This is a genomic window from Marinobacter sp. DY40_1A1, assembly GCF_016597815.1.
In the GTDB taxonomy this organism is placed as follows: domain Bacteria; phylum Pseudomonadota; class Gammaproteobacteria; order Pseudomonadales; family Oleiphilaceae; genus Marinobacter; species Marinobacter xiaoshiensis.
Window position 1 is genome coordinate 287308 of the sequence record NZ_VCHA01000002.1, and the last position, 57671, is coordinate 344978.

Annotated in this window: 53 protein-coding genes (1 of these 53 running past the window's edge); 27 read left to right on the forward strand and 26 right to left on the reverse strand. The window is 54.8% G+C overall.

Features of this window, described 5'->3' with window-relative positions; translation table 11 throughout:
• The first annotated feature begins 195 nt into the window (after positions 1–195).
• Together FFI61_RS07240 and speD are read left to right on the forward strand one after the other, a co-directional pair.
• Positions 196–624, forward strand: coding sequence for an OsmC family protein (locus FFI61_RS07240; RefSeq protein WP_200202239.1), 429 nt, complete (start codon positions 196–198; stop codon positions 622–624).
• A 164-nt stretch (positions 625–788) separates the two neighbouring features.
• Positions 789–1583, forward strand: coding sequence for an adenosylmethionine decarboxylase (speD, locus tag FFI61_RS07245; protein ID WP_200202240.1), 795 nt, complete (start codon positions 789–791; stop codon positions 1581–1583).
• Positions 1584–1625: 42 nt separating this feature from the next.
• Here the strand turns inward: speD and FFI61_RS07250 are convergent, their stop codons facing one another.
• Together FFI61_RS07250 and FFI61_RS07255 are read right to left on the reverse strand one after the other, a co-directional pair.
• On the reverse strand, positions 1626–2492 hold the full coding sequence (locus FFI61_RS07250) for a phosphoribulokinase (RefSeq protein WP_200369774.1): 867 nt from the start codon (positions 2490–2492) through the stop codon (positions 1626–1628).
• Positions 2493–2555: 63 nt separating this feature from the next.
• A complete protein-coding gene (locus FFI61_RS07255; protein WP_200369775.1) occupies positions 2556–6335 on the reverse strand; it encodes a DUF1631 family protein in 3780 nt (1259 codons plus the stop codon).
• A 189-nt stretch (positions 6336–6524) separates the two neighbouring features.
• Here FFI61_RS07255 and FFI61_RS07260 point away from each other — a divergent pair, with 189 nt between their 5' ends.
• Complete coding sequence (locus tag FFI61_RS07260) at positions 6525–7601, forward strand: aminopeptidase (RefSeq protein ID WP_200369776.1); 1077 nt, start codon at positions 6525–6527, stop codon at positions 7599–7601.
• Here FFI61_RS07260 and argA read toward each other — a convergent pair.
• The 7 genes from argA to coaBC form a co-directional block, all read right to left on the reverse strand.
• Positions 7575–8882 carry an amino-acid N-acetyltransferase gene (argA, locus tag FFI61_RS07265; RefSeq protein ID WP_200369777.1) on the reverse strand — a complete coding sequence of 436 codons (1308 nt, stop codon included), beginning with the start codon at positions 8880–8882 and terminating at the stop codon, positions 7575–7577. The genes FFI61_RS07260 and argA overlap by 27 nt on opposite strands.
• A gap of 61 nt (positions 8883–8943) precedes the next feature.
• Positions 8944–10140: an acetylornithine deacetylase gene (gene argE, locus FFI61_RS07270; RefSeq protein ID WP_200369778.1), complete on the reverse strand. Its 1197-nt coding sequence runs from the start codon at positions 10138–10140 to the stop codon at positions 8944–8946.
• Positions 10141–10166: 26 nt separating this feature from the next.
• Positions 10167–11420, reverse strand: a complete 1254-nt coding sequence (locus FFI61_RS07275; RefSeq protein ID WP_200369779.1) for an acetylornithine deacetylase — start codon at positions 11418–11420, stop codon at positions 10167–10169.
• 24 nt (positions 11421–11444) lie between these two features.
• On the reverse strand, positions 11445–12341 hold the full coding sequence (gene argB / locus FFI61_RS07280; protein WP_200202247.1) for an acetylglutamate kinase: 897 nt from the start codon (positions 12339–12341) through the stop codon (positions 11445–11447).
• Positions 12342–12392: 51 nt separating this feature from the next.
• Positions 12393–15044 (reverse strand): phosphomannomutase/phosphoglucomutase, encoded by a 2652-nt coding sequence (locus FFI61_RS18010; RefSeq protein WP_200369780.1) that lies wholly within the window; start codon positions 15042–15044, stop codon positions 12393–12395.
• A gap of 91 nt (positions 15045–15135) precedes the next feature.
• Positions 15136–15597 (reverse strand): dUTP diphosphatase, encoded by a 462-nt coding sequence (gene dut / locus FFI61_RS07290; RefSeq protein WP_200202249.1) that lies wholly within the window; start codon positions 15595–15597, stop codon positions 15136–15138.
• 1 nt (position 15598) lies between these two features.
• Entirely contained in the window at positions 15599–16798 is a 1200-nt protein-coding gene (gene coaBC, locus FFI61_RS07295; protein WP_200369781.1) for a bifunctional phosphopantothenoylcysteine decarboxylase/phosphopantothenate--cysteine ligase CoaBC, read from the reverse strand.
• A gap of 186 nt (positions 16799–16984) precedes the next feature.
• On the opposite strand from coaBC, the gene radC reads away from it, so the two are divergent.
• The 3 genes from radC to rpmG all read left to right on the forward strand — a co-directional run bounded on the left by radC (position 16985) and on the right by rpmG (position 18281).
• Complete coding sequence (gene radC / locus FFI61_RS07300) at positions 16985–17659, forward strand: RadC family protein (protein ID WP_200202251.1); 675 nt, start codon at positions 16985–16987, stop codon at positions 17657–17659.
• A gap of 218 nt (positions 17660–17877) precedes the next feature.
• The gene (rpmB, locus tag FFI61_RS07305) at positions 17878–18114 is read left to right on the forward strand and encodes a 50S ribosomal protein L28 (protein WP_200202252.1); all 237 of its coding nucleotides are present in this window, start codon (positions 17878–17880) and stop codon (positions 18112–18114) included.
• Positions 18115–18125: 11 nt separating this feature from the next.
• A complete protein-coding gene (gene rpmG / locus FFI61_RS07310) occupies positions 18126–18281 on the forward strand; it encodes a 50S ribosomal protein L33 (protein WP_071263342.1) in 156 nt (51 codons plus the stop codon).
• A 75-nt stretch (positions 18282–18356) separates the two neighbouring features.
• On the opposite strand, the gene FFI61_RS07315 is transcribed toward rpmG, so the two are convergent.
• The 3 genes from FFI61_RS07315 to FFI61_RS07325 all read right to left on the reverse strand — a co-directional run bounded on the left by FFI61_RS07315 (position 18357) and on the right by FFI61_RS07325 (position 20662).
• Positions 18357–19217 (reverse strand): endonuclease/exonuclease/phosphatase family protein, encoded by an 861-nt coding sequence (locus FFI61_RS07315; RefSeq protein ID WP_200202253.1) that lies wholly within the window; start codon positions 19215–19217, stop codon positions 18357–18359.
• Between the two features lie 55 nt (positions 19218–19272).
• Entirely contained in the window at positions 19273–19908 is a 636-nt protein-coding gene (locus tag FFI61_RS07320) for a thiol:disulfide interchange protein DsbA/DsbL (protein WP_200202254.1), read from the reverse strand.
• Positions 19909–20053: 145 nt separating this feature from the next.
• Positions 20054–20662, reverse strand: a complete 609-nt coding sequence (locus FFI61_RS07325) for a c-type cytochrome (RefSeq protein WP_200202255.1) — start codon at positions 20660–20662, stop codon at positions 20054–20056.
• Positions 20663–20835: 173 nt separating this feature from the next.
• Between FFI61_RS07325 and yihA the strand changes: the two genes are divergently transcribed.
• Positions 20836–21474: a ribosome biogenesis GTP-binding protein YihA/YsxC gene (yihA, locus tag FFI61_RS07330; RefSeq protein WP_200369782.1), complete on the forward strand. Its 639-nt coding sequence runs from the start codon at positions 20836–20838 to the stop codon at positions 21472–21474.
• A 164-nt stretch (positions 21475–21638) separates the two neighbouring features.
• On the opposite strand, the gene FFI61_RS07335 is transcribed toward yihA, so the two are convergent.
• Entirely contained in the window at positions 21639–22319 is a 681-nt protein-coding gene (locus FFI61_RS07335; RefSeq protein WP_200202257.1) for a TetR/AcrR family transcriptional regulator, read from the reverse strand.
• A 178-nt stretch (positions 22320–22497) separates the two neighbouring features.
• Between FFI61_RS07335 and FFI61_RS07340 the strand changes: the two genes are divergently transcribed.
• The 4 genes from FFI61_RS07340 to coaD all read left to right on the forward strand — a co-directional run bounded on the left by FFI61_RS07340 (position 22498) and on the right by coaD (position 26900).
• A complete protein-coding gene (locus tag FFI61_RS07340) occupies positions 22498–23943 on the forward strand; it encodes a coniferyl aldehyde dehydrogenase (protein WP_200369783.1) in 1446 nt (481 codons plus the stop codon).
• A gap of 70 nt (positions 23944–24013) precedes the next feature.
• Positions 24014–24649 carry a hypothetical protein gene (locus tag FFI61_RS07345; RefSeq protein WP_200369784.1) on the forward strand — a complete coding sequence of 212 codons (636 nt, stop codon included), beginning with the start codon at positions 24014–24016 and terminating at the stop codon, positions 24647–24649.
• 66 nt (positions 24650–24715) lie between these two features.
• Complete coding sequence (locus FFI61_RS07350; protein WP_200369785.1) at positions 24716–26308, forward strand: GMC family oxidoreductase; 1593 nt, start codon at positions 24716–24718, stop codon at positions 26306–26308.
• A gap of 109 nt (positions 26309–26417) precedes the next feature.
• Positions 26418–26900, forward strand: a complete 483-nt coding sequence (gene coaD, locus FFI61_RS07355; protein ID WP_200202261.1) for a pantetheine-phosphate adenylyltransferase — start codon at positions 26418–26420, stop codon at positions 26898–26900.
• 61 nt (positions 26901–26961) lie between these two features.
• Here the strand turns inward: coaD and FFI61_RS07360 are convergent, their stop codons facing one another.
• From FFI61_RS07360 to FFI61_RS07380, 5 genes are all read right to left on the reverse strand, one after another.
• Entirely contained in the window at positions 26962–28248 is a 1287-nt protein-coding gene (locus FFI61_RS07360; RefSeq protein WP_200202262.1) for a DUF945 family protein, read from the reverse strand.
• A gap of 22 nt (positions 28249–28270) precedes the next feature.
• On the reverse strand, positions 28271–30412 hold the full coding sequence (gene ppk1, locus FFI61_RS07365) for a polyphosphate kinase 1 (RefSeq protein WP_200202263.1): 2142 nt from the start codon (positions 30410–30412) through the stop codon (positions 28271–28273).
• 66 nt (positions 30413–30478) lie between these two features.
• Entirely contained in the window at positions 30479–31495 is a 1017-nt protein-coding gene (gene hemB / locus FFI61_RS07370; protein WP_200369786.1) for a porphobilinogen synthase, read from the reverse strand.
• A 185-nt stretch (positions 31496–31680) separates the two neighbouring features.
• Positions 31681–32712 carry a lipase secretion chaperone gene (locus tag FFI61_RS07375; protein WP_200369787.1) on the reverse strand — a complete coding sequence of 344 codons (1032 nt, stop codon included), beginning with the start codon at positions 32710–32712 and terminating at the stop codon, positions 31681–31683.
• A gap of 159 nt (positions 32713–32871) precedes the next feature.
• Entirely contained in the window at positions 32872–33102 is a 231-nt protein-coding gene (locus FFI61_RS07380) for a hypothetical protein (RefSeq protein ID WP_200202266.1), read from the reverse strand.
• A 268-nt stretch (positions 33103–33370) separates the two neighbouring features.
• On the opposite strand from FFI61_RS07380, the gene FFI61_RS07385 reads away from it, so the two are divergent.
• The 4 genes from FFI61_RS07385 to panP all read left to right on the forward strand — a co-directional run bounded on the left by FFI61_RS07385 (position 33371) and on the right by panP (position 38097).
• A complete protein-coding gene (locus FFI61_RS07385) occupies positions 33371–34003 on the forward strand; it encodes a TetR/AcrR family transcriptional regulator (RefSeq protein ID WP_200202267.1) in 633 nt (210 codons plus the stop codon).
• Positions 34004–34005: 2 nt separating this feature from the next.
• Positions 34006–35703, forward strand: a complete 1698-nt coding sequence (locus FFI61_RS07390) for an isovaleryl-CoA dehydrogenase (protein WP_200369788.1) — start codon at positions 34006–34008, stop codon at positions 35701–35703.
• 196 nt (positions 35704–35899) lie between these two features.
• A complete protein-coding gene (locus FFI61_RS07395; RefSeq protein ID WP_200202269.1) occupies positions 35900–36247 on the forward strand; it encodes a DUF503 domain-containing protein in 348 nt (115 codons plus the stop codon).
• Positions 36248–36420: 173 nt separating this feature from the next.
• Positions 36421–38097, forward strand: a complete 1677-nt coding sequence (gene panP / locus FFI61_RS07400; protein WP_200369789.1) for a pyridoxal-dependent aspartate 1-decarboxylase PanP — start codon at positions 36421–36423, stop codon at positions 38095–38097.
• Positions 38098–38358: 261 nt separating this feature from the next.
• Here the strand turns inward: panP and FFI61_RS07405 are convergent, their stop codons facing one another.
• Together FFI61_RS07405 and FFI61_RS07410 are read right to left on the reverse strand one after the other, a co-directional pair.
• Complete coding sequence (locus FFI61_RS07405) at positions 38359–38628, reverse strand: hypothetical protein (RefSeq protein ID WP_200202271.1); 270 nt, start codon at positions 38626–38628, stop codon at positions 38359–38361.
• Between the two features lie 97 nt (positions 38629–38725).
• A complete protein-coding gene (locus FFI61_RS07410; RefSeq protein WP_200202272.1) occupies positions 38726–40285 on the reverse strand; it encodes an inorganic phosphate transporter in 1560 nt (519 codons plus the stop codon).
• Positions 40286–40499: 214 nt separating this feature from the next.
• On the opposite strand from FFI61_RS07410, the gene FFI61_RS07415 reads away from it, so the two are divergent.
• The 3 genes from FFI61_RS07415 to FFI61_RS07425 all read left to right on the forward strand — a co-directional run bounded on the left by FFI61_RS07415 (position 40500) and on the right by FFI61_RS07425 (position 44764).
• Entirely contained in the window at positions 40500–41603 is a 1104-nt protein-coding gene (locus FFI61_RS07415) for a GGDEF domain-containing protein (protein ID WP_200369790.1), read from the forward strand.
• A 76-nt stretch (positions 41604–41679) separates the two neighbouring features.
• Positions 41680–42132 carry a flavodoxin domain-containing protein gene (locus FFI61_RS07420; RefSeq protein ID WP_200369791.1) on the forward strand — a complete coding sequence of 151 codons (453 nt, stop codon included), beginning with the start codon at positions 41680–41682 and terminating at the stop codon, positions 42130–42132.
• Between the two features lie 70 nt (positions 42133–42202).
• Entirely contained in the window at positions 42203–44764 is a 2562-nt protein-coding gene (locus FFI61_RS07425) for an EAL domain-containing protein (protein WP_200369792.1), read from the forward strand.
• 16 nt (positions 44765–44780) lie between these two features.
• Here FFI61_RS07425 and FFI61_RS07430 read toward each other — a convergent pair whose 3' ends face one another.
• The 3 genes from FFI61_RS07430 to rd all read right to left on the reverse strand — a co-directional run bounded on the left by FFI61_RS07430 (position 44781) and on the right by rd (position 47069).
• Positions 44781–45635 carry an acyl-CoA thioesterase gene (locus FFI61_RS07430; RefSeq protein ID WP_200202276.1) on the reverse strand — a complete coding sequence of 285 codons (855 nt, stop codon included), beginning with the start codon at positions 45633–45635 and terminating at the stop codon, positions 44781–44783.
• A 92-nt stretch (positions 45636–45727) separates the two neighbouring features.
• The gene (locus FFI61_RS07435; RefSeq protein WP_200369793.1) at positions 45728–46882 is read right to left on the reverse strand and encodes an NAD(P)/FAD-dependent oxidoreductase; all 1155 of its coding nucleotides are present in this window, start codon (positions 46880–46882) and stop codon (positions 45728–45730) included.
• 19 nt (positions 46883–46901) lie between these two features.
• Positions 46902–47069 (reverse strand): rubredoxin, encoded by a 168-nt coding sequence (gene rd, locus FFI61_RS07440; protein ID WP_072795848.1) that lies wholly within the window; start codon positions 47067–47069, stop codon positions 46902–46904.
• Positions 47070–47339: 270 nt separating this feature from the next.
• Here rd and FFI61_RS07445 point away from each other — a divergent pair, with 270 nt between their 5' ends.
• The 5 genes from FFI61_RS07445 to phoR all read left to right on the forward strand — a co-directional run bounded on the left by FFI61_RS07445 (position 47340) and on the right by phoR (position 51590).
• Positions 47340–47897 carry a hypoxanthine-guanine phosphoribosyltransferase gene (locus tag FFI61_RS07445; protein WP_200202278.1) on the forward strand — a complete coding sequence of 186 codons (558 nt, stop codon included), beginning with the start codon at positions 47340–47342 and terminating at the stop codon, positions 47895–47897.
• Complete coding sequence (locus FFI61_RS07450) at positions 47878–48459, forward strand: chorismate--pyruvate lyase family protein (protein ID WP_200369794.1); 582 nt, start codon at positions 47878–47880, stop codon at positions 48457–48459. The genes FFI61_RS07445 and FFI61_RS07450 overlap by 20 nt, the downstream gene beginning before the upstream one ends.
• A gap of 107 nt (positions 48460–48566) precedes the next feature.
• Positions 48567–49454, forward strand: coding sequence for a 4-hydroxybenzoate octaprenyltransferase (gene ubiA, locus FFI61_RS07455; RefSeq protein WP_200202280.1), 888 nt, complete (start codon positions 48567–48569; stop codon positions 49452–49454).
• Between the two features lie 92 nt (positions 49455–49546).
• The gene (gene phoB, locus FFI61_RS07460) at positions 49547–50239 is read left to right on the forward strand and encodes a phosphate regulon transcriptional regulator PhoB (protein ID WP_200202281.1); all 693 of its coding nucleotides are present in this window, start codon (positions 49547–49549) and stop codon (positions 50237–50239) included.
• A 43-nt stretch (positions 50240–50282) separates the two neighbouring features.
• A complete protein-coding gene (phoR, locus tag FFI61_RS07465; RefSeq protein ID WP_200369795.1) occupies positions 50283–51590 on the forward strand; it encodes a phosphate regulon sensor histidine kinase PhoR in 1308 nt (435 codons plus the stop codon).
• A gap of 1 nt (position 51591) precedes the next feature.
• Here phoR and FFI61_RS07470 read toward each other — a convergent pair whose 3' ends face one another.
• Entirely contained in the window at positions 51592–52473 is an 882-nt protein-coding gene (locus FFI61_RS07470; RefSeq protein ID WP_200369796.1) for a response regulator, read from the reverse strand.
• Between the two features lie 245 nt (positions 52474–52718).
• Between FFI61_RS07470 and FFI61_RS07475 the strand changes: the two genes are divergently transcribed.
• The 4 genes from FFI61_RS07475 to rsuA all read left to right on the forward strand — a co-directional run bounded on the left by FFI61_RS07475 (position 52719) and on the right by rsuA (position 56803).
• Positions 52719–53975 carry a lytic murein transglycosylase gene (locus FFI61_RS07475; protein WP_413785007.1) on the forward strand — a complete coding sequence of 419 codons (1257 nt, stop codon included), beginning with the start codon at positions 52719–52721 and terminating at the stop codon, positions 53973–53975.
• Between the two features lie 157 nt (positions 53976–54132).
• A complete protein-coding gene (locus FFI61_RS07480; RefSeq protein WP_200202284.1) occupies positions 54133–54885 on the forward strand; it encodes a THxN family PEP-CTERM protein in 753 nt (250 codons plus the stop codon).
• A gap of 191 nt (positions 54886–55076) precedes the next feature.
• A complete protein-coding gene (locus FFI61_RS07485) occupies positions 55077–56105 on the forward strand; it encodes a metal-dependent hydrolase (protein ID WP_200369797.1) in 1029 nt (342 codons plus the stop codon).
• 5 nt (positions 56106–56110) lie between these two features.
• A complete protein-coding gene (rsuA, locus tag FFI61_RS07490) occupies positions 56111–56803 on the forward strand; it encodes a 16S rRNA pseudouridine(516) synthase RsuA (RefSeq protein WP_200369798.1) in 693 nt (230 codons plus the stop codon).
• A gap of 2 nt (positions 56804–56805) precedes the next feature.
• Here rsuA and FFI61_RS07495 read toward each other — a convergent pair whose 3' ends face one another.
• Positions 56806–57285 carry an asparaginase domain-containing protein gene (locus FFI61_RS07495; RefSeq protein ID WP_200369799.1) on the reverse strand — a complete coding sequence of 160 codons (480 nt, stop codon included), beginning with the start codon at positions 57283–57285 and terminating at the stop codon, positions 56806–56808.
• Between the two features lie 46 nt (positions 57286–57331).
• On the reverse strand, positions 57332–57671 hold the end of the coding sequence (pbpG, locus tag FFI61_RS07500; protein ID WP_227714721.1) for a D-alanyl-D-alanine endopeptidase. The gene runs 605 nt beyond the window's last position; the window shows 340 of its 945 coding nt (coding positions 606–945); its start codon lies beyond the right edge, outside the window; it ends in the stop codon at positions 57332–57334.

The window sequence follows — 57671 nt, forward strand, 5'->3', positions numbered from 1 at the left end:
GTTTATTTTTTTGCCAAATAACATAACAACTTATAACAAGAAGGTTAGCTCTGGGCAACTGGAAACAGTATACGAAATGTATCAAGGGCTTTCGCCATCGACTGTCAGAGACTAGCGGTTATGCTAGCATCCTGTCCATTCGCTACTATCCAGGCGGGCCATTGCCCGCCACCGCGCAACAGGAGCACAGCCTTGATGAAAGCAACCGTAGACTGGACCGGCAATGCCAGCTTCCGAGCTACCAGTGGTACTGGCCACTCTGTGCAGCTGGATGGCCCACCTGACCACGGTGGGGAAAACCTGGGCCCCCGCCCGATGGAGCTTTTGCTGATGGGCCTCGGAGGCTGTTCATCTTTTGATGTGATGAGCATTCTGAAAAAAAGCCGCCAGGATGTCACTGCCTGCCATGCTGAGCTGGAAGCCGAGCGTGCAGATGCCGTGCCTTCGGTGTTCACAAAGATTCACCTGCACTTTGTGGTGACCGGCCACAACCTGAAAGAAAGCCAGGTAAAACGCGCCGTCAGTTTGTCTGCCGAGAAGTACTGCTCTGCTTCGATCATGCTTGAAAAAGCCGGCGTGGAAATCACCCACAGCCACGAAATCCGCACTGCGGATCAAGCCTGACCCATAGCACTATTCAACGCACAACGGGGCGTGCATAATACCGCCCTTTCTCCGCCGGCTAGTGCAAAAGGTGAACAACCTGAACCCTTGTCGGCGGCGGCCTGCGCAGAGCGTGTTACTACCGCCCTGCCGTCATTCATCTCCATAGATCGGAGGGGCTGAGCATGGAATCAAAACTCCAGTTGCACGGTTTCAACAACCTGACCAAATCCCTGAGCTTCAATATCTACGACATTTGTTATGCGCAGACTGAAGAACAGCGTGAGGGCTATATCGATTACATCGACGAGATGTACAACGCAGAGCGCCTTACCCAGATACTGACCGATGTGGTCAAGATCATTGGCGCCAACGTGCTCAACATCGCCCGTCAGGATTACGAGCCCCATGGGGCATCGGTTACCATGCTCATCGCTGAGCATGAGCTGACCGACGGTGAAGAGCCAGACAACGAAGAATCACCCGGCCCGCTGCCCGACACCATCGTAGCCCACCTGGACAAGAGCCACGTGACGGTGCATACCTACCCCGAGAGCCACCCCCACGAGGGTATCAGCACCTTCCGGGCAGACATCGATGTATCAACCTGCGGCCTGATTTCGCCCCTGAAGGTTTTAAACTACCTGATCCACAGTTTTGATTCTGACGTGGTGACCGTTGATTACCGGGTACGCGGCTTTACCCGCGATGTAGACGGCACCAAGCACTACATTGATCACGACATTAACTCAATCCAGAACTACCTGACCGAAGATACACAGAACGCTTATCAAATGATCGATGTGAACGTGTATCAGGAAAACCTCTTCCACACCAAAATGATGGTGAAAGAGTTCAACCTGGACAATCACGTTTTTGGTGAAAATGCCGAAGATCTGGATCCGGAGATTGCCCGCTCTATTGAAGAACGGCTTCGTCGCGAAAAGCTGGAGATATTCTACTCACGCAACATGGAGTAAGAGTACCCGGCCAGGCTTCTGCCAGGCACAACCCTGGCATATTCAGGCGAAAGATTTCTGTGCAATAAGGCGCTGCACCATCGGTCTTACAATAAGATCCATGGCCAGCGCCATTTTTGTGCCCGGAATCACCAGAGTGTCGTGGCGTGACAGCGTGCTGTTCTGTATCGCCTGCAGCAGGTAGGAAAAATCCACGTCTGACGCATCCCGAAACCGGATAACAAACATGCTTTCGTCTTCGGTGGGCACATCCCGGACCACAAACGGGTTGGACGTATCTACAAGAGGGATACGCTGAAAGTTGATATGGGTATGTGAAAACTGCGGCACTATATCGTGAACGTAGTCATCCATACGGTTGATGATGGTCGCAACCACGGCTTCCTGACTGTAGCCGCGCTGATGGGTGTCCCGGTGTATTTTCTGGATCCACTCGAGGTTCACGATAGGCACCACGCCAATCATCAAGTCTACGTACTGGGCAATATTGTAAGCTTCGCTGACTACCGCCCCGTGCAAACCCTCGTAAAACAGCAGATCCGTGTCTGCCTGCAGCGAACCCCATGTCGTAAAGGTGCCCGGTTTATGGCCTTCGGCCTGCAAGTCACGATCCTCATCGTGCACATATTGGCGATATCGACCATTGCCTGTGTGGCTATAGTCGTAAAACAGTGCTTCCAGCTTATCAATGTGGTTGGCGGCAAGAGCAAAGTGATTGCGTTCACCAAACTGCCCCTTGGCAGCCAGCCGGGCCATCTGCTCACGGTTATAGCGGTGAAAACTGTCACCGCTGACCATCGCCGCCGTCAGCCCCTCATTCGCAAACATGCGCCGGAATATCTGGCCTGTGGTACTGGTGCCCGCACCGGAGGAGCCGGTTACCGCAATAATGGGATGACGTTTTGACATGGCTTAGGTGCGCCGCCGGTTGTATAAAATTCTGGTGAATGTTGCGTGTGCGCCTTGAAGGCGTCAGGCAAGGCTATCGAGCGAACGGGGCTTCTCAATCACAAATCCCTGAGCGTAATCCACGCCCAACTGCCTCAGTGTATCCAGAACGTCGCGGGATTCAACCTGGCTGGCAATCACTTCCCGATCCATATAATGCGCCATATCCACCATGGACTGCACCATGGCGCGATCTGTTTCACTGGTGCTGAGCTGGCCGGTGAACGCGCTGTCTATCTTTATCAAATCCACCGGGAGCGAGCGCATGAACTCGAACGAGCTGGGCCCACTGCCGAAGTTTCCGAGACAGAACCTGCAACCAAGCTCCTTCATCTCGATAATAAAGTCCGCCACCGCCTGCACATCATTGATTGCCGAGGCTTCGGTAACTTCAAACCAGAGACGCTCAATGGGCGCGTCTTTTTCACTCAGCTTTTCATAGATATGCTCAAGCAGCGACTGGTCGTTCAGTGAATAACCCGAGAGGTTGATACACACTCCACCAAGGTGGCGGGGGTCTGGCGCCTGTACCCGCAGCCAGTCCAGCATGTGCCCTACCACCCAGCGATCTACTGCTTGCATGCGATCATACCGCTCTGCCATGCGCACAAAATCACGCCCGGTAATCAGTACTCCGGCATCATCGTACATGCTGATCAGTACTTCATACTGTGCCGCCATTCTGGTACGGCTGTGCAACGGAATAATTTTCTGGCATCGCAACAGCATGCGCTCTTCATCGAGATCGCCAAGGCTGGCCACTTTGGCCGCGATCTGTTCCTGCCGCGCCTGATCGCCAGCATCCAGAGAATACTCTGACACCTTCCCAAGACCTTTCTCTCTTGCGCTGGCTAAAGCTTGCTCGGATGCTCTCAGCCAGCGCTCGGCGCTAACCAGGCCTGGTAATTCAGGCACAACACCAATACTGGCAGACAACTGATAGCGACGTTCGCCGTAGACAAACTCAGCCGCTTCAACAGCCAGAATGAGATTACGGGCCGCATCGTCAGCGCTTTCCGCTGGCACAAGCATGCCAAACTCGTTCCCCGCGAGCCTTGCCAGGGGCATTCCGTCCCCCACATGCTCTCGCAACAAATCGGCCACCCGTTTGAGCGCATCGTCACCCGCCTGATAGCCGGCGGTGTCATTCAGCAAGCGGAACTTGCGCAAATCCAGCCTGACCAAGGAGCGTTCATCTTCACGCCTGGCCAACTGCTGATCAAGCATGCGCTCAAATTCCCGGCGGCCAAGCAAGCCTGTCAGCTCGTCGTGGGTTGAGGCCCAGGACAACTGGTCATAGACCTTACGCACCATTCGGTCGATGCTTTCATCCACCAAGGGCCGTTCGTATTGGCTATCAGGTACGATAACGCCTTTGCGCATCTGGCGTGCCAAGGCTTCCAGCTCCAGTTCCACTACCCGCATGCCCTGGTGATTCACGAAAACAAAGCGGGTGAACCCACGAGCCACCCAAACCAGGCGGATATACTGAGGCTCGTCAGGCTTTTCCTGATCCCGAAGCCAATCACCCGTCCGCAGCCTCTGAGCACGATTGATCCAGCGCTGCAGACTGCGCTGTTCGCGCTCAGACAGTGCCTTTTTGAGGTCTTTGGCAGGTTGTGCTTTGGGAACTTCCACCATTTCCGGCGGGCTCTCTGGACGACGCACCAAAAACTGTTTCAGCTCATCACGTATCTGGGATGATGGCATGTGGTTACTGGAAATAGACGCCAATCCATCCTGAATAACCCGGAGCAATTCAGGCAGGTTTATGGCGGAGTCGTGGTCTTCTGAAAACGCCAGCAGGGAGTCAACAACTGCAAGGTAATCCTCCCAGATCTGGCTGTCTGCACCCTGGCGAATCCAGGTCAGTGACAAAAGGTCCCGCCAACCGCCGTCCAGGAGACTAAGCACCGCTTTCGGCACCTTCCGGCCCGCCAGCTTCTGGTTCAACACTTCCGCTACGGCCACTTTCGATTCCGCCACTTTCTGGGCGCCTTCGGCTGCGGCGGTTACCCGCTCAACGTTGCGCCGATAGACCAGATTCTGGCGGTCGATCAAGCCATCAAGCTCTTGTACTGTGTTCTCAAAAACGCCGGTATCCTGTTCGAACTCGGTAGTAATACGCTGGACAAGCTCATCAACCTTGCGTTGCACCACCGGGTTCAGACGACCACCCTTGACACCCAACTGGGCCAGTCGGTTCATCACGCCTCGAACCGGGCTGTTTTTGTCATCAAAAAAAGCAGGGTCGCGCATCACCACTTTCAAAACCGGTACCTGTAGCTGGCGCATTCGCTGCTGAGCGTATTCGCTGAGCTTCGGGCTCTCGGTTACCGAGTGGAAAAAACGGTCGACAACATCCAGCGTGCTTTGCTGTTCATCATCCAGCTTTTTGCCGCCCATCTCGCGGACTTTTTCCACTACCCGTTCCCGCAAAGGGACCACATTAGTCGCAGCCTCAACCGGCTCCGCCTGCAGCTGTTGAAGTTCACGCTGCAGTTCGCCGGTAGACACAGGCTTGGCGTTGACGGGAAAAGGCGTTTGCTCGATGCCACCACTTTTTGCCCGAGTTGCTGCAAGTGTTCCCAGAAGGTTTCGCACAGTCGCAAAGGCGGTTTGAGCAGCTTGGGCATAGCCCCGGAATTCACTGCCCAATCGCGATTTCCCGACGCTTGCTCCGCGGGGCACGGGCGGCTCTGCTCCGGGCTGAGCCTGATCATTCTGCGGCGTAGTGTTGCGCGCTGCTTCCATCTGTGCAGGCTCTGGCTGGCTCTGCTCCGCGGCCGGCCTGTCCGCTGGACTACTGGCGGCCTGCTCACTCAGGTACTTGCTGAGATCAAGCTCCGGCAGCACGCCATGACGAATCAGAATATTGTTCAGTTCCTTGTAGAGCGGGCCAAGGTGGTGCAGGACTGACTGCTCGAACACCTTCAGGCAAATTTTCTCTACTTCTCTGGAGGCCTTGAGCTGGGTCAGCCCGGCATGAAAAGATTCACACACAAGTGACGGGCCGAGAGGATTGTGGTGCCCGGTCGCATTGGCAATGCCCAACTTGTCCAAACGAAGCTTGAGCTGCAGAAGATCCTTGCGATACTGGGTGTCGGCCTTTGTCACCATTACCCGGATGGTCAGCCAGTCTTCAAACTCGCCTTTGTCCACAACAGAGAGTTCGGAGCCCGGAAAGCCTTTAGGCGCCGGTTTAAGTGGTGATTCCAGACTACGAGCCATCTGATGCCAGATAACCCGTTGCCGAGCCTTAACCTGACCGGAAAAGTCCATTAACTCGTTGGCTTGCTGGTCGTTCGTCGCTTTCTGCGCCGCTGCTTTCAGGGTATCGGCCATTTGCACAAAGCAGGCATCCATAAGCGGTTCTATGTGCTGGATAACCGCCCGCGCAGACTGGTGCAGGACAAACTGGACTCGCTCACTCGGCGCGCGTAGTGAAGCCCGCTCCTGACTATCAGAACCGCCACATTGCTGCAGCATAGACGCTACGGCTTCCGGGTTGTCGCGGGTAAAACTCACGCCCATGGCTCCATCAATACGCCTGGCCACACTCACGTGAACCTCATGCCGGCGTTTGCCATCCGGGTCGCGAAATCGCACAGTCAGTTCGGGGCGACTCGAGGCAGCAAACGCCCGATCGAGCTTGCGGGATGTCTCACCGGAATAACGGACAAAAAGGCCTTCCGGGCAAAAGTCCGCAATCTGACACGGCCATGTCTCACCCGTACCCAGATCAATCTGGGCAGCAAGCTTGATAGGTTTACGAGGGCTGCTTCGACGTTCTCTCGGATCCATGAACTACCTGACATTGCGTAAAGTCGGAGGGGCTGGGTGTTCAGCCTGCCAGCGACTAACGTCCCTGAAAAGTGGCCTTTGCCACCTGCTGTTATACAAAAAATGCTGATGCTTATAACCAATACTATAAGTGTACTATAGCGATCTGTGACGGACACATATACCGCCAAACCATAACATCCTGATTCTATGAAACAGCTTAGTCAGATCTATACAGTTTTACTACTGGTAACACTGCTGAGTGGCTGCTCGACCATCAGCTATTACACTCAGGCCATTCACGGCCACCTGGCTTTAACTATAGCTGGTAAACCAGTCGACACCCTTATTGCCAGTGAAGACACGCCCCCTGAGCTCCGTGACAAACTTATGCTCTCTCGCCAGGCTCTGCTGTTTGCGAGTGACCGGCTGGGGCTCTCGCCCGGAGACGCTTTCACCAACTATGTCGTTCTGGAACACCCCTGGGTTGTAGTCAATCTTGTGGCAGTGCCTGAGTTTTCGCTTCAGCCTCACCAATGGTGCTATCCGGTATTGGGCTGCCAAGCCTACCGCGGCTACTTTCACCTGGAAGATGCCCGCAAAGAAGAGCAAACCTACCGCGCCAATGGCTACGACACTTTCATTGGCGGAGTAACTGCCTATTCCACACTGGGCTGGTTTGACGACCCCTTGCACTCCGGTTTTACCAGCCTTGCAGATGACCGCATGGTGGCCTTGATGTTCCACGAGCTGGCTCACCAGGTGATCTATATCAAAGGGGACACCGCCTTCAATGAAAGTTTTGCCACCGCAGTTGAGCTGGAGGGCCTGAGGCTCTGGCTGGATCAAAGAGGCGATCCGGCCGCCTTCATCCAGGCACTGGAACAGCTTGAGCTGCGCAACAGCACCCACGCTCTGGTAGCCGCAACGAGTGCTGAACTTGAACAGCTCTATCAACGGCAGGGTGTGCTTACGGAGAACCGTTTGCGAGAGCGTAAACAACGCCTCTTTGATCAGCTTAATACGAGCTATGAACAGCTGCTAGCCAATAGATCAGGAAATAATATTGGCCCGTTCGGCCACCCTCCGGTTGCCTTCAACAATGCCAGGATTGCTCTTTTTTCCCAGTACAACCAGCACGTACCGGCCTTTAGGCAGTTATTAAAGCAGTCTGGCTACGATTTCCCGACATTTTACGACGCCGTAGAGACTCTCTCCGTAAAGCCTGATGCTCAACGCCAGCAGTCACTGGAAGTACTGTCAGAGCGGTTTGAAAAACACTTTTGAATTGCGCTGTGTGTTGTAGGCCGCAAGCTTTGGCCCAGGTAATGCCTGAACCGTGCTGGGCAGGAATCCGCGCTCGCGGAACCAGTGCTCGGTTTGTGTGGTAAGCACAAACAGTTTCTGGATGCCCTGGCTACGGGCGTGTTTTTCCACCATCAGCAATATATCGTCGCCTCTGCCAGCCCGCCGATAGGCGGAATCTACGGCGAAACAGGAGAGCTCTCCCGCACCATCTTCAGGGTAATTGTGCAGGGCGGCACAACCGACAATGGTGCCGTCACGCTCTGCGACTACATAATGCTCAATATCTGTCTCCAGCATTTCCCGAGAGCGCCGTACCAGAATGCCCTGTTCTTCCAGTGGCTCTATCAACCCCAGAATGCCGCCGATATCCTCAGCTCGAGCCTGACGAATCTGCTCATAGTGATCGCCGCTGACCAACGTACCTGTGCCATCCCGGGTGAATAATTCCTCAAGCAAGGCGCCATCGTTCACGTAGCTGATGAAATGTGCCCGCCGCACGCCCTTCACACAGGCATCGCAGGCGGCGCGCAACAGATCTGCGTCATGCCCGGTGACCGTGCCATCCGCCAACCGCTCCGGCGCCAGCCGGGCCGGGAGTTCGCGAATCAGGGAGCCGTCCTGCTCAAGCAGGCCCTGGTCGTCGATAAAGACGATCAGCTTTTCCACCTGAAGCGCCGCAGCCACTTGACTACCCACATCTTCATAGGACAGGTTGAAGGCATCTCCGGTTGGCGAATAACCCATTGGCGGAAGCAAAATGATGTGCCCCTGCTCCAGCAGCTTTTCGATACCTGCCACGTCAACGCGACGCACCTTGCCGGTGTAACCGAAATCGATGCCATCCAGCACCCCAACCGGCTTTGCCGTGACAAAATTGCCACTACTGACCCGAATGCGGGCATTGTGCATGGGCGAATTCACCAGCCCCATGGACAGCTGGCTTTCAAGATGTGCACGTAAACCACCCGTTGCTTCCATTACCAGAGGCAAATGGTTTTCGGGAGTAATGCGAAGACTGCGGGAAAAAGACGATTCCAGACCAGCTTCATCCAGGCGTTTCTGTATCTGCGGGCGGGCGCCGTACGCAACAATCAGGCGCACACCCAGACTGGCAAGCAGCGTGATGTCATGGATGATGTTAATAAAATTTTCGTGCTCAAATGCGTCACCCGGAATCGTCAACACCACCGTACGGCCGCGGTGCGCGTTGATATAAGGCGATGAATGGCGAAAAGAATGCAGCCAGTCGTTTGGTTTCAAGTGTTATTCCCCAATCGTATTTTTACGTGTTTTTTTCGCGCGTCCGCATACTCGAAGAAACTTAAAGACAAAACTGCCGGATGAGCCCCTGGAGGATTTTCACCGTGGGCTCCAGCTGTGACATTTCTATAAACTCGTCAGGCTGATGCGCCTGATCGATAGAACCCGGGCCAAGAACCAGGGTTTCCATACCAAGCTTTTGCAGCCAGGGCGCTTCGGTGGCAAAGGCGACAGCATGGGCAGTATGGCCGGTTAACGCTTCACAGGCTTTCACCAGGGCCGCATCTGCGGGCGTCTCAAACGGTGGCACGCCATCAAACAGCGGTTCAAACTCCATCGTTAATTCGCGCCGCTCAGCCAGCGGCCTAAGCCTGTGCAGAATATCCTGACGCAGGTTTTCCATGCTCATACCGGGCAGCGGGCGCAGGTCAAAATGCAGCTCGCAGCGGGCACAAATACGGTTCGGATTATCGCCACCGTGGATGCAGCCAAGGTTGAGAGTTGGCACCTGCACCTCGAAATTCGGGTTGCGGTACTGCGCCTGCCAATCGGTGCGCAGAGCCAGAAGTTCACCAAGAGCTTCGTGCATACCTTCCAGCGCATTGCGACCCAGGCTGGGGTCAGAAGAATGGCCCGACTGGCCCTCAAACGTCAGCCGCTCCATCATAATGCCCTTGTGCATACGCACAGGCCTGAGGCTGGTAGGCTCTCCAATAACCGCATAGCGGGCTTTCGGCTTGCCAGCCTCAGCGAGCGCTCTGGCGCCATTCATGGAGGTTTCTTCGTCTGCTGTCGCGAGGATAATCAGGGGTTGTTTCAGGTCGGCGGCAGTAAAGGCTTTGGCGGCTTCAATCGCCAGCGGGAAAAAGCCCTTCATGTCACAAGTGCCCAGGCCATACCAGCGGTTGTCCCGCTCGGTCAGCGTGAAAGGGTCGCTTTGCCAACGCTGGTCATCAAACGGCACGGTATCCGTGTGACCGGCAAGCACCAATCCGCCAGAGCCACTGCCCAGCGTTGCAATCAGGTTGTACTTGCCGGGCATGTCGGGCACCGCCAGAAGCTCAACGGCAAAACCCAGAGCCTCCAGCCACTCTCCCAGTCGCCGTACCACTGGCTCGTTGCTGTGATCCCACTCCGCCGATGCACTGCTGATCGACGGCAGCGAAACCAGCGTGGTCAGCATGTCACGCACGCCCGGAACCGAATCGGCCCTGTTGATCGCTTTACGACCGTCGTTATCGTCGCCAAACTGCGGCATTGTGTCTCCTCGCTCCGGCTGGAGCGTTATTGTGACTGGCCGCGTCGCCAGACCTCAAACCCTGCAATCGCACGCATAACGATCGGGTAGGCCACCTCGCCTCCAGCGACTTCACGAGCAACTTCCAGTTCCTGTTCGCTGACGCTTGCCAGACGGCCTTGCACCAGATTCCCGTTTGAGAGCGTCACCCTCACTTTACGGCCAACCCATGCAGGCGCTGTTTCAAGATCTTCTGCATGCCAACTGACAACCTCCGGATTCTCACGAGGTACAAGCGGCTCAAGCGCCTCCTTGGGAATTTCAGGCACGACGGGCTCTACCTTGCGGAGAAACACATCCGGCACCTTGGCGCCATTGTATTCTACAGCCCAAGCCAGGGTGCCATCAGCAGGTTCATCCTCTGCCCGCACCGGAATACCAAGGGCTTCGGAGTTCAGCTGCACAGACGCGGTTATTTCCCCACCTTCAAGCAACCACTGCTGATACAACGCAAGCAACTGCTCGCTGGGGCGCCAACCACGTGCGTTCAAACCGGTTTCGAATGTTTCCAGTGCACGACCCGCCCACTGAGAGATTCCCAAGCCGGATTCCCGAGCACAGTAGGCAGCCACCCGGCGCATGAGCCCACCATCTCTGATGGTAACGTCCAAGGGCTGAGGCGAGCTCGTCAAAGTTGCTTCTGGCGATACCAGATTGATGCGGGCGCCCGGCCAGTCAAGTTCAAGGCTACCGGTATTGGCCGAGTTCAGCTCAAGGTGAAGCCGCTCAGGTGTCTGCTTCAGCACTAACTCACCAGACAAGCGGGTGATGCCCATGCGTAACAAATCGCCACTACCAAGATGCTGACGCGGGTCTGGCGCGCAGGGCAGTGCAAACAGGACTGCCTGCTCACGACCACCGGCACCGTCTTCCGTTACCCAATTGCGGAACATGGTTGCTTCAAGTACCAGCGCCAGCCCTTCGGCCTGCAAAGACCAGCTGGCCGGCAACTGGGCAGGGTCCACCAGTGCCTGGAGCAGAGCCACAGGAGACCCGGCTTCAAATTCTGCACGGCCGATAACCAGAGGCTGAGTCAACTCAAACCCCTGCCAGGACGCCCCGGTAAATACCAGTCGACCTTCTACACCGGAGCCTATTTTTCCCCGCTCCAGAACGCCGCTGACGCCAAGCGCCTGTCGTGCTTCTGCCATGCGCTGGTCCGCCAGCCACCAGACCCCGGCCTTGAATACGGCAAAACCAATCAGGGCTGCCAGTATCAGTGTTGTGAGCAGACGTTTCATCCGGAAAGTCCTCAGGCGACGCGATCAGTTACGTGATATCAGGGTGCCAACACCCTCATCGGTGAAGATTTCCAGGAGGCAGGCGTGGGCCACGCGGCCATCAATGATATGAGAGGTGCGTACACCGTTCTCCACCGCACTCAAGGCGCATCGAATTTTCGGCAGCATGCCCCCGTGAATGGTGCCGTCTTCAATCAGGTCGTTCACTTGCTGTGCCGTTAACCCGGTGAGCACCTTATCTTCCTTGCTCTTGAGCCCGGACACGTTAGTCAGAAGCATGAGCTTTTCAGCCTTCATGGCTTCTGCGACCTTGCCCGCCACCAGATCTGCGTTGATGTTGTAAGAGGTGCCATCCGGCCCTACACCAATGGGCGCAATCACCGGAATCACGTTACTGCGGGTGAGCATGTCAATCACGTCCACGTTGATGCTGGCCACCTCGCCAACACGTCCGATGTCGATAATCTCGGCGCGCTCCAACTCCGGTGAGCGATCAACCACTTCCAGCTTGCGTGCGCGAATGAGGTTGGCGTCTTTTCCTGTGAGACCTATGGCTGTGCCACCCTGAGCGTTGATCAAGGACACAATTTCCTTGTTCACCTGGCCGCCCAGTACCATTTCCACCACATCCATGGTGGCGGCATCCGTCACTCGCATGCCATTCACAAAGCGGGACTGGATATTGAGGCGCTGCAGCAGCTCGCCAATCTGGGGGCCACCACCATGAACAACAATCGGGTTGATGCCCACAAGCTTCATGAGCACCACATCACGAGCAAAGCTGCTTTTCAGCTCCTCGTTTTCCATGGCGTTGCCGCCGTACTTGATAACCACGGTTTTCCCGGTGAACCGTTGAATGTACGGTAATCCACGGCTAAGAACGGTAGCCACCTGCATTGCTGTTTCACGATCCAGCGTCATCATTTTGCCTTAATAATTCAGAATGAAAATAGGATTCCCACAGAGCTGTTGTCAGAAGTCAGCCACAAGTTCTGGTGCTGCTTTCTGGAGCTGGGCCCGGAAAATATCTTTTATGCGCTCCAGAGCCTCTTCCGTTTCAGCTTCAAAGCGAAGTACCAGCATGGGTGTGGTATTGGAGGCACGACACAAGCCCCAGCCATCGGCGTAATCCACACGAATGCCATCAATCTTGCTGATGTTACCGTCGCCAAAATCACCCTCTGCACCAAGTTGCTCCATTATGGTGAACTTGCTGCTTTCGGTGACTTCAACATTAAGCTCTGGCGTGCTTATATCCTCAGGGAAGTCTTCAAACACTTCGTCACTGTGCCGGTCTTCAATGCCCAATATTTCCAGCAACCTGGCCGCTGCATATAGCCCGTCATCAAAGCCGTACCAGCGCTCAGCGAAGAAAATATGGCCGCTCATCTCACCTGCCAGCAAAGCGCCCGTTTCCTTCATCTTTGCCTTCATCAGCGAATGGCCGGTTTTCCACATGATGGGACGCCCACCCGCTTCCGAAATCACACCGGCAAGCCGTCGGCTACACTTCACATCGTAAATCACATCTGCACCAGGATTTCGTGACACCACATCACGGGCAAAGAGCATCAGCAAACGATCCGGCCAGATAATCTTGCCGGTATTCGTGACCAGGCCCAACCGGTCGCCATCGCCATCAAAGGCCACACCAAGATCTGCGCCTTCGGCTTTCACTCTTTCGATCAGATCCGCAAGATTGGCTGGCTTGCCCGGATCCGGATGGTGATTCGGGAAGTCCCCGTCAACCTCGCAGTACATCGGGATAACTTCACAGCCAAGCTCTTCAATCAGCATCGGGCCCAGCTCACCTGCAATGCCGTTGCCGGCATCCACAACAACTTTGAGCGGTGCTGCCACAGCGATATCGCCGACAATTCGATCAAGGTAAGCCCTGCGAACATCTTCAGTAGACTGTTCACCACGGCCTGCGGCCAGATCACCTGTCTGCACTCGCTTGTAGAGCGCCTTGATGGCATCGCCAGAGAGGGTTTCACCGCCCAGCATGATCTTGAGGCCGTTGTAATTGGCCGGGTTATGGCTTCCTGTCACCATAACGCCTGACCCATTCTCAAGATGATGGGTCGCAAAATACAGCACCGGTGTTGGCACTGCGCCCACGTGAATAACATTGCAGCCGGAAGCCATCACACCACGAGCCAGCGCATCTGCCAGCCCGGGGCTGGAATGGCGGCCATCGTAGCCTATGCATAAAGATGACAGCCCGCGGCTGATAGCCTCTGACCCTATGGCTGTGCCTATTTGCAGAACAACAGAAGGAGATAAGGTCTCGCCAACAATGCCCCGGATATCGTAGGCCCTGAAAATGTCTGGCGACATCTCAACCACCGGCTCATCCACCTCTTCAACATCTGGCATTTCTCCGCCGGCAAAGAAGGAGCTGTCACTACTGCCGCTGCCAAAACCCAGAACGTCTTCATCGCCGTCCAACATATCAATATCAGGTATGTCCTTGTCCTGAAACAGCGGCTCAACGTCGCCAGGCTCGGCCGTCCCACCACCCTTGACGGGCTTTGGCTTCGCCGTCTCTGCAGACTTTGTTATGCGCTTTTCGACAACCTGGGAAAGCCTGTAAAGTACCTCAGCGGCGGAGGCAACCATGTCCCACTGAAAGGCGGGTAACTTTTGTCGCTCACCTCCAAATACCTTATGAGCCCACTGAATCAGGTTGGTCACTTCCTGGCGCAAATTCTTCTGGGCGCTGATCAGCAAGACCCACACAAGTATGGCGGCTATCAGGGTAGGCACACCCATCAACAGCGCAACCCACAAGATATTGATGGGGGGCTCAGGCAAAGCGTTCGGTGTATAGCGCAGAGTCCAGTCCGGATTGGCGAGCGTACGGGTTTCAGCTGTGCTTGCATTTCCTCCAGCACCGCCGTTACTGACGAACGTGCGGGATGTTCCGGAGACTGTCTGCACCAAGGCTAACTCGCCACCAAGCTGTGTGCTGTTAACAGAGAGTAGTGGCTGAAACTGGGATGCGTCGAATACCAGCAGGAGGCTACCCACAACCGCCTTGCTGGAGGGATTGCGAACCGGAACGGCCATCTGGACATACCAGCGATTTTCACGGGGAAACGCGTCCGGGTGCAGAAGCTGAGTGTTCTCCGCGCGACGGGCCAGCTCCAGCCCCGCAAAACCAAGCAATCCATTTGCATCGCCAGTCCTGGGAATCTGACGGTATGGGAACAGATACGCTGCCTGCACTCCGGGTAAGGCAGTCGCTAACCTTTGCTGGACCATGCCGGGATCTGCGCGGTCCATCAAGGCATCCACAACATGAGGCTGGGTTGCCAAGCCATTCACGCTCTGCTGCATGAACGCAAGGTACTGACTGATGCGCTGAGCCGCAGCATCTGCCTCAGTGGCCTTCAAGGCGAGATAACGCTCTTCCGATGCCGGCTGCAATACCAGAACATAAACAAGAGCCACTGCAGCAATGCCTGCCACCAAAACAACCAGCGCCTGCTTGATCGCCGTCTGTCCCAGATGGATCATTTTAGAGCTTGCGGAAGCCCGGGTTTTCGGTTTTTTTTCTGCTTTGGCTGTCGGTTGCTCATCAACGGACGCCTCAGTCACTTTCTTCTTACCCAGTTTCATAGTTCATCCTGCAATTATCTTTTTTGTCCTGGACAAGCACTTGTCGGCAAAGTATAGACGCCACAGCGGGTTTCTGCGCTAAGGCTAAAGGCTAGCGGGTTCCTGTAGAGCCGAAACCACCCTCGCCCCGGACGCTGGCATCAAACTCGGAAACCACTTCAAAATCCGCCTGAATTACTGGCACCAGCACCAGCTGAGCAATCCGCTCGCCCACTTCAACCGTGAAAGCAGTTTTGCCGCGGTTCCAGCAAGACACCATCAATTCGCCCTGGTAGTCGGAATCGATCAGCCCCACCAGATTGCCCAGCACAATGCCGTGTTTGTGACCCAGCCCGCTTCGGGGCAGAATCATGGCCGCCAGAGACGGATCTGCAATATAAATGGACAGCCCGGTTCGGATGAGCTGGGTATCCCCGGGATTCAGAGTCAGGGGCTCATCAAGGCAAGCCCGCAGATCCAACCCAGCCGATCCTTCGGTGGCGTACTCGGGGAAGGCAATCTGGTTGCCAATCCGATCATCAAGAATGCGTACCTGTAAATTCTTTTTGCTCATGTTATTCCTGCTTCAGATGTTCGCCAATCAGCGCTACGAGGCGCGATGCAATCGCTTTCTTGGTGTCTGGCCCTATCGCCTCCTGCCCATCCGGCCAGAACACCGTGACGGCGTTATTGTCGCTATTGAAGCCCAGGCCGGGAACAGAGACATCATTGGCGACAATCATGTGCAACTTCTTGCGTTGCATTTTGTCCTTGGCGTAGCTGGCCACGTCGGTGGTTTCAGCTGCAAAGCCCACAGTAAAGGGCGCATCGGGGCGCCCGGCAATGGTAGCCAGCGTATCAGGGTTGCGCACCAGGGGCAGCGCCATGGACTCACTGGACTTTTTGATCTTGTCGTCAGCACGATTCTCGGGCCGATAGTCTGCTACGGCAGCCGTCGCAATAAACAGGTCACAGCCTTCATCAACTGCGTCCATAGACGCTTTCAGCATATCTTCGGCTGTAACAACAGGGCGCACTTCAATGCCCACAGGAACCGGCAAATTGACCGGCCCACTCACCAGAACAACACTGGCGCCCGCATCCCGTGCCGCAACAGCCAGCGCATAGCCCATCTTGCCAGAACTGTGGTTGGTGATATAGCGCACAGGATCTATAGGCTCACGGGTCGGGCCGGCGGTAATTACGACACGCCTGCCCGCAAGCTCTCCAGCTCCGGAATGCTTATTCATGATCAGGGCCGCGATCTCCGCAGCCTCAAGCATACGCCCCGGCCCATTGTCACCACAGGCCTGCTCACCCTGGGCCGGCCCCCAGAGAGAAATTTGCAGATCACACTCCAGCAAACGTATGTTGCGCTGGGTACGCTCATTGCCCCACATGGCCTGATTCATGGCAGGCGCTACCGCGATGGGCGCCTCAGTTGCGCAGCAAACAGTGGTCAGAAGATCGTCGGCCATGCCCTGGGCCAGCCGCGCAACAAAATCTGCAGAAGCAGGCGCAATGACCACTTGATCAGCCCATTTGGCTAACTCTATGTGCCCCATGCCTGCTTCGGCCTCAGGATCAAGCAAAGAGGTACGCACCGGCTCGCCACTGAGCGCCTGAAAGGTCAGAGGGGTTACGAAGGCTTCTGCGCCTCGCGTCATGATAACCCTTACCTCATAGCCCGCCTTTTTCAGCAAGCGCACAAGCTCGGCACTTTTATAGGCTGCAATACCACCGGTAATACCCAGCAGAATTTTTCTGACGGCCATCATAAGGCTCCGTATCCGCTTAATATGAAAGGCTTATAAGATAGCATGCCCAGCGGATACCGACAGCCTGCAAGGCAGCCCCCTCGTTTACCATTTGTTACTTTTTGAAGTAGTCTTCGTAACTGGAATGCGCAGGACGCGCTAAATCCCTCAAAAATCCCCAAAGCGATTCGCAAGGAAGCAAACATGACCAACCCCGCATGGCCTATGGATGAGCGCCCCCGTGAACGACTGCTCGCCCACGGCCCCGAAAGCCTGTCTGACGCAGAACTGCTGGCCATTTTTCTACGCACCGGCACCACCGGCATGCCGGTTATGGAGCTCTCGCGCGCCCTTTTGCAGGAATTTTCCGGCCTGCGTGGATTGCTGACAGCCTCAAGGCGGCAGTTCTGTGGCGTGAAAGGGCTGGGGACCGCAAAATATGCACAGGTTCAAGCCGCCATGGAAATGGCCAGGCGCGTAATGGACGAGCCACTACGCCAAGGCGACCCTCTTCGATCACCAGAAGACACCCGACGCTTTCTCACCAGTCGGCTGGGGACTTACCCCCACGAAGTATTTGCAGGTCTTTTTCTGGACAACCGGCACCGGGTCATTCAATACAGGGAGCTGTTCAGAGGCACTATTGACGGCGCAGCCGTGTATCCGAGAGAAGTGGTGCGACAAGCGCTGGAAGATAATGCAGCGGCGGTTATTTTCGCCCATAATCACCCTTCCGGAGTAGCCGAACCCAGTCAGGCAGACATCTCCCTGACCAAGCGCCTGAAAGAAGCACTCGGATTGGTGGATATCAGGGTTCTTGACCATATGGTGATCGGTCACGGTGAGGTAATATCCCTCGCAGAACGTGGATTGATGTAAGCCGTCACAGGCGAATGTGCGAAAACTGGCCAAATTCCCAACAATTTTTTGCGTTGGGATGCTGGTTCTGGTATAAAAGCGTCCCTTTCTGGCGGCGTCTGGCGAGCAGCGTTCAGTTCAGGGGCGCAAACAGGAGCCTAATCACTCCTCGGCAACCAGAGACGCAATTAAAATCGAATTCGTATTTATTAAGACCATTGCTCAGGTCGGAGGCAAGTATGTCCAGAGTTTGTCAGGTAACCGGTAAGCGTCCGGTTTCCGGTAACAATGTTTCTCACGCGATGAACCACACCCGTCGTCGTTTTCTGCCTAACCTGCAAAGCAAGCGCTTTTGGGTTGAGTCTGAAAAGCGTTTCGTTCGGCTGCGCACGTCTACCAAAGGTATGCGCATCATCGATAAAAAAGGTATTGACGCTGTATTGGCCGATCTTCGTGCCCGCGGCGAGAAAGTATAAGGAGCTGCATCATGCGCGAAAAAATCAAGCTGGTTTCATCAGCAGGCACTGGTCACTTCTACACGACCATGAAAAACAAGCGTAACACCCCGGAAAAAATCGAGATCAAAAAGTACGATCCGGTTGTCCGTAAGCACGTTGCGTACAAGGAAGCCAAGATCAAGTAATTCCTGATCTGGTATCCACAAAAAAACCCGACAAATTTGTCGGGTTTTTTTGTGGCCAGTTTTCAGAAAATCTCTTCAGAACTTTTCCAGATACCCATCGGGTAACGCTATATCCATGGCAATCGGCAAGTGATCCGACATGGGATAGCTCACCACTTCCGAATTCCTTATCTGCAAGCTCGGGCTCACCAGAATATGATCGAGCGCCTTCTCAGGCCGCCAGCTCGGGAAACTGTGGGCGCTGTCCGGCAGAGGGATCAGATCCGTGTCTTTCAAGGGTGTTTGAGTCAACAACTGCTCTGCATGAGCGTTCATATCCCCCATCAGCACCACATGCCGGTACTTTGAAATCAGCTCACTGATAAAACCCAACTGTCGCTGCTGCGCTGACTTGCTCAAAGCAAGGTGCATCATCACCAACACCAGCGGGTCTTCTTCGGTGCCATAGCGGGCAACAATGGCCCCCCTTCCGGGAAGCCGCCCTGGCAACTTGTATTCTTTTACATCCAGAGGCCGGAACCTGCTGAGCAAACCATTACTGTGCTGGGCAATCTGCCCCAGATTACGGTTTAACTGCTGATGCCAGTATGGAATGCCCGCCGCTTCGGCAAGGTACTGAACCTGATTGATGTGCCCACTGCGCAGACTTCCTCCATCACACTCCTGCAACGCTATTACATCGTAGTTGCTCAGTAGCGAGGCTATGCGGTCCAGATTCTGGATACGGTTACGATGGGGCAGAAAGTGCTGCCAGCTTCTGGTCAGGTAGTGGCGATAGGACGACGTACTGATGCCCACCTGAATGTTAAATGTGAGCAGCCGAAGGTGGCGCTGAGGCTCAAACAGGGGTACGTGCTCAAGGCCCGAGTTTGAACCTTTCGGCTCACCCCGGGCACTGATAATACCATCGAGCTGCTTTCTGAAGCGTTTATACATGATATATCTGCTGTCTTGCTCCGTTTGCCAACCCTAACGCCAGGCGAGGCATGCGTTACGGATTCGCAGCCCGCTCTTTCTCCACCAGATAATCCACAACCGCCAGCGATGCCTCAAGACTACCCGCCATGGACGCACTGACCGTGTACTTGCCATTTACCAGCATAGTCGGTGTGCCGGTAATTCGCGCGCCCCGGATTTTGGCCTGCGCCTGCTGCATACGCGCATTAACACCAAAACTGTTGTAGTTATTCAGGAACTCTTCGCGATCCACACCATAACCCGCAACAAAGTCAGCCAGAGACTCACCATCATTCAACGGTCGACGCTGGCCTGCCAGAGCCTCAAAAAGGGCATCATGCACTTTATCCAGCGAGTTCATTGCTTCAAGCGCATAGTACGCCTGTGCGTGGGGCGCCCAGGAACGACCCAGAGCCGCAGGTATACGTACATAATTCACATAATCCGGAGCATTGGCCTCCCAGCTTTCGGCCAGAGGCTTGAAGTCGTAGCAGTGCGGGCAGCCGTACCAGAATACTTCTGCCACCTCAATGTCGGTACCACTGTCTGTGCGCACCGGAGTATCCAGCTTTTTGTAATGCACGCCTTCCTGCCAGTCATCCGCATTGGCTTGGCCAAAAACAGCCAGGGCCGCCAACAGCAGACCAACCGTTCTGAATGCTCGAAACATGAAATATCTCCAGATTTTATAAATGTCGTTATAGGGGAATTATGACCCGCCAAACCTGAAAAGTTCCACTGCTTGCGGATTACAGGTTCGACAGACGAAAAACCCCGCACTGGGCGGGGTTTTTGTCAGGCCGTGAACGATTGGATCAGTTCAGTCCAGAAATGTAGCTGGAAACAGCCTCGATTTCTGCATCGGTCAGCCTGGCAGAGACATCCACCATGATCGCCGCGTGAGAGCCATTAGCACGGGTGCCATCGCGATAGGCTTCCAGCTGCTTGGCCAGATACTCGGCATTCTGGCCACCGATGTGAGGATACCCGGCCGGCTCGTTGCCTTTGCCCTGAGGGCTGTGGCAGGCTGCGCACGCAGGAACACCAGAGGCCATGTTTCCACCGCGGTAAAGTGCGGCGCCCTTCTCGACCAACTCCGGATCAGCCTGACTGACAACCATTTTTTGTTGCGCAAAATATGCTGCCAGATCTTGCAGGTCCTGCTTTGACTTGCCAGTAAGCTGGCCTGTCATCTCAGGAATTGGACGTGAATCTTCCTGGATGGCCACCAACTGGTCAAACAGATACCTTTCACCCAGCCCGGATATTTTCGGATAGGACCCCATGATTGGCTTTGCCCCACCTTCACCGTGACAGGCCTGGCAAGCTGCCGCTGCCTGTTTTCCCGCTTCAGGATTACCTGCCCCATGCGCCATTGCTGTAAGGCCAACGCCGAAAACAAATCCTGCGATCAGTTTCTTCATGCTCGCTCCGCTTCTCTCATCTCGAATATATTCTTGGTTTACAGCCGGCAGGCGCTGTTCAGTCAGGCTCAAGACCAGGGCTGACAGCGGTTACGCCAAGCGTACCGCCCGGAATTGGTGTAGCATTATACATTAATCTCTAATAACTGAAATCCAAAGGAAAGCCAACCGCTGTGGACTCTGACCTGACTCAAAAAAGCATCTCTTTTAACAGCGCTCGCTTCCTGATTAGCGCCCCCCGGCTGGAAGACTGCCCACCAGATATAGGCGCAGAAGTCGCCTTCGCCGGGCGTTCAAACGCAGGAAAGTCCAGTGCCATGAACGCAATTACCGCGAACGGGAAGCTGGCCCGCACCAGTAAAACACCCGGTCGCACGCGCCTGATCAACTTTTTTTCCCTGAATCGCGAGCACGCCCGGCTGGTGGATTTACCTGGGTACGGCTATGCGAAAGTATCCCGGGACATGAAAGATGACTGGCAAAAGCACCTGGGACAATACCTGAACCAACGCCAATGCCTGAGAGGCCTGGTTCTGGTGATGGACATTCGCCACCCGCTCACCGAATTCGATCAAATGATGGTGGAATGGTGCGAACATAACAAGCTGCCACTGATGATTCTGGCCACCAAAGCCGACAAACTTAAATTCGGGCAAGCAAAAACCACCATGCTGGAGATCGCCAAAAAGCTGAAGGCGTTTTCCTGTGTTGAGCATTTGATTATGTTCTCGTCAACATCCAAACGCGGCGTTGATGAGTGCCGGTCGGCACTGACAGACTGGCTGGAAGATTCAGCAGAAAGCACTCAATAGCGAAGAAAAAACCGGCCTGCGAAAACAGGCCGGTAAAACGTCAGGGTTTGCGACGTGTTAAAACCTGAGAACTCACTCAGGGGGGCGCCGGAAACGTCCGAATTGCCCGCGCCACACACTAAGACACCAACCGCCCGGAAAAGTTCCGAAGCAGGCACCTGGATTTAGCCCACCGAAACTTCGCGTTCACCCTCCTGCTCCGGCATGGTTGGTCGATACTTCTCCCTGAGCTCCAGAACCTGCTCACGATAAACCGGCGTCACATAAGGGATCTCAAGCGTCAGCACCTGATAAATTCCCTGTTTCAGCTCACGGAGAGTCAGACATGCCGACGCCTTTTCACCGTGTGCGGTTTTCAGGAACGCCATCCAGTTGGTGACAATCAGCCAGACGTTCAGCGACATGGCGGCTCGAAGCGTATCGGGCTGAGGCTCCAGAACCCCGCCTTCCGCCAGCTTCTCGAAAATTCTGCTTATGGCCGCCAGACATCGATCTGTGAACTCTCGATAGTCATTTCGTAAGCGCTGATCCCTGTCCAACAGGTTTTCAAGATCCCGATGAAGAAACCGGTAACTCCATAGCCCGTCAAAAACAGACTCCAGGTAAAACGTCATGTCGTCCAGATTCAGCGGCCGGTTTTCAGGAATATCAAGGTAGTAATCCACCAGCTTTTCGTATTCCTGAAATATCTCGTAAATGATGTCGGACTTATTACGAAAGTGGTAATAGAGATTGCCCGGCGAAATCGCCAGGTACGCTGCAATATGGTTGGTTGTAACGTTCCGCTCACCTTGCTCGTTAAACAGCTCAAGGCTCGACAGTAAGATCTTGTCTCTGGTTTTCATAAGCTCATCGACGTTTGTTGTTTTGCAGCTCACAGATGGCCCAATTGGCCATCGGAGTCGCTTGACTCCCTAGAGTATATACTCTAATAATACCGTACAGTGCAAATTGAGCGTTTTTTCGCCACCAAAATAACATCGGGCCGCCGCCCTTGTGCGGCGGTGCCAAGAGGAGGACACCATGGGTGCCAGCGTTGTTCAGCTCTCAGAGAGCCAAAGTCACATTCAACAGACCCACCGGGTGTTTGAGATACAGAAAAAAGCGTTTCACGATCACCCATCGCCGACGCTGGCCGAGCGCAAGCAAAACCTGGAGCGCCTCAAGCAGGCCCTGTTGTCCTATCAGGATCGCATTCTGGATGCCATTGACAGGGACTTTTCCTGTCGTTCGCGAGATGAATCGCTGATTGCAGAGGTGATGCCCTCCATCCAGGGAATCAACTACACCCTGAAAAATCTCGGCGGCTGGATGAAGCCTTCCCGCCGGCACGTTTCCATCCTTTTTCAACCTGCCAGCAACAAAGTCTGTTATCAGCCAAAAGGCGTGGTCGGCGTAATCGTGCCCTGGAACTACCCACTTTATCTGGCCGTAGGGCCGCTTGTTGCCTCTCTTTCAGCGGGTAACCGAACCATGATCAAGATGTCTGAGTTCACCCCTCACACATCCGCACTGTTCAAAGAACTTATTGAAGCCACTTTCCCGGAAGACCTGGTCGCCGTTATTAATGGCGAAGCCGATGTTGCAGCCGATTTTTCAGCGCGACCTTTTGACCACATGCTATTCACCGGCTCCACCTCTGTAGGCAAGCTGGTCATGCGCGCTGCTTCCGAGAATCTGACACCGGTTACCCTGGAGTTAGGCGGCAAGTCACCTGCCATAGTTTCTCCGGATGTCCCGCTTGAAGACGCAGCCCAGCGCATCGCTTTCGGCAAGGCCTTCAATGCAGGCCAGACCTGTGTGGCGCCAGACTATGTGCTCTGTCCGGCTGATCGCACACAGGCCTTTGTAGACGAGTTTCGGGCCCAGCTCTCTGAAATGTACCCCTCAATAAGAGATAACGACGACTACAGCGCCATTATCAATGAGCGCCAGTACAATCGTTTGAAAGGTTACCTCGAGGATGCCAGGGCCAAAGGCGCCGAGCTGATAGAGATCAATCCTGCAAAAGAGAACATGAGTGATGGTACCCGGAAGATCCCGGTGACCCTGGTGCTGAAAACAACACCGGAGATGAAGCTCATGCAAGATGAGATCTTTGGCCCGATCCTTCCGATTGTAAGCTATGACAATCTTGATGAGGCCATACAGTTCATCAATGACCGCCCGCGCCCTCTAGCCCTGTACTTTTTCGGTTACGACCGCGAACAGCAGAGCCAAGTGACCGATAAAACCCTGTCTGGCGGCATGTGCATAAACGACTCTCTGATGCACGTCGCCCAGGATGACCTGCCGTTTGGCGGTGTAGGGGATTCCGGCATGGGCCATTACCATGGCAAGGAAGGTTTTTTGACCTTCTCACACCAGCGCGCAATTTTTGCAAAACAGAAGTTTAACAGTGGCAAATTTGTATACCCCCCATATGGCACATCTGCCCACAGAATGATTTACAAGCTTTTCATCCGTTAAGCACCTTGCACTGCAACCGGGGCCCATTCGCCCCGGTAATCGCCTACTCCAAAACAAGAGCGAGCCGATTATGACTGACCCCCTCTCTCCAACCGACGAACTGGATTCTCTTTGCCTCGACCGGCGCAGCTTTCTTCGTACCGGCCTTGGGGGCGCGCTCTTTTTGGGCACCGTGAGCCTGACTGCCGGCCTCAGTGGCTGTGCAACAGCACCCGCCGGCCGCCTTGGTGCTGTCGACACCCGCATGGATGCGCGTTACCAATTCCAGTTTTTGTCCGCTGATGACATAGAACTATTAGAAGCCCTGCTCCCGGCCATCCTCGGCTCCGCGCTTCCAGAACAAGCTAACGCGAGACGCATCGCAATTGCAGGCACCGTCGAACGCATTGATATGGGCATTCACAAATTTGGCCCCGCGAACCAGAAAGAGCTCAGGCAATTGTTTGACCTGCTCAACTTTGGTCTTACGCGTGTCACCATAGCCCGAGTTTGGCCAGCTTGGCGCGACGCCACTGCGGAGCAAGCTGATGCATTCCTTCAGCGCTGGCGTTCAAGCAGCATTGGCCTTTTCAACAATGGCTATATGGCGCTGACAAAAATAAGCAACGTGGCATTTTACGGCCATCAGGAGAACTGGCAGCTTTCAGGCTATCCGGGGCCACCCGACTGGGCGGTTCAGGCCCTGCCGCAATTCCGCAGCGCCTGACGCTCCGCCAGCTGTTTTAGCCCGCTATTTTGACTGCCATCTAACCCAAAAGGGGAACCACCATCCATGTCGTTCAACGATCGCATCGCCCAAGGCCTGGAGTCTGGCTGGAAAGTTATCGACGGCGCCACGCTTACTGAAAATCATACTGCTGAAGCAGATGTCGTTATTGTTGGCACCGGTGCAGGTGGCGGCACCACTGCTGAAATTCTGGCCAAAAGCGGCTTGTCCGTTATCCTGGTGGAAGAAGGTCGCCTGTATTACCAGAAAGACTTCAAAATGGACGAGCTTACGTCCTACGCAAACCTCTATCAGGAAGGCATGAGTCGCACTACAAAAGATGGTGCCATTGCTATTTTGCAGGGGCGCTGCGTGGGCGGCTCAACGACAGTCAATTGGACCAGCAGTTTCCGCACCCCGGATGAAACACTTAACTACTGGAGCAAGCGATTTGGTCTGGACGGGGTAAGCCCGGAAGCCATGGCACCCTGGTTCGACGGCCGAGAGACCCGCCATTCCATGGCCCCATGGGATACGGCCCCCAACCTCAATAACGACATTTTGCGACAGGGGTGCGAGAAGCTCGGTTTTAGCTGGCAGATTATCCCGCGCAACGTCAAAGGTTGCTGGAACCTCGGGTACTGCGGTGTAGGCTGTCCTACCAATGCCAAACAAGGCGCACTGATGACAACCATCCCGGGCGCGCTAGATAACAATGCAAGTATGTACCACGGGCTGCGCGCCGAACGTTTTGTGATGAATCAGGATCGAATTGACTCCCTCGAAGCCACAGCTATGGCCAGCGATGGCATCACGCCTACCAGCGTTACGGTAACACTCAAAGCCAGGCACTTTGTGGTTGCCGCAAGTGCCATAGGCTCACCCGGCCTGCTGCTACGTTCCAAACTGCCCGATCCCTATGAACGGGTTGGCAAGCGCTCATTTATTCACCCCGTTAACGCCAGCGTTGCACAAATGCCCAAGCTGGTTGACCCATTCTATGGTGCACCCCAGTCGGTATATTCCGACGAGTTCAACTTTAGCAACGGCGTAGATGGCGATGCAGGCTACAAGCTGGAGGTGCCTCCTTTACACCCGGCCATGTCGGCAGGAGTTGTGCCGGGCCATGGCGACGAACAAGCTAAAAACCTGGCCGGCTTACCCTGGATGCAGTCAGTTATCGCTCTGGTGCGTGATGGTTTTCATGAGGACAGCCCTGGCGGCACTGTTTCACTTCGTGACGATGGCAGCCCGATGCTTGATTACCCGGTAAGCGACTATCTCTGGAAAGGCCTTCGTAGAGCTTTCTACACCATGGCTGAAATCCAGTTTGCCGCGGGCGCAGACAAAGTGCGCCTGATGCACCTTGATTCGGATTGGTATTCCACCTGGGCCGACGCCAAGGCTGCTATTGACGGCTTTGCCATGGAGCCTCACCGGGTTCGCCTGTTCACCGCTCACCAGATGGGCGGCTGCGCCATGGGGAGCAATCCGGAAGAGTCTGTGGTCAACGGATTTGGTGAGCATCATCACGTGAGCAATCTCAGCGTGCACGACGCATCGATTTTCCCCACCAGCATTGGAGCAAATCCCCAGCTCTCGGTTTATGCCCTGGCGGCGAGAAACAGCTCTCGACTGGCACAACGGTTGAAAGCCTGATTCTCCATGGTTGGCACTGTTCTTCACGCCAGTGAAGGGCTTGCCACCCGGCCTACAGAAACTCTTTGAATACTGATACTCTGGGCGCCTGTTAAAAAAGGAGCTGTGCATGCCTAAAGTCATTTACCCGGGCACCTTTGACCCTATTACTAACGGCCATACAGACTTGATCAGGCGGGCCAGTAACCTGTTTGATGAAGTGGTGGTTGCCGTTGCCTACAATTCCAAGAAGCAGCCTCTGTTTGATCTGGAGGAGCGCTGCGAACTAGTGCGGCTGGCAACGGCAGGCATTCCGAACGTGAGTGTGACCGGTTTCAGCTATTTGCTCGCCGATTTTGTCCGCGACCAGAATGCCACGGTTATTCTCCGTGGCCTGCGAGCAGTATCCGATTTCGAATATGAGTTTCAGCTTGCAGACATGAACCGCAGCCTGGCTCCGGAGCTGGAAAGCGTGTTCTTGACGCCGTCCAATCACCTCTCCTACATCTCCTCAAGCCTGATCCGGGAAATTGCCTCTCTGGACGGGAATGTATCGGAGTTCGTGGACCCGGTTGTGGCAGAAGCTCTGAAAAAGAAATTCAGTGAAGCCTGATGTCTATCAGGCGGCAACAAAAAAGCCCCTTCGTGGGGCTTTTTTGTTGCCTTGAACCGCTTTAAAACACCGGTGGCAAGGGGATTTCCTGGCCGTTAACCTCAATCACCATGCCGGCCAGTTTTGCTGCCAGCACCAGCCGGTCGCCATCGGGCACCAACAGACCTTCTTTGATGAGTGGCGCAAACTGCATACGCACTGCCGGGTATTCATCCACCAGCACGGCAGGCAAACTCAAATTCATACTTCCATTGAGCTGCTGCATCACCATCAACATGCTCTCTTTCTGATCTTCAGTCAGTTCTGGATGGCTGAGCACCAGGTTGCCGGTTACTGCTCCTTCCGGCGTGTCCAAAGACAACTCAGGAACGCCCATCGAAAACCCTGCTGCTGCCAGATTTCTCATTGCCGTATTCACCTGCCCCATGGCTTCCATCTGCCGCTCAAAGGTTTCGCGACCTCCGGCATCAGGTGCCAACACCATGCCCTGAAGTTCAGCCATACTGGTGCTTAAGCTGTTCCAGCTGGCAACATCGAGGTTTTCCAGAGCGAACGCCAGCTTGTGTGGGCCGTAGGCCTGATCTTGATAACGAACCTTTTTCGCCTCAATCGATAACAGGGAATCCAGGCGCTGCGCCTTGCCCTTCGCCTCGGTGCTGCTGCGAGCGAGCAATCCCTCGATGGTTACCGTGGAGGCCTCAGCAGGTGTCAATTCAACAGAGCCTATCGACGCTTCCATGGTTCCGGTCCAGACGCCACCCACCAGATGAGCCATGCTCTGTTCAACCCGGAAATTATTAACCCGGATGCTCATATCCCGCCCGGACAGACTAACCTGTGGCCAGACAATCAGCGCTTCAGCCTGGGATCCTGTGTCACTTATTTCAATACGCGCAACACCGCCGCTGGCTCTCAGTGATTCACCGCTCTCCGGGTTAGTGATTGCCATAGCCGGCGCTTCCAGCTCCAGCACAGCCGTACCCCAGAGGCGCGTTTCCAGAGTCAGCCTTGGCCGCTCCTGAAACCAGTCGGCGCCTTGCGGTGTCCAACCATCAACGGGCACGAAATTCATAAAGCTACCGGTTATGCCATGGGTGACGCCGGCACGGTAAGCTATCCGGCGGGTTTGACCACTCTCAGGGTCAACCATGGTTACGGCTCCACTCATGTCCGAGCCGAAAAAGCCCCTGCGATAGTTATCCGTCTGCATCTGGATAAATGGCTGCGACTGATTCAGCTCATGGGTAACCTCCTGCCACTGCTGTTCGGTTACATAACCCACGACCCATGGCATTGCGCCAGCGACAACCAGAACACCTGCACCGCCAATGATCCATTTTGCTTTCAAGAACTCTCTCCGTCTGAAAATTTCAGGATTTGCCCGTCAGGCGCTCCAGAAGAACCAGTTGCGAGGCCACTCGCTCCTCACCCTCGGCCAGTTGATTTTGAACGTAACTGCCATCGGGCTGCAACATCCAGGACTGGCAGTTATCCGCCAGATAAGTATCCAGATCTTCGCGCACCCGCGCTACCAGATCCGGGTCCTCAATTGGAAACGCAATTTCAACCCGGCTTAGCAGGTTGCGTTCCATGCAGTCTGCACTTGAACAGTACACGTCAGGCTTACCGTCGTTACCAAAATAGTAAGCCCGTGTGTGCTCAAGGAACCGCCCCACAATGGAGCGCACACGAATATTATCCGAGAGGCCCGGAACCCCGGGCCTGATACTGCAGATACCACGCACTATCAAATCAATCTGCACCCCGGCCTGGGAAGCACGATAGAGGGCCTTGATCAGTTGCACCTCTGTCAAGGCGTTAATCTTGAAAATGATACGGCCTTTTTCTTCCAACGCTGTCTCACGCTCAATCAAGCTGAGCAACCGCTTGTGGAGGGTGAACGGGGCATGGAACAGCTTCTTGATCTTCAGAGCCTTCCCCATACCGGTTAACTGCTGAAAGATTTTGTTAACATCGTCACCAATGGAATCATCACAGGTCATGAAACTGTAATCGGTGTAAAGCCGAGCATTCACCGCATGGTAGTTTCCGGTTCCCAGGTGCACGTAGCGGAGCAACCGACCTTCTTCACGGCGTACAATCAGGATCATCTTGGCATGGGTTTTATAGCCCACAACGCCATACACCACGATCACGCCGGCTTCCTGCAAACGGCTGGCCAACTCCAGGTTCTCCGCCTCACTGAACCGGGCCCGCAACTCGACCACCACAGTCACTTCTTTACCGCGTTTGGCCGCATCGGCCAGTGCTTCAACAACCTCCGAATTGGCGCCAGTGCGGTACAAGGTCTGGCGGATAGCCAGCACCTGGGGGTCCTTCGCGGCCTGACGCAGCAAATCCACAACCGGGCTGAAGTTCTGGAATGGATGATGCAGCAATATTGGCCGTTTCCGTATGGCATCAAATATGGTTTCTTTGCTGCGGATCTGCCGGGGTATGGTGGGCGAAAAGCTGGAATATAGCAGATCAGGGCGATCCACCAAGCCGGTGACCGCCATCAGTCGTGTGAGGTTAACCGGCCCGTTCACCTGGTACAGATCTCTTTGCCCGAGGCCGAATTCCGTGAGCAGGAACTGCACAAGCTCCTGAGGGCAGTTATCCGCAACCTCCAGCCGAACACCATCACCGAAACGCCGGCTGAGTAACTCACCGCGCAATGCGGACGCCAGATCTTCAAGGTCGTCTTCCAGCTCAAGGTCGGCGTTGCGGGTGAGCCGGAACTGATAACAACCCTTGACCTCCATACCCGGGAATAGCTCATCAGCGTGGGCGTGGATCACTGAAGACAGAAAAACCAGGTTCTCTCCGCCGTTGCAGACTTCATCCGGTAAACGCACCAGCCTGGGCAGGGAGCGCGGCGCCGGCACAATAGCCATCCCCGTTTCCCGGCCGAAGGCGTCTTTGCCATCCAGTTCGACAATAAAGTTCAGGCTTTTGTTAACCAACCGGGGGAAAGGGTGAGAAGGATCCAGTCCTATAGGGCTGACCACCGGCAGAATTTCTTCATCGAAATAATTGCGCACCCACTCTGCCTGTTCCGGCGTCCATTCCATACGCCGCACAAAGTGAATGTTTTGCTGCTCCATTTCGGGAATCAGCACATGGTTCAGAATGTCGTACTGCTCGTCGATATATTCATGGGCGATGCGGCTGATCTCGCTCAGCGCCTGTTCCGGCATTATCCCATCAGCGCCCAGGGTTTCCCGGCCGTATTTGATCTGCTGGCGCAGCCCTGCCACCCGAATCTCGAAGAATTCGTCCATATTGCTGCTAAAAATACAGCAAAAAATCAGCCGGTTAATCAGCGGATGAGTGGTATCCAGCGCCTGCTTCAATACTCGATAATTGAACTGAAGCTGGCTCAGCTCACGGTTGAAGTAGTTTTCACTGGCGTCCAGATCAATCACTTCACCTTCAGCTGGAAGGTCTATGGGAGCGGGTACGCTCTGCCCCCCGCTTGCTGTGAGATTTCTGACAATTTCCGCTCTCATGGCCTTTGATTTCCTGTCTGATTACCCCCCTGCCTCTTCCCGACAAGGGGTAGTCCGTTAACAGCCTCAGCGCTGCTTGTCCCGCATCAGGCGGGCGGCTCGCACGGCGAAGTATGTCAGAATGCCATCTGCTCCGGCACGACGCATCGACATCAGGCTCTCCATCATGACAGTGTCTCCGTCAAGCCAGCCGTTCTGCTCCGCCGCCATATGCATAGCGTACTCGCCGCTAACCTGGTACACGAATGTTGGTACCTGCAGTTCGGTTTTTATCCGGTGCACAATATCCAGATACGGCATGCCGGGTTTGATCATCACCATGTCAGCGCCCTCGGCAAGATCCATCATCACTTCATGAATCGCTTCATTGCTGTTGGCCGGGTCCATCTGATAGGTGGTCTTATCACTTTTTCCCAGATTGGCGGCCGAACCGACGGCGTCCCGGAATGGGCCGTAATAACCGGAAGCATACTTGGCAGAATAGGCCAGAATACGCGTATTAATATGTCCTGCGGATTCCAGCGCCTCACGAATGGCAGCAACACGGCCATCCATCATATCGGAGGGCGCAACGATATCTGCACCGGCATCAGCGTGTGAAACCGCCTGATTAACCAAGGCTTCAACGGTAACGTCGTTCAGCACATAGCCTTCGTTATTGATGATGCCATCCTGGCCATGGGTGGTGAACGGATCCAGTGCCACATCCGTGATAACGCCCAGCTCGGGATAAGCCTTTTTCAGTGCCCGAACAGCCCGCTGTGCCAGCCCGTCGGAATCCCAGGCCCCGGAGCCGGACAAGTTCTTTTTCTCCGCAGACACAACTGGAAACAGGGCTATTGCAGGAATCCCCAGCTCCACCAGCTCTGCAGCCTGCTCAACCAACAAATCAATGCTCAGGCGATCCACCCCCGGCATGGATGGCACCTGCTCGCGCTGTCCTTCCCCTTCCAGTACAAAAACCGGGTAAATCAGGTTGTCTGGCGTCAGTTGGTTTTCCCTTACCAGCCGACGGGAAAAATCGCTGGCGCGATTGCGACGCAAACGGGTAGCTGGAAAAACACGTGGCGTTGATAAAGACACAGAAAGCCTCCTGAATGGCACAATAATGAGTAGGACTGGAAATCCTGGCACCCTGGCGGCACCGTTGACACCATCATACACCTCCGGGGCTGCTGGTTGCAGGCTACCAACGTAGGCAAGCGCTGTCTGCGGAGCAACATTCAATCTGCAGCAGACTCCGGGAGGCTCATTTTTTGTAAGCTTTGCTATTGAATAGAATCGAGCGCCCTGGCCCGGACTCGCTCAGCTTCGCTGAAATACTTTTCCCGCAACTGGCTCAGACTTTTTTCTCTCTCAAGCTCTGCCAAGCCAGACTCCGCCAAGGCATCACGCTCTTGAGCATACGACTGCCACCGACGATTCCAATCCCTTTGTTCTGCGTCCAATGCTTCCAACCTTTGGGCAGCTTCATCACCAAATTCTTGACGCCGCCAGGCTCGCAAAGCCTCCGGGTCGTTAGCCATCTCTTCTCGCGCCTGCTCATAGCGAGAAAACTTTCGAGTATCCTCGCGAGCCTGCCTCAGAGGTTCAGGCAAGGCCATTTCAGCCTCGGCAAAGGCCTTCTCGCGCTGCTCGTGCGTCAGATTGCTGTCTCTGGCAATGCTTCGCTTTCTGAGTTGATAGCGATCTATGGCTTCTTCTTGCGCAAAAAAAGCCTCCGCCGTATCTGCGTCCAACCAGGTTCTACGCAACGCCTGAATCTCCAGCATCCGGCGCTCCATTTCACCCGAACCGGAAATCCCTGCTTCTCCGTAAGCCGCCTCAAGATCCGACAAGGCAAGCTTGTAATCCAGGTAACGGCCAAGAGTGTCGAGAGCCTGCCCTCGCGCAGGCTCTTCCAGCACTGAAAGGGCAAGCCGTACTCTTGCTACCAACTGCGACAGATCTTCTTCACCCAAAGCCGATAGATAGTACTCAAACAACTGCCGCAACTCCCCTGTGGGGATGAGGTTGCCAAAACGGTCTGTTATCGCCCAACCGCCAGGCTCCGTTGTGCCTTCCAACGACGCCGGTAACTGTTCTGGCACCTCAAGCTCAGCGGAGTCGTCAACAAGTCTGGAAGGATTTTGCAGCCGGCCAGCAGCAAAGCCCGCGTCATCCGTTCTCAGATTATCGGGGCGTTCAGCAGAACGAACGGAAACAGGCTGATTTCGGGCACTATCCGCCAGCAGCCAGAGTGCAATCACAACTGCTATGATTACGGGGACGGCAAAGGAGAGTTTGGAAACAGATTTCATGATAGAGGTCAGTTCCGGCCATAGGTGGCTTGGCTACAATCCGGGGAAACAAGGACCGTAACGCTTTCAAGAGCCATATTAAGCGGAAACTGGGCGCGTGACCGAGACAGACCGCAAAAACAGGCCGGAGCATGCAGCCCCGGCCTGCAAAGACAATGCTCAGAGCGCGCGGTTATTAAAGCCTGTCTCCACCTTACGAGGGGAGTCAACGCGGAAAGATGTCTCAACTTCCTGGATTTTGCCGCCTTGGCTCAGGAAAGCATCGATATCCTGCTGTAGCTGCGCCCGTACCCGTGCCCTGCCAGCGATAGAATGTGTATCGTCACTCTCGCTGCCCGTACTAGCCCAGTTACCGGATTGCTCCAGATTGCTTTCGTCGAACTCGCTCATGGTTTTCTCCATCAACGAAAACAGTGTTACAAGCGCGGCAAACCAAATAAAGCAGCCGCACTCCGCCTCGACCAGCCGCTACTGCGGCGCCGTCTTGGCGTCTTTATAATCTGCTTTTCACGACAGAGCTATTACCGACAACATGTTTTTTGTAAATATTTGTAACAACCACTAACCTGATGAATTTTAAAGATAAAATAAAGGTAAAAAAAAGTGTTTGCCCTGAACCAAAGAATGAATCAATATTCACTAATAGCGGGAGCCCGAAATGGCTTATCGTGAAACGGAAAAGATGCGACTGCGTAAAGCCGCAGCACGTCAGCGGATCGCTGAGTGCACCTATGAGTGCGTTGCCGAAGGCGGCTTTCGCAACGCAAGAATTACTCGCATTGCGCAGCTTGCGAATGTTGCCACAGGAACGATCTACCGGCATTTCGAGTCGAAAGAAGACTTGTTTGCTGAAATCTTCCGACAGGCCACGCAGCGTGAAATAGACAAGGTTACGAAAGCACTGGCAACACCGGGAAGTGCTACAGAGAGACTGGAAAAAGCATTGCGGCAATTTGCCGAGCGCGCATTGAAAGGGCCCGTAATGGCCTGGTCCCTCATTGCAGAGCCGGTGGACCCGAAAGTTGAGGAAGAGCGGCTGGCTTACCGAAAGGCCTACGCCGGCCTGTTTGAACAGGCGATCCGGGAAGGTATCGAAGAAGGGTGCATTCCGGATCAGAACCCCCGCCAAAGCAGCACCTGCCTGGTGGGGGCTATTGCGGAAAGCCTGGTTGGGCCTTTATCACCAACCCAGATCGGGCAGGCAACCGAAAAAGAAACCGAGAACAACGACCAGCTGGTCAACACCATCATCTGCTTTTGCATACAGGGGTTGACCGGCACGAGGAGGTAGTTATGAATACCCCACAGCCCACGTCCGGAACACCCGAAGAACATGGTGATCGCTATTTGGCGATCACCCACGAGGTAGTCAACCAGCCCCCACCGCTGGAAAACTACAACCTGTATGAGCAGGACATTGCCCTGCAGAAGGCTGTGCACCGCGAAGGAGCGGGGAAGGCGGAAAGCGACCTGAAAGCCTTTGGCGCGCTGGCTGGCAGCGCCGCAACCATCGATCTCGGTTTTCGGGCCAATAACAATAAACCGGTGCTCAATACCCACGACCGCTTTGGCCACCGCATCGACGAAGTGGATTTCCACCCCTCGTACCACGAACTGATGGGCATTGCCTTTGAAAGCGGTCTTCACAGCAGCCCTTGGACAAACCCCGGCAAAGGCGCACATGTAACCCGCGCAGCAAAATACTATATGCACTCCCAAGTGGAAGCTGCACACTGCTGCCCGGTCACCATGACCTTTGCGGCCATGCCTTCCATTCGCAAACAACCGGAGCTTGCAGCGCTCTGGGAATCCCGAATACTGGCCAACAGCTACGACTCCCGCAACGTCCCCGATAGCCAGAAGAGCTCAGTAACCATTGGCATGGCAATGACCGAAAAGCAGGGTGGCAGCGACGTACGCTCAAACAGCACCCTGGCCTACCCGGTAGGAGCCAAAGGCCCGGGCCAGGCTTATGAGCTGGTAGGCCATAAATGGTTTGTCTCCGCACCTATGTGCGATGCTTTTCTGGTATTGGCCCAGGCCCCCGGCGGCCTGTCCTGCTTCCTGATGCCACGCTGGCGCCCGGACGGAACCAAAAACCCCTGGCAGATCCAGCGCCTGAAAAACAAAATGGGCAACGTAGCCAATGCCTCCAGCGAAGTAGAGCTGCGCGGCGCACTGGCATGGATGATTGGCGAAGAAGGCCGCGGCGTACCTACCATCATAGAAATGGTTGCCATGACCCGTTTCGACTGCATGATTGGCAGCTCTGCAGGCATGCGCCAGGCCGTCGCTCAGGCCACTCACCATTGCCGTCACCGGAGCGCCTTTGGCAACAGGCTCATTGACCAGCCACTGATGCAAAACGTACTTGCTGACCTGGCCCTGGAGAACGAAGCCGCCCTCGCCTACACCTTGCGAATCGCCCGAGCACTGGATAGCCAGGATCAGGAACACGAACGCCTTTTGGCACGGCTTGCTACACCTGTTGGCAAATACTGGATCTGCAAACGCACACCTAACCACGCCTACGAAGCCATGGAATGCATTGGCGGCAGCGGCGTGATGGAAGACTGCATCATGCCCCGCCTGTTCCGTGAATCCCCGGTGAATGCCATCTGGGAAGGCAGCGGCAACGTACAGTGTCTGGACACCCTGCGCGCCATCCAGAAAGAACCCGAAACCCTCGATGCCTTCTTCCTGGAGGCCGCCAAGGCAAAGGGGGCAGACCGCCGCTTCGACCAGTTCCTGGCACAGCTGCAAAATGACTTCGCCGACATCAGCGACTTCCAGTACCGCGCCCGCAACCTGGTTGACCGGCTGGCCCTGGTCATGCAAGCCTCCCTGCTATTACGCAACGGTGACAAATCCGTGGCCGATGCCTTCTGCGCTTCACGGCTGCAGTCCAATGGCGGCATGAACTACGGCAACCTGCCCTCGGGGATTGATGCTGCGGCTATTATCAAGCGGGCAACGCCTGTAGTAGGCTAGAGCTGGTGTCCACCAAGACATCAATATATGAGCTTGTTGGACTCCACTTGAATTGTTCGAGAACCGGCGAGGCAAGGCTTTCCAAAACTGTGCGGAGCCAGGGATGGCGGAGCCCAAGCGTCACATGGATGTGCCGCAAGGAGCGTGTTTTGGAAAGCCTTGCCTCGTCGGTTCCAGCACCAAAGCCGGAAAATCTATGTCTGAAACACTCAGAAGACTGCTGAAAGAGGGCAAAGCGCCCCAACACAACACCGCGATAACACCCCACGTAGGCGTACTCACCTTGCACTTCCAGCTCTACGGCTGTGAGGACCTCAAAGCCAAGCGCAAAGTCTTCACCCCGCTACGCGCTGTCTGGGGCAAAGAGCCCGACTTGGCCGTGGCAGAAACCGCTGACCTGGAAGCTCTCGACTGCGCCACCTGGACCATCGCAGCCCTCGGCACCTCCTCGCAACAAATCACCCAGCGCCTCGATCAGGTAGAAAAAGCCATTCAGGAAAAGGTCGATGCAGCCATACTCGACATACACCGGGAAATTCTCTGAACAAGCCCAGTGGCACAACATTTGAGCAGCCCGTATACTACGCCCCCTCAGGGATGCCAGTGTGCCTGGAAGCTACAGGTGACAAGTAACCAATGCCGGAAACAGACCCCGGCTGTATCCGTCGGGCATCCGGAACAGGCCCTGCGGATGACCACTGATCGTGTGTGGTATCTATGACCGGCAAGAAAAAAACGGCCCAGGCCTCCATTGAAGCCATGTATCGCGTGTTCACCGTGCCCGAGGCACCGGAGTCCACACTTAGCCGTATTGACCAGAATATTTCCAGCAACCTTGCAGGCTTCCTGCAGGAGCACATTGTTGCCGTTGAACGGGATCTTGCAGACGTCGAGAAAAACTTCTCCGACTACGCCATCCCGGAAAAGCCCGTGTTCGTTTCCGAGCAGGCTCAGTTCCTGCTCGACAAACTGGTTGCCAACTCCGTTCACACAGCATCACCCGCCTTTATCGGCCACATGACATCAGCGCTGCCCTACTTCATGCTGCCGCTGTCGAAAATCATGATCGCCCTGAATCAGAACCTGGTAAAAACTGAAACCTCCAAGGCCTTTACGCCCATGGAGCGACAGGTTCTGGGCATGATTCACCGGCTGGTGTATCAGGAAGACGGCGCCTTTTACCGGAAGTGGATGCACGACCCTCGCCACTCCCTTGGGGCCATGTGCTCAGGTGGCACAGTCGCCAACCTGACAGCACTGTGGGTTGCTCGCAACCGCGCTTTCCCCGCTGAAGGCAGCTTTCGTGGACTGCACCAGGAAGGTCTGTTCCGCGCACTGAAGTACTACGGTTACGAAGGTGCTGCCATAGTGGTATCCCGCCGAGGGCATTATTCTCTGGGCAAAGCCGCCGATGTATTAGGCCTTGGCCGTGAATCCCTGGTGGCGGTAGACACAGACGACGACAACCGAATCCAGACCGACGCCCTGCGCGACAAGTGTCTGGAGCTGCAGAAACAGAAAATCAAGGTTATGGCCATCTGCGGCATTGCCGGCACCACCGAGACCGGCAACGTTGACCCGCTGGACGCCATGGCAGACATCGCCCGGGAATTCGGTGCCCATTTCCACGTAGACGCAGCCTGGGGCGGCCCGACACTGTTCTCCCGGACCTACCGGCATTTGTTGCGGGGCATAGAGAAGGCGGATTCAGTCACCTTCGATGCCCACAAGCAGCTGTATGTGCCTATGGGTGTTGGTTTGGTGGTATTCAAAGACCCCAGCCTGGCTAGTGCTGTTGAGCACCACGCCCAGTACATTATCCGCAAAGGCTCCCGCGACCTGGGCTCTACCACGCTGGAAGGCTCGCGCCCCGGCATGTCGATGCTGATCCATTCCGGCCTGAAAATCCTCGCCCGGGAAGGCTACGAGATTCTGATTGATCAAGGCATCGAAAAGGCGGCAAGCTTCGCCGAAATGATCGAGGCCCAACCAGACTTCGAGCTGGTGACCCGCCCTGAGCTGAACATTCTTACCTACCGCTACTGCCCGGAAAACGTGCAGCAGGCCTTGGCTTTAGCTGATCCCCTGCAGGCAGAAAAGCTGAATGCTTGTTTGAACAGCATTACAAAATTCATCCAGAAAACCCAGCGGGAACGGGGCAAGGCGTTTGTGTCGAGAACCCGGCTGGAGCCTGCCTGTTACTACAAATTCCCGTGCATTGTGTTCCGGGTTGTTCTGGCGAACCCGCTGACCACGCCTGAAATCCTCGCCGACATTCTGGAAGAGCAACGTGAGCTTTCAGGGGATGAAGGAATTCAGGACGAAATCAGGATATTGCACCAAATGGCGGATGCGGTGCTGAAACAGCATGAGCAGGGTCAGAAGCAAGCCTGACGTAGTGGAATTACCCTTCAGGAACCGCAAGGGAGGGAATCAGGCTTCCAAAACACACTGTAAATACCTCCCTGTACGCTCGGCTCCGCTTCTCACTGCTTATTGCTCCTGCGGCGCAGTGAGAATCCTGGGTTGGCCGTCCTTGGCCAACCCGTGAAGAGCTTTTCGCTCTTCACCCATGGCTTCGCACGGTTTTGGAAGCCTGATTCCCTCCCTCGCTCCGTGCTAGCCTCTAATACCGGATTTCCGGGGGCAACTAACTCAGTAAAGCGCCTCTTCGTCATCCAACACTTCGTCAATAATTTCCAGGAACATTCGATCCGCATCACTCCACTTTTCCGGAATACGGATAGTCGTGTTAGCACTGATCTCCCGGGCTATCAGCTCGTCGGAATCTGGCTGTGAACGATACTTGCGGGCAATGTCGATAGACTTTACCGCAATGGTCGGATCGCTCAACACCTTTTTGATGAACACTCGAAGCTCATCAATCACCTTGGCCTGACGACGGCTTTCAATCGGTGTACTCATACCTCACCCTCCGGGCAAATAAGTTCTGGGGGAGCATGAAGCTCCTGTAGCATAGACACAGTATGGCCAAACCCGCGCGTTACAACCAGCCAACTCGTTAGACGAACAACCCACGCAAAGTGAAAAACAGTATCGCCGCCATAATGGCCGAGGCAGGCACTGTGATAATCCAGGCAGCCGCTATCCGCACAAGGTGAGACCGCTTGACCATTTCTTCTTTGTAGATTTTCTTGAGGCGTTTGCGGTCCGACTTGGTCAGGGGCACATGCTTCTTCTTCTTGGCCCGCTTGAGAAGCTTCTCCATCTCCTCAACGGAGGCGTTGCGGAAGTCATCCAGAAAAGGCTTGAGACGCTCAAGATCATCCTCATCACGCTCTTCCATGATCTTGTGCAACTGAGTCGCGTAATTGGATTTCAGGTATTCGCGCAGGAAGCCCACACCGAAAACACCACCAATGGCAATATGCGTAGAGCTCACCGGCAAACCCAGTTGCGATGCCAGAATAACTGTAAGCGCAGCCGACAGTGCGATACAGAAGGCACGGGTCTTATCCAGCTCGGTAATTTCGCTGCCCACGGTTTTGATCAGGCGCGGACCAAACAGCATCAAGCCGACCGTTAAACCCAAAGCGCCAATCATCATGACCCACAGAGGTATGCTTGAAGCCGTCGCTATCGCACCGTTAGATAGCGCATCGTTGATGGCCGCGAGCGGGCCGATGGCATTCGCTACGTCGTTTGCACCGTGGGCAAAGCTCAATAGCGCAGCCGCGAATATCAGTGGCCAGGTGAATAGGGTATTTACCCCTCCTGCACTGTTTTCCATGGTAGCTGCGCGACGGGAAGCCAGAGAGCGCACGATAAAAAAGGAAACTACAGCGGCACCCAAACCGACCAGAGAGGCCTGAAGGAAATCCACCTCAACAATTTTCTTTACGCCTTTGATCATCAGGTAGGTGCCAAAAGCCCACGCCATGACGGCGACAAGCCAGGGCACAAAGGTTCGCGCAGCAGGTATTACGTTCTTCCGGTAGAGCACTGTCTTATTGATAATAAATAGCAACAGGGCAGCCAGGGCACCACCAAGAACAGGCGAAATGACCCAGCTGGCAGCAATCTTGGCCATAACACCCCAGTCTGCGATGCCCCAGCCACCCGCCGCAATACCTGCGCCGAGAACGCCACCTACAATAGAGTGGGTGGTGGATACCGGCGCACCCATCCAGGTTGCCAGGTTGAGCCAGAGCGCGCCCGCAAGCAGAGCTGCAGTCATCAGCCAGACAAAGGCACGGCCATCTTCCAGGTTTGTGGGGTCAATAATGCCGCCCTTGATGGTAGAGACAACATCGCCGCCCGCAATCAACGCACCAGCGGACTCAAAGATACCTGCCAGAATAACCGCTGCGCCCAGAGACAGAGCGCCAGAGCCCACCGCAGGGCCAACATTGTTCGCAACATCATTAGCGCCTATATTGATAGCCATATAGCCGCCGATGACAGCCGCAGCCATGAGCAGCGTGCTATTGGGCAACCCTTCACTGAAGGAACCTACCGCCAGCCAGACACCGAGCAGAAACAACAGGCTGAGCCCGACCCTGTATCGCTCTGTAGAGTTGCTGGTAAGAAGGGTATCCAGAAATCCGCTTGAACGGGCCATAACAGAATAGGTCTCATTTGGTCTGAATGGAGAACGAACCGCCGTGTTGCGCGCAACTATAAATTTTTTACCCTGAAATTGAAACAAATGTGCGTCTGCGCGACCCGGTCACACAATACACTCGAAATAGATGCATACCTACCATTGCCTGATTCATAATGGGTAAAGAGCCAGAGTACTAAGGAAAAGCGTTGCATATACCTATAGGGCCGCTATGACAAAATACTCAACTCTGGGCTACCAAGCTGCCCAGGAACGCGAAAGCGCACAGATTTCACTGGTGCTCACCTGGCTGTCACTCGCTGCGATTCTGACTCTGATTGGCATTGGCGCAAAGGCATGGAGCTCCGCGCACTACAGCCACGCTTTTGCTCTTTGGGGGTTTATTCTTCCGGTCGCTGCAAACATGGCCTGGTTTGCCATCTACCGTAATCGGGACGTACAAAAAACCGGGCTTCTGGTTACTGTCAGTTTTCTCTTTACTTACCTGATAGCCTCCGGTGGCGAGAGCAACACAGGCCCCCTGTGGTTCTATGTGTTTCCGCCTCTGTTGTTTTTCCTCACCAATCTGAAAACCGGCACCCTGATTCTGCTACTGGTCTATCTGGTTGCCATTATTGTGTTCCAGTTTCCCGGCCTGCCTTTTGTGCAAGCGGAGTACAGCAGTGACTTCAAGCTTCGCTTTTTTGCAACGCTGACCTTTGAATCTATTTTCTGTTTTGTTCTGGAAGCTAGCAGACTGAAGGCTCGTAACGAATTACTGGATCTAGCACTGACCCACGAGCACGCCGCCAAAACCGATGAGCTCACCGGTCTTTCCAACAGGCGCGACATCCTGAACCGGCTGTCGGAAGAGTTTTCCCGGTACCAGCGTACCGGACATCACTTCTCCATTGTCCTGATCGATTTGGACCTCTTCAAGAATATTAATGACCATTACGGCCATAGCGCTGGTGATGCCGCTCTCAAACAGTTTGCAATAGTTGTGCAGTCCGTTATCCGCCAAACAGATGTGGCGGCACGCTGGGGCGGCGAGGAGTTTCTGTTGCTGCTACCGGATACCTCCCTGATTCCAGCGCTCACATTAGCCGAACGCTTGCGCAGCGAAGTAGCACGGGAAAATTTCAGTTTCCAGGGGCAGGATTTACCCATAACCATAAGTGCAGGTGTCTGCTCTATTTCTCAAGCTGATTCCATCGATAACATGCTTCGCCAGGCCGATTTACACCTATACAGCGCCAAGGAAGCCGGGCGCAACCGGATTGCACCTCGGGTGCGCAGCCAGGCTGCAGACACCCAAAATGCGCCAAGCGCTTGAGGCTGGCTGGCCAGGCCGATACTATCCGGCACCAAAGGAACCCCGGCAATCCGCTTTGCACAGAACAGGTAATGACATGACAGATATTCGAATTCTGGTGGGCAGCGTCTACGGAGGCGCACTAATGACAGCCAGAGCCATCAAACAGGCCCTGGATGCTGATGGATATTCAGTTAAGGTTCTGGAAAACCCGGTGTTGGATGATATAACGGGTGATGCATCCCCCCTGCTGGTTTGCACATCTACCACCGGTGAAGGCGAAATTCCGGGTAATCTTTTACCCTTTTATATCGCTTTACGGGACCAGTTGCCGCAACAGCCAGGGCGCCCCTTTGGCATCATTGTTCTGGGGGACAGCTCCTACGGCGATACGTTTTGTGGTGCCGGCGAGCTAATGGAAGAAGCACTTTATGAAACCGCTGCCCGAAAGGTTGGCGACACTCTGCGCATTGATGCGCTGGAAACCCAGGAGCCAGAAGAAGAAGCTTTGCCCTGGGTGCGTGAATGGGTATCCACTGTATCAAACTAAGCGCGGCTTAAGTCGCCATTTGCTACAGTTCATACTGATTTTGGATAACAATCACAATTAGCGGTGAATCGTGACAAGGTTCCAATGGTCTCGCATTCTGGCAGCACTCACGCTGCTTGTGTCCCTGGCGTTTAACTGCCAGGGCGCCGAGGCTTTTCATTACCCTAATGTCGAGTTTCTGCGTCTGGCACCGGACGCACAGCTGTCACCTGAAGAGGCGTCCGCTGCAACGGGCTGGCAGCCTCTTACAAACAGTAGCGCTAACTTTGGCTACACCCGTGATACTGTCTGGTTCCGCTTCAACGTTCCTGTTGATAGGCAGATTAATCTGCTTGAAATCAGCTACTCCCATCTGGATCACGTTGCGTTTTACCTGATGGAAAATGGCGAGATTGCCGAGACAACCGTAACCGGGGACCACTACCCCTTTACAAGCCGCCCCGTTCTCAACCGCCATTTCTTGTTCCCGTTCAGTGCAAACATCAATACTGACCAACAGATATTTCTTGAGGTAAAAACAACAGGCACGTTGCAGGTGCCGCTGACACTATGGAATGCCCAGACGTTTTTCGAACATGCATCAATTGAGGAACAAATCCACGCCATCTATTACGGCGTGCTCATCAGCGTTATCTTCTTTAATTTGTTTGTATTTTTTGCACTGCGGGAGAACGTTTATCTCTTCTATGTACTATCAACGCTAAGCTATCTGTTATTGATTGCCAGCCTGAACGGCACCGCCTTCCAGCTGTTATGGCCAAAAAGCCCGGAACTTCATAGCTGGACCATGCTGCTCTCCGTCCCCTTAGCAGTCATATTTACCCTGCTGTTTTCACGATCTTTTCTCCAGCTTGAACAGTCCGGGCCAATACTGAATCGGGTTGCCCTTGGTTTTGTCGCCATAAACGCCATTATGATCGCTGCCACCGGCGTGCTTGATTACAGCTCAGCCATCCGCCTGTCGGTCGCTGTGGCCATTCCAAGCACACTGCTTCTCACCATAATTGGCCCGCTGCAGTGGATACGCGGCAACCCCCAAGCTGGCTATTACACGATAGCCTGGTGCGCACTATCAGTGGGCAGTGCCATTACTGCCGCCAATAAAGCCGGGTTTCTCCCAAACAGTTTTATAACCACCTACGGCATGGAAATCGGGTCTGCACTACAGGCAGTTCTGCTCGCCCTGGCCCTGGCGGCAAGGTTAAACCAGGAGCGACAGGAAAAAGTAGAGGCCCGCGAAGCAGAACTGAAAGCCATGACAGCCCGGCGCTCTGCTGAACTCAAACTCATTGAAAATGCACTGCACAACTCGCTCACCGGCCTGCCAAACCGCACCAACTTTGAAATGCAGGTGAATGACCTGATTCGCCGGTCACCAGACACTCGACATGGCATTGTTGTCATCCACCTGAATAACCTGCAATCTGTGACCAAGACTCTTGGCCACCAGAACAGCGATCTTATATCGGAGTTGGCCTCAAAGAATGCAAACGCTATTGCGCGTCAGATTCCGGGCATAATTTCCCTGGGGCAGCATAATGGACGCAGCTTTTACACGGCCTCTCTCGACCTGGAAACCCTGGTGTGCGTGGTGGATGCGGACACATCAGAGCATGCCCGCCGAGCCGTTGTACGTGCTCTGGACGCTATCCGAAGCCCCGTTGACTATCTTGGCATGCAGATCCCGCTAAATGCCCAGCTTGGGGTCGCTGTGTCGCCGGCTCATGGCACAGACGCATCTTCGTTAATTCGCAGAGCCTCAATAGCAGAGAGTTCCGAGCGTGCCCGTGAGCGGGGAATTGCGTATTACACCCCCTCCATAGACTCGTACAGCGCCAGCCGTCTCACAATGGTTTCAGCGTTACAGAAAGCCCTTGTAAATAATGAGCTAGCGCTTCATTTGCAACCAAAGCTGGATTTGAGAACCAGCAGAATCTCAGGAGTGGAAGCGCTCATTCGCTGGCCCGCACGAGAACAGCCTGTTCCTGCAGACGAGATCATCACCCTCGCGGAACAGACAGGGCTGATCAAACCACTCACCCGATGGGTGCTGGAGCAGTCACTTGAGCTCCGAAGCCGTCTTCTCGATAGTGGCCACCTTCTCGATCTCTCGGTGAACATTTCACCCAACAACCTCCGGGAGCCGGATTTTCCGATTTTTGTAAAACGCCTGATGGGCGCTCATTTGCAGCACAGAGGTGCGATCATCTTTGAAGTCACGGAAACATCGATGATGCAGGATCCAGTCAACGCCCTGAAAGCTCTTAACTCACTGGCTTACGAAGGCATTCCGGTTTCCATTGATGATTTCGGGTCTGGTTATTCCTCGCTTTCCTACATCAAGCAATTACCCGCCAGCGAGATCAAGATCGACCGATCGCTTATAACGGATCTGGCTACCCGGGAAGAAGACAGAGTTATTGTTCAGACAACAATCAACATGTGTCACAGCCTCGGCTACCAGGTTGTGGCCGAGGGCGTGGAAGATGAGGCTACTGCAGATCTACTGAAAGGAATGGGCTGCGATATGATTCAGGGCTATTTCCTGAGCCGGCCTCTGCCACTTGAGCAAATGCTGGCCTGGCTCTCCAAAAGGCGTGAAGCAGTCACCAAACAACACGCCCCCGGATAATAATCAACAAAGGCTGTTAACGCCTGCGAATCAGTGCTTCCTGCACAGCAGATGCCACCAGAACACCCTCCTGATTAAAGAAGTTACCCCGGTTGAAACCCCGCCCGGCCGACGCACTCGGGCTGTCCTTGTCATAAAGCAACCAGTCCTCCATGCGAAAATCCCGGTGGAACCACATGGCATGATCAAGACTTGCAGCCTGCAACTCCTTGTTCATAAACGATACACCATGGGGGTTAAGGGATGTTCCCAAAAACGAGAAATCCGATGCGTAGGTAAGCAGGCAGCGGTGTAAAACCGGGTCGTCAGGCAAAGGGCCCAAAGCACGGATCCAGCTTTGCTTAAGGGGTGGGCGCTTGTCCGGCTGAAACGGATTCGTGGGGTTCACTGGCCGGATTTCTATAGGACGGTCACGGGTCATAATCTCCCGCAAGGCTTCTGGCGCCTGTGGAGCCATCATCTTGCCCCAATCCTGCTCGGAGCGAAGGGTTTCAGGGTTTGGCGCATCGGGCATCTCCACCTGGTGCTCAAAACCTTCCTCAGAGGCATGAAACGACATGGAGCCGGTCAGGATTTCCTTGCCGTCCTGGCGGGCAATGACCCGGCGAACAGAAAAACTGCGTCCATCACGAACCCGCTGAACCTCATACTCTATAGGCATTTTCTTGTTGCCGGGCCGCAAGAAATAGGCATGCAGGGAGTGGCAGAGGCGATCTTCGACCGTATGGCTGGCAGCCATTAGAGCCTGCCCGAGAACCTGCCCTCCAAACACATGGGGGAATCCCAGATCCTGGCTCTCGCCCCGATAGTGGTCACCGCCAGTGGGCGCAAGATACAGCAGTTCCACCAGTTTTTTTGTAACGTCAAGCATGCCTGCTCCTGTTGATTCGTTAGCTCACGAAGGGTTTTCTACCGCAAGCGGGGAACTTTCGCAACGAAAAGCGCCAACAGGAGGCAGCACATTCAAGAATGAATGGGCGGTACCACTTTGGAGAGCGCCTGCTTTTCCAATGCAAACCGGCCGGTAACCGCAAACCCCAGAACATCTCCCTCCGGGTTTTTGAACAGGGATTTTACATGGGTGCCATCCTGCTCGGTTTCCCAACTGCCTTGCGCATCCGATGGCGGTGGGCACACCGCTGCCGGGCAACATGGAGTTTTAATCATCACCGGCATGGTGCCATAGGTTACCTCTGTGGGCTCTCCAGTCAGGGTTTTTGCAAGGGCGCGGGCGCATGCCATCAACGGCAAAACATAAAGCAATACATGGCCATCCACCTCAGCACAGTCCCCCAAGGCATAAACATCCTTGGCCGAGGTTTCCAACAGCCTGTTTACTGTAACCCCACGGCCAACCTCGATCCCCGCTGCTCTCGCCAGTTGCGTACGGGGCCGCAAACCGACAGCAGAAATCACAATGTCCGCTGGCAGTGATTCACCATTCGCGAGGAACAGTTTTACACCTGCCTCAGCCGGCTCTAAACGCTCCACCACGGTTTCCAGATAAAACCGCACGCCCAAGGCTTCCAGTTCCTGCTGCACCGCGTTCGCGGCGACTGGAGGCAGCAAACTCGGCATGACAGCATCGGAAGGCGCAATTACATCCACCTCGTAGCCGCCATTACGCAGGTCGTTGGCAAACTCGCAGCCAATTAGCCCGGCACCCATAATAGCCACTCGGCCACCCGGCTTCAGCGCCTTGCGGAACACCCGGTAATCTTCCAGATCGTTGATCGGGAAGACTCGCTCCTGACCATCACCGGGTATCGTCAGCCGAATCACATCTGCACCCCAGGCCAGCACCAGCTTGCTGTATGTCAGGCTTCCGTCACCCAGCAATAATCGGTGGCCGTTGGTGTCTATGCCGGTCACGGTAGTGAAGGTACGCAGCTCCAGGTCCAATTGCTCAGCCATTGCCGCAGTGGCTGCCTGAGCCAGACCGTCTGCATCCTTACCTTTGGAAAACCCGGTAGACAGCATGGGCTTGGAGTAGCTGACGCCATCATCGGCGGTCACCATAACAATCCGCACGTCTTTATCCTGCTTACGGATTTCACGGGCCAGGGAGTAACCTGCCAAACCGGTTCCGACAATTACGATGGGGGTCTGCTCTGTCATAGCCATGCTCCGTTCGGGTTCAACCGATCTCGATCATTTCAAAATCTTCCTTGCCCACACCGCAGTCGGGGCAAACCCAATCTTCGGGCACATCATCCCAGGCAGTCCCGGGCTCAATACCATCCTCCGGCCAGCCTTCTGCTTCATCGTAAACCAGGCCACACACTACGCACTGCCACTTCTTCATAAACAGTCTCTCCACCACACTTTTTTGTGGCTGCAATGTTAATTGTCGAACAATACACCAGCAAGCGCTTTTTGCGCAGGCACACAGCAAAGCCTGCAACGCCGTTCATTTAAATGCACTGCGCCGCAATCATACGCGGCACATAATGATTGACCAATGCCAGCGAAGACGCTCTCGCAAGGTTTTTCTGCCAATTGTCGGTATTATACCCCCTCCCCTCCGCTGTCCCTCTCCGGTATAATCGCCCGTTTTACGACAGGACCGACCGTTATGAGCGATACCGTCGCCGAAATGAATCAGGTTATGGCCGAAGCTGATTGCCTGGTTGATGAGCAGCGAGTACAGACTGCCATTCGCAATCTTGCCGACGACATTACCGGCCGCCTCAAAGACAGCAATCCCCTGCTGTTTTGTGTGATGAACGGCGGTCTGATCTTTACCGGTCAGCTGTTGCCCCGCCTCAACTTTCCGGTACAGGCGGAATACCTGCATGCAACACGCTACAGGCAGGAAACCACCGGCGGCATTCTGGAATGGACACTTCAGCCCAAAGCCGACATGAAAGGCCGCACGGTGCTGGTTATTGACGACATCCTTGACGAAGGCACCACCCTCTGTGCGATAGCTGACTATTGCCTCAACCAGGGGGCAAAGGAGGTTCTGACGGCCGTACTGGTAGACAAGCAGCACGATCGCAAGGCGCGCCCGAATCTGAAGGCTGATTTCACCGGCCTGTATGTTGAAGACCGCTTTCTGTTTGGCTACGGCATGGACTACAAAGGATACTGGCGCAACGCTCCCGGGATCTATGCCGTTAAGGGCCTTTGATATCGAATCTTTTGCAGATAGGCCGGGCACGGCGATACCACCAACCAATTGGTATAGCTCTTTTGCAGCTGCCGGGTTGCGCAACCCGGAGGTGCATGGTCCGGCGAGTTACTGGCTGAAAGTTGAAGGCTCCTTCACCCGGGCACTGCAAAAACAGTGCGAGAGTTCGTTTCACGTAGAAGTGCAGCGCGAAGGCTTTGCCACACCCACCCTTGAAGAAGCCAGACGCCTGGGTATCCCTTTTCGCCAGCTCGCCTGGATTCGCGAAGTACGTCTGTGTGGCGATGGCGAGCCCTGGGTTCTTGCTCGCACCGTTATCCCCCTTGCTTGCCTCAAGGGTGAAGGCCGGCGGCTGCTTAATCTTGGCAGCAAACCCTTGGGCGCTTTCCTGTTCGGCAGCCGCGACTGGCAGCGCGGCCCTCTTGAAACCGGGCTCTGCACTGCTCCTTCAAGAGCCGGGCAATCGGAACCTGAACTTGCGCGTCGCTCCCTCTTCAGCAACAAGCAGAGCGCATTACTGGTCGGCGAATACCTGCTTCCTGTGCTTTACCGCGGGAACTGATGGGCTGCGGAGGAAGCTCCGACTTTCACCCCTGCCCGCCCACTGGCTATAATCCCTGCACATTTGCTTTCCACACATTCTGTTCCATGCCCCAAACGGATAGACCCATGCTGCCTGACGCCGTGCCAGAACACATACGGAGCCGATTAACCGATTACGCAAAACTGCTGCGCATCGACCGACCCATTGGCACTCTCCTTCTGCTCTGGCCCACATACTGGGCACTCTGGCTTGCCGGTGAGGGCAACCCCGGCATTGGCAACATCATCGTCTTCACTCTGGGCGTTTTCTTTATGCGTGCCGCCGGCTGCGCCATCAACGACTTTGCCGACCGGGACTGGGACAAGCACGTAAAACGCACCAAAGACCGCCCGCTAACCACCGGCCGGGTAAAGGCCTGGGAAGCGGTCGCCCTGTTTGGTGGTCTCTGTATTATCTCGTTCCTGATGGTGGTGCTTTTCACTAACACCCTCACGCTCTATCTGTCCTTTGGTGGCGCAGCGCTGGCGTTTATTTATCCCTTTTCCAAACGCTTCACCCATTTACCCCAGCTGTTCCTGGGCGCTGCATTTTCCTGGGCCATTCCCATGGCATGGGCTGCCGAAGCCGGCGAACTCAGCCAGATTACCTGGCTGCTGTTCACAGCCAACGTACTCTGGACTGTGGCCTACGACACCTTCTACGCCATGGTGGATCGCGATGATGATTTGAAAGTCGGCATAAAATCCACAGCCATCCTGTTCGGCGATGGCGACCGTGCAATCATCGGCGCACTCCAGGCCATGGTGGTGCTCATCCTGATAATTGTGGGCAACCGCTGTGAACTGGGTAGTTTCTATTACCTTGGGCTGGTTGCCATGGCCTGCCTGTTTATCTACCAGCAATATCTCGCTAAAGATCGCGAGCGAGATGGTTGCTTCAAAGCCTTCCTGAACAACAACTGGGCGGGGTTTGCGGTGTTCGCCGGGCTGGTTATTGACCTGATTGTCGCTTGAGGGCACTGAATACCAAAGCTGTCACACAACTGTAACACTCTGGCGCTGTAATAGTTCAGCAACACATCATGGTCTGAAACAGGTTAGAGAATATGTCTGGAAAAACCGTCCTGATTGTCGATGACGAACCCGCTATCCGAGAGATGATCGTTGTTGCGCTGGAGATGGCTGATTACGAATGTATCGAAGCCGCCGATGCCCTGGAGGCTCATGCCTTAATCGTCGACCGCCAGCCAGACATAGTGCTGTTGGACTGGATGCTCCCGGGTACCAGCGGCATAGAACTCGCGAGGCGTCTGAAAAAAGAAGAAACCACCGCAAACATACCCATCATCATGCTCACCGCCAAGGTTGAGGAAGACAATAAAATCCGCGGCCTGGAAATCGGGGCTGATGACTACATCACTAAACCTTTCAGCCCGAGAGAACTGGTCGCCCGCCTCAAAGCCGTGCTACGCCGGGCAACGCCCCCCGGCATCGACGACCCCATTGAAGTGGATGGCCTCACGCTGGACCCAGCCAGCCATCGCGTCACTTCAAACGAGCGCTCCCTGAATATCGGGCCCACTGAGTACCGCCTGCTGCAGTTCTTCATGACCCACCAGGAGCGGGTTTACACACGCTCCCAGCTTCTGGATCAGGTATGGGGCGGGAATGTGTACGTTGAAGAGAGAACGGTTGATGTGCACATTCGACGGCTGCGCAAAGCTCTAGGTGAACATCACGACTATCTGATTCAAACTGTGAGAGGCGCAGGCTACCGGTTCTCTACCCAGCCCGCCTGATCTGCGCCTGCAGCTCACCAACAGCACCACAAGGCTGTCCTTAATGCAGAATATCTGGTCGCGACATCTGCGCTTCACACTAGCCGGGCTTGCAGGCAGCACGCTTGCCGGCCTGTACTTTGGCCACCCGGTTTACGGCCTGACCACCGGCCTTGGGCTTTATCTGTTGTGGACGCTCTATCAAACCCGGAGTTTGGCGCATTGGCTGGCAGACCCGAACACCGGCCATGAAGCACCTCAAAGCATGGGCATCTGGGGCAGTTTCTTTGAAAAACTGCACAAGCTCACCCAGAGCTCACGGCAAACCCAGGAAAGGCTACGATCGCGCATAGATCGCATACAGGAATCCACAAATGCCATGCGCGACGGTGTCATCATGACCGATGCTCTCGGCGCTATGGAGTGGTGGAATGGGGCTGCAGAACATCTGCTGGGATTTCGCCGCTCTACGGATCAGGGGCAGTATATTTACAACTTCATCCGCACACCGGCTTTCAAAGCCTACTTTGACGCAAAAAACTACCGTGACCCCCTGGAACTGAGTTCGCCCGCGAAACCGCATATTCATCTGCAAATCCAGATCAGCCTGTTCGGGGAAGACGACCGTCTTATCGTGGCCAAGGATGTTTCCCGCCTGCATCAACTGGAGCAGATGCGTCAGGATTTTGTGAGCAACGTTTCCCACGAAATGCGTACACCACTGACGGTAATCAGCGGTTATCTGGAAACCCTGGTGGACAATGCCGATGATTTGCCCGCCAAGTGGCGGAGAGCCATCAACACAATGGCCACCCAGTCTTTTCGTATGGAAACGCTGATTTCCGACCTGATCCTTCTATCCCGGATTGAAACCGGAGAAGAGTCCGAGAACGACGTTCCAACAGACGTTGGCCAACTGGTGCGGCAGATCTGCCAGGACGCGCGAACCCTCAGCGGTGAAAATCAGCATGACATCAGCTTCGAAGCGAGCAGCGAGTACCTGATAAACGGTAATGAAAACCAGCTACGCAGTGCCTTCTCAAACCTTATCTTCAATGCGGTTAAATACACCCCGGCCCGGGGCAAAATCAAGGTGCTCTGGTTCACAGACAGTGAAGGGGGCCACCTTTCAGTTAACGACACAGGTGCCGGTATTGATGAGGTTCACATCCCCCGGCTCACCGAGCGCTTTTATCGTGCGGATCCCAGCCGACATAAAGACACCGGTGGCACCGGGCTGGGCCTGGCCATCGTCAAGCATGTATTGATCAATCACGATGGAAGCCTGGAGATCAAAAGCCGTCTCGGGGAAGGCAGTGAATTTGTCTGTCATTTCCCAACCGAGCGCTTAGTGTCGAAGACGACTGATTAAGCTAACGCTTGCCTGCCCGGAAACGGGCGATGAACCGGGAAAGGTCCTCCATTTTTTTTGGATCCTCATCCACAAACCGGATAGTGACGCTTACAAAATCAGTATCCTTGCGTTTGTCCACGGCCTGCAACTGATGCACGTAACCATTCAGCCGCGCCATCTGACCCTCGCCGGTTTCTATATCCACCACCGCCTGATCCAGAATGCCCGGAAAGGTTTGATCCCGCTTGGCAATCACCCGCACTTCCGTCAGGTTAATGTCTTTAACCACAGACTTCAGGGTACTGTCTGCAAAACGGATTGAAGCAAGACTCATGGCGCCCTTGGCCATCGTCGGCTTGGGCACTTCTGCGGATTGAGGGACAAGCGCGCCAGCCGTGGGCGTCGGCTGGCTCTCTTGCGCAGGCGCAGGCTCCCGCTTTTGTGTCAGCAGGGCCGCTGACTCCTTGAACGCATCGGCGGGCCCAGCCATGGATTTGCCACTCTGGCCCATAGCTGTGGTCAGTGTACTGCCCATTACCTTGATGATTTTTTTGCTTAACCCGTCCGGACTGAACGGCTTGCCAAGATATTCAGACACGCCTTCTTTCACGGCCTCAATCACATGGCTTTTGTCGCCCCGGCTGGTAATCATGATGAAAGGCACTTTTTCGTACTGGGGCTGCTGGCGCATCCATTGCAGCAATTCAAGGCCAGACATCTCTGGCATCTCCCAGTCGCACAGAATCAGATCAAACATCCCACGGGACATCAGCGACTGGGCCCGGCGGCCATTCTGGGCATCGGTAGTTTCGATTACTGGAAAGCGCTGGCGTATCGTCCGCTTAACCAGATCCCTTACAAAACTGGCGTCATCAACCACCAGCGCTTTCAGCGTTGCCATGTTTTGAACTCTTATGAATGTATGCCCCAACTATAGAACAAAGGCCCGCAGGGGAAACCCGCATGCTACAAAAAACCACAAACTTACAACCTGCAAGCCGCCAAAAAGTGTGTTGCATTGGCCACGTGCTGCAACAGGTTAAAGAACTGTCACCCCCATGAACCTTGTAAAGTGTTTCACAAGCTGAAAAACGCGCTACCATGACCTTTTACTGTCCACACCTTCTTCTATTACCGAGGTTTTCCGTGCTGACCAAGTTTGCAAGGATTCTGCCCAACCGGCGTATGGCATGCCATGTATCTGTATCCGCCCTTCTGGCCATCTCCGCTCTGCCTGCCCTGGCCAAAGTGGCAGACAATGAGGCCGTACTGGCGGCGCCGGATGGCTTTGAAGAGTGCAAACTGCAACTTCAGGAAAAAGCCATTGCAGCCGGGGTGAGCGCTAAAACAGCCCAGGAGGTTATGACAGGGGTCAAACATATAAACCGGGTAATCGAGCTGGACCGCAGGCAGCCCGAGTTCACTACCACCTTTGCAGACTACCTGAACCGCAGGGTGAACGACGACAGGGTGAGCAAAGGCCGGGTGCTGATCAAAGAACACAGCGAACTTCTGGCCAGGGTAACTGAAGAGACCGGCGTGCCTGCTCCGTATCTCGTCGCCTTTTGGGGGCTCGAAACCAACTTCGGCAGCTACTTCGGCAAAATGTCCGTGCCAGACTCGCTGACAACTCTGGCCTGCGATCCCCGTCGCAGCACATTTTTTACCGAACAGTTGATTGCTGCGTTGCGCATTATTGATGAAGGCGCAATTCCGGTGGAGCAAATGGAAGGCTCCTGGGCCGGTGCAATGGGCCACGTACAATTCATGCCCACCGTTTTCCTGAAGCATGCGGTAGACGCCGATGGCGACGGCCGTCGCGACCTGTGGAACAGCCTGCCAGACGCCATGATGTCTGCTGGCAAGTTTCTTCAGTCCATGAACTGGGACGGAGACTACCGCTGGGGCCGCGAAGTGCTGCTGCCCAAGAACTTCGACTACTCATTGGCTGATGGACGTCGCCTTGAACTGAGCAAATGGGGTGAACTGGGTATTACCGATGCGTTCGGCAAACCTCTTGCCCAGGAAGAGATTACGGCGGCACTGATTGTTCCCGCCGGCCACCGCGGGCCCGCCTTTCTTGCCTATCACAACTTTAAAGTGATCATGGGCTGGAACCGCTCCGAGTTCTACGCCATAGCCGTGGGGCACCTGGCTGACCGCATTGCGGGCGCCGGAATGCTGCAGAATCCGCCACCAGAGGACACCCCCGCGCTATCCAGAGATACGGTTCTCGAACTTCAGGCAGCTCTCAACGAGCGCGGATACGATGCCGGCAAGCCAGATGGTATTACGGGCCCCGCAACCCGCTCTGCGATTCGTAAGTACCAGCATGCTGAAGGATTGATCGCTGATGGCTTCCCGGGACAGGAATTGCTTGATCGGCTTGGAGTCAGCATCTAAAACAGGCTGTCAGCTTTCTTTACAGCCAGAAAACAAACGACGCATAACACACTGATATATCGGAAAATATTTAGTTGGCACAAAACTAGCTTAATGGTAGCAACTGACGACATAAAACGAATTGTGTCATTTCACTGTTAAAGCTAGGAGTTATGCCATGAAGATGTTGGCGAAGGGATCCATTGGTGCATTGTTGCTGACAGCAGCTATGAGTGTAGCTGCATATCCAGTAAATCTTGACTCTGTGAGCGGCGAATGGAAGTCGCCTGTGGGCGGATCAAATGTTCAAGGCGTTGGATCAGAGAGCATTCGCTGGGGTACCGGCGAGGAATCGTGCTCCGGAATTCTCTGGTGGAGAGAGTGCTCAAATGGGCCACAAAGTGGTTTCAGCTTCGAAGGGCCTAACAATCTGCCACAAACGCTGACATCTAACGACCCGTTCGTGCTAGGAACTTTCACCCATTTTAACAACCGTATTACTGGCGATAGCATCTCTGGCGCCGCCCTTGACGTGTATGCTTCGTTCTCTACAAACCCAAGCAACGGCAATATCACTGGACCTTACACGTTTGATTTCAGTCATACTGAAACGCCAAACAAGCACTGCGGTCCACTTGCGTTTATTTTTGGCTGCTCAAGCCGCGACGTGGATGATGTTGTTCGCTTGGACAGCATGATCGAAAGTACAGAGTTTCAGTATGGTTCCAATATCTATTGGCTATCCCTCCTGGGCTTCGAAGGTGGTATCAAAGAAATATCCACCTCAGAAGGCGATGCAACCTCTGTTAACCTTCTTGCAAAACTGAACGTACGTTCTGTACCTGTAGATGTACCAGAGCCCGGCACTATCGCCCTGCTCGGCCTGGGCCTGGCCGGTCTCGGCATGGCACGTCGCCGCAAAGCCGCTTAATTGGCTAGCGCACTAACAGGGTCTCTATAGTCCTGCAGTGCACAGAGTACAAAGCTGACACCCCGCGCTTGCATCAAGCCCGGGGTGTCAGCTTTTTTAACACCCGTTTTTTCAACACATCCTTCTTCCCGTGATCTGAACCCGCATTCCACGCATAATACCCACTACCACTCTCTACTTTTACGGAATTCATGGACTCAATCACTCAGGCTGCTCTTGGCGCCTCAATCGCTGGCCTTGTGGCAGGCAGAACACTCGGGCGGCCTGTTCTACTCACCGGCGCCCTGCTGGCTACGCTTCCCGACCTTGATGTGCTGATTGATTACGGAACGGCGGTGGCTAACTTCACCCAGCATCGGGGCTTCAGCCATTCTCTGTTTGCGCTCGCGCCTTTGTCGGTATTACTTGCGGTTTTGCTTTGGCGGTGGAAGCCAGAGCCGGGGTTTCCCCGCTGGCTGTTGCTAACAGCTTTGGCATTGATGACGCATCCGCTTCTGGACACCTTTACCACCTACGGAACACAGCTTTTCTGGCCGATTGGCCAGCCCCTTGCCATAAGCAGCATCTTTATCATCGATCCTTTGTATACACTCCCGCTGTTGGCAGGCTGCATCGCCTTTTTAATACGCCCTCCGGCAGTGCGCGCCGTAGCGGCGGGACTGGTTCTGTCCACTGCGTATCTCGGCTGGTCGTTCGTGGCCCAACAAATCATTACCGAGCGAGTCCAACCGGTTCTCGTAGAAGCGGGTTTTGAGAAGGCCGAACTGCTGGTGCAGCCCATGCCGTTCAATACGGTGTTATGGCGTGCCACGGCTATAAAGAATGATCAACGAGTCGAGATCGTAACCGGGTTTCTGGATGGCGGCGCTCCTTTAACCCTTGAATATTTCCCCCGCCAGCCAGAATTGGCGAGATCTGTCGCGCAATTACCCGAAACCCGTCGCCTCGAATGGTTTACCAAAGGCTTTCTCGACTACAAGGCACACAACGGCGAGATCACCGCAACCGATGTTCGCCTTGGCATCCCCGGGGCACACCCATTTACCTTCATTCTGGCGGATGATCGAGACGGCGCAATCATGCCCGGCAATGGTGAACGTGCGCCACGCCCCATCATGAACACCGGTGCCCTGCCTTTACTTTGGGCCCGCACCACCGGCGCTATTCCTGTACTGTGTCTTGCCAACCTTGCAACGCCAGCCCCAGGCCAGGAGTGTTAAAAACCATGCGTCTTGATCAGTTTATTTCCACCAGCTCACCACTTTCACGCAAAGAGGCCAGGCGTGCCATACATGCGGGGAGGGTTAAGGTGAACGGCGAGGTTTGGAAAGACACAGGAAAGCACGTTCCTCAGGATGCAAAGATCTCTCTGGACGCTGCGCAACTGGCTATCCAGGGTGAACGCTATCTCATGTTGAACAAGCCTGCAGGCGTTGTCAGTGCCACCCGCGACAGTGATCACCCTACCGCTCTGGATCTTCTTCCTGCGGAGCTGGTCCAGGATCTGCACATTGCGGGGCGCCTGGATGCCGACACCACAGGTTTACTGCTACTGACAACGGATGGAAAATGGTCTCACCGGGTCACCTCACCCAAAGTGGACTGCCCGAAAACCTACCGGGTAGGCCTGAACACTCCTATAACAGATTCAGCCATCAAAGAATTGGAAACCGGCATTCTGCTCCACAACGACCCCAAGCCCACAAAGCCTGCGCAGGTAAAGGTTGTGGAGCCACAGTTGATTGAACTGACTATTTCAGAAGGGCGCTATCACCAGGTCAAGCGCATGTTGGCAGCGGTAGGGAATCATGTGGAAGCTCTGCACAGACAGAGCATCGGTGCCATATCCCTCGACCCGGCACTGGAGTCGGGTGCTTTCCGGGAGCTGACGGAGCAGGAAATCGCTTCGATTAGCTGAACTCAGGTACGCTCGAAGCGCTGGGCTTTCAGGTTTTTACGCACAGCGCCGGCCTCGAACACTTCTCCATTCATGGCAATATAGACACCGGGAGGCAATAGCTGCACCGCTGCCCAGGCAAAACCTATATTGAACACCGCATCACTACGACGCATTCGCGCGGGCTGCATGGCCCCCGTCAGCACAATGGTTTTGTCTTTCAGAGATGACAGCACCTGAGCGGTTTCCGCCATGGTGTCAGTGCCGTGGGTAATCAGAATGCGGCTGTTATCGCAGGCATTAACTGCAGCAAACACCTTGTCACGATCTGCATCGGTCATTTCCAGGCTATCTTTACGCAATAACCCCTGCAGGCTGTAGCCTTTGTGGATATTGGATTCTGCCAGCAGTTCGGGCACCAGCGACTCGCCAATTTCAAACTCGCTGTTAGCGTCAAAATACACCTTGTCGATGGTGCCACCGGTGGTAAAAATCCGGATCATGAAGGTTCCTGCCATGTTCAGCGAATTGTGCGATGTCGCTCGGGTTTTACTTCAGAGCGGTTGTGGTGCTGGTGCTCTGTGCCACAGCATTGTATGCCGCGTTCTTTTCCTGTGCATATTGCCGCGCCGCTTTAGCCACCTGCCCACTGGCTCCGGTATCCAGCCAGCGCTTGATGCGACCAGCATCCCCCATGGGGGATCGGGTTCCCAAAGAATCGAGAAGTACTGTGACCACCTGTTTGCCGTTCATTTCAGAGATCATCACAAGGCACCGCCCTGCCTCCGAAAGATAACCGGTTTTGCTCAACTCCACCCCCCAGCTTTCGCGGTGTACCAAAGCATTGGTGTTACCAAACGACAAACTGTAACGGGGATTACGGAAGCTG

Coding starts and splice junctions, on each gene's coding strand:
- FFI61_RS07240 (WP_200202239.1), top strand. CDS start 196: ATGAAAGCAACCGTAGACTGGACCGGCAATGCCAGCTTCCGAGCTACC.
- speD (WP_200202240.1), top strand. CDS start 789: ATGGAATCAAAACTCCAGTTGCACGGTTTCAACAACCTGACCAAATCC.
- FFI61_RS07250 (WP_200369774.1), bottom strand. CDS start 2,492: ATGTCAAAACGTCATCCCATTATTGCGGTAACCGGCTCCTCCGGTGCG.
- FFI61_RS07255 (WP_200369775.1), bottom strand. CDS start 6,335: ATGGATCCGAGAGAACGTCGAAGCAGCCCTCGTAAACCTATCAAGCTT.
- FFI61_RS07260 (WP_200369776.1), top strand. CDS start 6,525: ATGAAACAGCTTAGTCAGATCTATACAGTTTTACTACTGGTAACACTG.
- argE (WP_200369778.1), bottom strand. CDS start 10,140: ATGCCGCAGTTTGGCGACGATAACGACGGTCGTAAAGCGATCAACAGG.
- FFI61_RS07275 (WP_200369779.1), bottom strand. CDS start 11,420: ATGAAACGTCTGCTCACAACACTGATACTGGCAGCCCTGATTGGTTTT.
- argB (WP_200202247.1), bottom strand. CDS start 12,341: ATGACGCTGGATCGTGAAACAGCAATGCAGGTGGCTACCGTTCTTAGC.
- FFI61_RS18010 (WP_200369780.1), bottom strand. CDS start 15,044: ATGAAACTGGGTAAGAAGAAAGTGACTGAGGCGTCCGTTGATGAGCAA.
- dut (WP_200202249.1), bottom strand. CDS start 15,597: ATGAGCAAAAAGAATTTACAGGTACGCATTCTTGATGATCGGATTGGC.
- coaBC (WP_200369781.1), bottom strand. CDS start 16,798: ATGGCCGTCAGAAAAATTCTGCTGGGTATTACCGGTGGTATTGCAGCC.
- radC (WP_200202251.1), top strand. CDS start 16,985: ATGACCAACCCCGCATGGCCTATGGATGAGCGCCCCCGTGAACGACTG.
- rpmB (WP_200202252.1), top strand. CDS start 17,878: ATGTCCAGAGTTTGTCAGGTAACCGGTAAGCGTCCGGTTTCCGGTAAC.
- rpmG (WP_071263342.1), top strand. CDS start 18,126: ATGCGCGAAAAAATCAAGCTGGTTTCATCAGCAGGCACTGGTCACTTC.
- FFI61_RS07315 (WP_200202253.1), bottom strand. CDS start 19,217: ATGTATAAACGCTTCAGAAAGCAGCTCGATGGTATTATCAGTGCCCGG.
- FFI61_RS07320 (WP_200202254.1), bottom strand. CDS start 19,908: ATGTTTCGAGCATTCAGAACGGTTGGTCTGCTGTTGGCGGCCCTGGCT.
- FFI61_RS07325 (WP_200202255.1), bottom strand. CDS start 20,662: ATGAAGAAACTGATCGCAGGATTTGTTTTCGGCGTTGGCCTTACAGCA.
- FFI61_RS07335 (WP_200202257.1), bottom strand. CDS start 22,319: ATGAAAACCAGAGACAAGATCTTACTGTCGAGCCTTGAGCTGTTTAAC.
- FFI61_RS07340 (WP_200369783.1), top strand. CDS start 22,498: ATGGGTGCCAGCGTTGTTCAGCTCTCAGAGAGCCAAAGTCACATTCAA.
- FFI61_RS07345 (WP_200369784.1), top strand. CDS start 24,014: ATGACTGACCCCCTCTCTCCAACCGACGAACTGGATTCTCTTTGCCTC.
- FFI61_RS07350 (WP_200369785.1), top strand. CDS start 24,716: ATGTCGTTCAACGATCGCATCGCCCAAGGCCTGGAGTCTGGCTGGAAA.
- coaD (WP_200202261.1), top strand. CDS start 26,418: ATGCCTAAAGTCATTTACCCGGGCACCTTTGACCCTATTACTAACGGC.
- ppk1 (WP_200202263.1), bottom strand. CDS start 30,412: ATGAGAGCGGAAATTGTCAGAAATCTCACAGCAAGCGGGGGGCAGAGC.
- FFI61_RS07375 (WP_200369787.1), bottom strand. CDS start 32,712: ATGAAATCTGTTTCCAAACTCTCCTTTGCCGTCCCCGTAATCATAGCA.
- FFI61_RS07380 (WP_200202266.1), bottom strand. CDS start 33,102: ATGAGCGAGTTCGACGAAAGCAATCTGGAGCAATCCGGTAACTGGGCT.
- FFI61_RS07385 (WP_200202267.1), top strand. CDS start 33,371: ATGGCTTATCGTGAAACGGAAAAGATGCGACTGCGTAAAGCCGCAGCA.
- FFI61_RS07390 (WP_200369788.1), top strand. CDS start 34,006: ATGAATACCCCACAGCCCACGTCCGGAACACCCGAAGAACATGGTGAT.
- FFI61_RS07395 (WP_200202269.1), top strand. CDS start 35,900: ATGTCTGAAACACTCAGAAGACTGCTGAAAGAGGGCAAAGCGCCCCAA.
- panP (WP_200369789.1), top strand. CDS start 36,421: ATGACCGGCAAGAAAAAAACGGCCCAGGCCTCCATTGAAGCCATGTAT.
- FFI61_RS07405 (WP_200202271.1), bottom strand. CDS start 38,628: ATGAGTACACCGATTGAAAGCCGTCGTCAGGCCAAGGTGATTGATGAG.
- FFI61_RS07410 (WP_200202272.1), bottom strand. CDS start 40,285: ATGGCCCGTTCAAGCGGATTTCTGGATACCCTTCTTACCAGCAACTCT.
- FFI61_RS07415 (WP_200369790.1), top strand. CDS start 40,500: ATGACAAAATACTCAACTCTGGGCTACCAAGCTGCCCAGGAACGCGAA.
- FFI61_RS07420 (WP_200369791.1), top strand. CDS start 41,680: ATGACAGATATTCGAATTCTGGTGGGCAGCGTCTACGGAGGCGCACTA.
- FFI61_RS07430 (WP_200202276.1), bottom strand. CDS start 45,635: ATGCTTGACGTTACAAAAAAACTGGTGGAACTGCTGTATCTTGCGCCC.
- FFI61_RS07435 (WP_200369793.1), bottom strand. CDS start 46,882: ATGACAGAGCAGACCCCCATCGTAATTGTCGGAACCGGTTTGGCAGGT.
- rd (WP_072795848.1), bottom strand. CDS start 47,069: ATGAAGAAGTGGCAGTGCGTAGTGTGTGGCCTGGTTTACGATGAAGCA.
- FFI61_RS07445 (WP_200202278.1), top strand. CDS start 47,340: ATGAGCGATACCGTCGCCGAAATGAATCAGGTTATGGCCGAAGCTGAT.
- FFI61_RS07450 (WP_200369794.1), top strand. CDS start 47,878: ATGCCGTTAAGGGCCTTTGATATCGAATCTTTTGCAGATAGGCCGGGC.
- ubiA (WP_200202280.1), top strand. CDS start 48,567: ATGCTGCCTGACGCCGTGCCAGAACACATACGGAGCCGATTAACCGAT.
- phoB (WP_200202281.1), top strand. CDS start 49,547: ATGTCTGGAAAAACCGTCCTGATTGTCGATGACGAACCCGCTATCCGA.
- phoR (WP_200369795.1), top strand. CDS start 50,283: ATGCAGAATATCTGGTCGCGACATCTGCGCTTCACACTAGCCGGGCTT.
- FFI61_RS07470 (WP_200369796.1), bottom strand. CDS start 52,473: ATGGCAACGCTGAAAGCGCTGGTGGTTGATGACGCCAGTTTTGTAAGG.
- FFI61_RS07480 (WP_200202284.1), top strand. CDS start 54,133: ATGAAGATGTTGGCGAAGGGATCCATTGGTGCATTGTTGCTGACAGCA.
- FFI61_RS07485 (WP_200369797.1), top strand. CDS start 55,077: ATGGACTCAATCACTCAGGCTGCTCTTGGCGCCTCAATCGCTGGCCTT.
- rsuA (WP_200369798.1), top strand. CDS start 56,111: ATGCGTCTTGATCAGTTTATTTCCACCAGCTCACCACTTTCACGCAAA.
- FFI61_RS07495 (WP_200369799.1), bottom strand. CDS start 57,285: ATGATCCGGATTTTTACCACCGGTGGCACCATCGACAAGGTGTATTTT.